The 57,671-nt window shown below is 56.1% G+C and carries 51 protein-coding genes and 1 rRNA gene (1 of these 52 running past the window's edge); 39 read left to right on the forward strand and 13 right to left on the reverse strand.

Annotated features, from left to right (window positions below; genetic code table 11):
• The 5 genes from rrf to aceK form a co-directional block, all read left to right on the forward strand.
• A 5S ribosomal RNA gene (gene rrf, locus ACOTY9_RS19745) occupies nucleotides 1–99 on the forward strand; the annotation flags it as partial.
• Between the two features lie 176 nt (nucleotides 100–275).
• Nucleotides 276–1,205, forward strand: a complete 930-nt coding sequence (gene metA / locus ACOTY9_RS19750) for a homoserine O-acetyltransferase MetA (protein ID WP_023331771.1) — start codon at nucleotides 276–278, stop codon at nucleotides 1,203–1,205.
• A 270-nt stretch (nucleotides 1,206–1,475) separates the two neighbouring features.
• Nucleotides 1,476–3,077 carry a malate synthase A gene (gene aceB / locus ACOTY9_RS19755; protein WP_014882084.1) on the forward strand — a complete coding sequence of 534 codons (1,602 nt, stop codon included), beginning with the start codon at nucleotides 1,476–1,478 and terminating at the stop codon, nucleotides 3,075–3,077.
• Nucleotides 3,078–3,108: 31 nt separating this feature from the next.
• Nucleotides 3,109–4,413, forward strand: coding sequence for an isocitrate lyase (aceA, locus tag ACOTY9_RS19760; protein WP_348566081.1), 1,305 nt, complete (start codon nucleotides 3,109–3,111; stop codon nucleotides 4,411–4,413).
• Between the two features lie 51 nt (nucleotides 4,414–4,464).
• A complete protein-coding gene (gene aceK, locus ACOTY9_RS19765; RefSeq protein ID WP_058690161.1) occupies nucleotides 4,465–6,216 on the forward strand; it encodes a bifunctional isocitrate dehydrogenase kinase/phosphatase in 1,752 nt (583 codons plus the stop codon).
• Nucleotides 6,217–6,238: 22 nt separating this feature from the next.
• Here the strand turns inward: aceK and iclR are convergent, their stop codons facing one another.
• A complete protein-coding gene (iclR, locus tag ACOTY9_RS19770) occupies nucleotides 6,239–7,066 on the reverse strand; it encodes a glyoxylate bypass operon transcriptional repressor IclR (protein WP_014882087.1) in 828 nt (275 codons plus the stop codon).
• A 193-nt stretch (nucleotides 7,067–7,259) separates the two neighbouring features.
• Here iclR and metH point away from each other — a divergent pair, with 193 nt between their 5' ends.
• The 5 genes from metH to rluF all read left to right on the forward strand — a co-directional run bounded on the left by metH (nucleotide 7,260) and on the right by rluF (nucleotide 14,324).
• A complete protein-coding gene (gene metH / locus ACOTY9_RS19775; RefSeq protein WP_421637394.1) occupies nucleotides 7,260–10,943 on the forward strand; it encodes a methionine synthase in 3,684 nt (1,227 codons plus the stop codon).
• Between the two features lie 116 nt (nucleotides 10,944–11,059).
• Nucleotides 11,060–12,691 (forward strand): Na/Pi cotransporter family protein, encoded by a 1,632-nt coding sequence (locus ACOTY9_RS19780; RefSeq protein ID WP_014882089.1) that lies wholly within the window; start codon nucleotides 11,060–11,062, stop codon nucleotides 12,689–12,691.
• A 95-nt stretch (nucleotides 12,692–12,786) separates the two neighbouring features.
• Nucleotides 12,787–13,080 carry a type II toxin-antitoxin system CcdA family antitoxin gene (locus ACOTY9_RS19785; protein WP_014830260.1) on the forward strand — a complete coding sequence of 98 codons (294 nt, stop codon included), beginning with the start codon at nucleotides 12,787–12,789 and terminating at the stop codon, nucleotides 13,078–13,080.
• A complete protein-coding gene (locus tag ACOTY9_RS19790) occupies nucleotides 13,080–13,397 on the forward strand; it encodes a CcdB family protein (protein WP_348566080.1) in 318 nt (105 codons plus the stop codon). The genes ACOTY9_RS19785 and ACOTY9_RS19790 overlap by 1 nt, the downstream gene beginning before the upstream one ends.
• A 54-nt stretch (nucleotides 13,398–13,451) precedes the next feature.
• Nucleotides 13,452–14,324, forward strand: coding sequence for a 23S rRNA pseudouridine(2604) synthase RluF (gene rluF, locus ACOTY9_RS19795; RefSeq protein ID WP_032637776.1), 873 nt, complete (start codon nucleotides 13,452–13,454; stop codon nucleotides 14,322–14,324).
• Here rluF and ACOTY9_RS19800 read toward each other — a convergent pair whose 3' ends face one another.
• From ACOTY9_RS19800 to lysC, 3 genes are all read right to left on the reverse strand, one after another.
• On the reverse strand, nucleotides 14,325–14,597 hold the full coding sequence (locus ACOTY9_RS19800) for a DUF3811 domain-containing protein (protein ID WP_014882093.1): 273 nt from the start codon (nucleotides 14,595–14,597) through the stop codon (nucleotides 14,325–14,327).
• Nucleotides 14,598–14,638: 41 nt separating this feature from the next.
• Complete coding sequence (gene panS / locus ACOTY9_RS19805) at nucleotides 14,639–15,583, reverse strand: ketopantoate/pantoate/pantothenate transporter PanS (protein ID WP_045135510.1); 945 nt, start codon at nucleotides 15,581–15,583, stop codon at nucleotides 14,639–14,641.
• Nucleotides 15,584–15,676: 93 nt separating this feature from the next.
• Nucleotides 15,677–17,026: a lysine-sensitive aspartokinase 3 gene (gene lysC, locus ACOTY9_RS19810; protein ID WP_023331779.1), complete on the reverse strand. Its 1,350-nt coding sequence runs from the start codon at nucleotides 17,024–17,026 to the stop codon at nucleotides 15,677–15,679.
• A 373-nt stretch (nucleotides 17,027–17,399) separates the two neighbouring features.
• Here lysC and pgi point away from each other — a divergent pair, with 373 nt between their 5' ends.
• The 6 genes from pgi (at nucleotide 17,400) to psiE (ending at nucleotide 23,780) form a co-directional block, all read left to right on the forward strand.
• Nucleotides 17,400–19,049, forward strand: a complete 1,650-nt coding sequence (pgi, locus tag ACOTY9_RS19815) for a glucose-6-phosphate isomerase (protein ID WP_196347745.1) — start codon at nucleotides 17,400–17,402, stop codon at nucleotides 19,047–19,049.
• A 367-nt stretch (nucleotides 19,050–19,416) separates the two neighbouring features.
• Nucleotides 19,417–19,659 (forward strand): exopolysaccharide production protein YjbE, encoded by a 243-nt coding sequence (yjbE, locus tag ACOTY9_RS19820; RefSeq protein WP_003860341.1) that lies wholly within the window; start codon nucleotides 19,417–19,419, stop codon nucleotides 19,657–19,659.
• Between the two features lie 63 nt (nucleotides 19,660–19,722).
• A complete protein-coding gene (locus ACOTY9_RS19825) occupies nucleotides 19,723–20,361 on the forward strand; it encodes a YjbF family lipoprotein (protein ID WP_047028145.1) in 639 nt (212 codons plus the stop codon).
• The gene (locus ACOTY9_RS19830) at nucleotides 20,358–21,098 is read left to right on the forward strand and encodes a capsule biosynthesis GfcC D2 domain-containing protein (protein WP_196347746.1); all 741 of its coding nucleotides are present in this window, start codon (nucleotides 20,358–20,360) and stop codon (nucleotides 21,096–21,098) included. The genes ACOTY9_RS19825 and ACOTY9_RS19830 overlap by 4 nt, the downstream gene beginning before the upstream one ends.
• Nucleotides 21,095–23,191, forward strand: coding sequence for a YjbH domain-containing protein (locus ACOTY9_RS19835; RefSeq protein ID WP_014882099.1), 2,097 nt, complete (start codon nucleotides 21,095–21,097; stop codon nucleotides 23,189–23,191). The genes ACOTY9_RS19830 and ACOTY9_RS19835 overlap by 4 nt, the downstream gene beginning before the upstream one ends.
• A 178-nt stretch (nucleotides 23,192–23,369) precedes the next feature.
• Complete coding sequence (gene psiE / locus ACOTY9_RS19840; protein ID WP_000202963.1) at nucleotides 23,370–23,780, forward strand: phosphate-starvation-inducible protein PsiE; 411 nt, start codon at nucleotides 23,370–23,372, stop codon at nucleotides 23,778–23,780.
• A gap of 96 nt (nucleotides 23,781–23,876) precedes the next feature.
• Here the strand turns inward: psiE and malG are convergent, their stop codons facing one another.
• The 3 genes from malG to malE form a co-directional block, all read right to left on the reverse strand.
• The gene (gene malG / locus ACOTY9_RS19845; protein ID WP_003860332.1) at nucleotides 23,877–24,767 is read right to left on the reverse strand and encodes a maltose ABC transporter permease MalG; all 891 of its coding nucleotides are present in this window, start codon (nucleotides 24,765–24,767) and stop codon (nucleotides 23,877–23,879) included.
• A 14-nt stretch (nucleotides 24,768–24,781) separates the two neighbouring features.
• Nucleotides 24,782–26,326 (reverse strand): maltose ABC transporter permease MalF, encoded by a 1,545-nt coding sequence (gene malF / locus ACOTY9_RS19850; RefSeq protein ID WP_014882101.1) that lies wholly within the window; start codon nucleotides 26,324–26,326, stop codon nucleotides 24,782–24,784.
• A gap of 120 nt (nucleotides 26,327–26,446) precedes the next feature.
• Nucleotides 26,447–27,637 carry a maltose/maltodextrin ABC transporter substrate-binding protein MalE gene (gene malE / locus ACOTY9_RS19855; protein ID WP_045135379.1) on the reverse strand — a complete coding sequence of 397 codons (1,191 nt, stop codon included), beginning with the start codon at nucleotides 27,635–27,637 and terminating at the stop codon, nucleotides 26,447–26,449.
• 369 nt (nucleotides 27,638–28,006) lie between these two features.
• Here malE and malK point away from each other — a divergent pair, with 369 nt between their 5' ends.
• The 5 genes from malK (at nucleotide 28,007) to ubiA (ending at nucleotide 33,119) form a co-directional block, all read left to right on the forward strand.
• Nucleotides 28,007–29,116 (forward strand): maltose/maltodextrin ABC transporter ATP-binding protein MalK, encoded by a 1,110-nt coding sequence (gene malK, locus ACOTY9_RS19860; RefSeq protein WP_023331782.1) that lies wholly within the window; start codon nucleotides 28,007–28,009, stop codon nucleotides 29,114–29,116.
• Nucleotides 29,117–29,187: 71 nt separating this feature from the next.
• Complete coding sequence (locus ACOTY9_RS19865; protein WP_014882103.1) at nucleotides 29,188–30,498, forward strand: maltoporin; 1,311 nt, start codon at nucleotides 29,188–29,190, stop codon at nucleotides 30,496–30,498.
• Nucleotides 30,499–30,614: 116 nt separating this feature from the next.
• Complete coding sequence (gene malM, locus ACOTY9_RS19870; RefSeq protein ID WP_014882104.1) at nucleotides 30,615–31,559, forward strand: maltose operon protein MalM; 945 nt, start codon at nucleotides 30,615–30,617, stop codon at nucleotides 31,557–31,559.
• Between the two features lie 180 nt (nucleotides 31,560–31,739).
• Complete coding sequence (gene ubiC, locus ACOTY9_RS19875) at nucleotides 31,740–32,237, forward strand: chorismate lyase (RefSeq protein WP_014882105.1); 498 nt, start codon at nucleotides 31,740–31,742, stop codon at nucleotides 32,235–32,237.
• Nucleotides 32,238–32,249: 12 nt separating this feature from the next.
• Complete coding sequence (gene ubiA / locus ACOTY9_RS19880; RefSeq protein ID WP_014882106.1) at nucleotides 32,250–33,119, forward strand: 4-hydroxybenzoate octaprenyltransferase; 870 nt, start codon at nucleotides 32,250–32,252, stop codon at nucleotides 33,117–33,119.
• 88 nt (nucleotides 33,120–33,207) lie between these two features.
• On the opposite strand, the gene zntA is transcribed toward ubiA, so the two are convergent.
• Nucleotides 33,208–35,379 carry a Zn(II)/Cd(II)/Pb(II) translocating P-type ATPase ZntA gene (zntA, locus tag ACOTY9_RS19885; RefSeq protein WP_348566079.1) on the reverse strand — a complete coding sequence of 724 codons (2,172 nt, stop codon included), beginning with the start codon at nucleotides 35,377–35,379 and terminating at the stop codon, nucleotides 33,208–33,210.
• Between the two features lie 76 nt (nucleotides 35,380–35,455).
• Complete coding sequence (locus ACOTY9_RS19890) at nucleotides 35,456–36,082, reverse strand: lysoplasmalogenase (protein ID WP_348566078.1); 627 nt, start codon at nucleotides 36,080–36,082, stop codon at nucleotides 35,456–35,458.
• A gap of 129 nt (nucleotides 36,083–36,211) precedes the next feature.
• Here ACOTY9_RS19890 and ACOTY9_RS19895 point away from each other — a divergent pair, with 129 nt between their 5' ends.
• Nucleotides 36,212–36,568, forward strand: coding sequence for a DUF2500 domain-containing protein (locus ACOTY9_RS19895; protein WP_014882109.1), 357 nt, complete (start codon nucleotides 36,212–36,214; stop codon nucleotides 36,566–36,568).
• Nucleotides 36,569–36,628: 60 nt separating this feature from the next.
• On the opposite strand, the gene ACOTY9_RS19900 is transcribed toward ACOTY9_RS19895, so the two are convergent.
• Nucleotides 36,629–36,910, reverse strand: a complete 282-nt coding sequence (locus ACOTY9_RS19900) for a DUF1145 family protein (protein WP_014882110.1) — start codon at nucleotides 36,908–36,910, stop codon at nucleotides 36,629–36,631.
• Complete coding sequence (gene rsmD / locus ACOTY9_RS19905) at nucleotides 36,894–37,496, reverse strand: 16S rRNA (guanine(966)-N(2))-methyltransferase (protein WP_045135381.1); 603 nt, start codon at nucleotides 37,494–37,496, stop codon at nucleotides 36,894–36,896. Before rsmD ends, ACOTY9_RS19900 begins: the two co-directional genes overlap by 17 nt.
• A 127-nt stretch (nucleotides 37,497–37,623) precedes the next feature.
• Here rsmD and ftsY point away from each other — a divergent pair, with 127 nt between their 5' ends.
• The 6 genes from ftsY (at nucleotide 37,624) to livJ (ending at nucleotide 44,614) form a co-directional block, all read left to right on the forward strand.
• Entirely contained in the window at nucleotides 37,624–39,090 is a 1,467-nt protein-coding gene (gene ftsY, locus ACOTY9_RS19910; protein WP_045281837.1) for a signal recognition particle-docking protein FtsY, read from the forward strand.
• Nucleotides 39,091–39,092: 2 nt separating this feature from the next.
• The gene (gene ftsE / locus ACOTY9_RS19915; protein ID WP_014882113.1) at nucleotides 39,093–39,764 is read left to right on the forward strand and encodes a cell division ATP-binding protein FtsE; all 672 of its coding nucleotides are present in this window, start codon (nucleotides 39,093–39,095) and stop codon (nucleotides 39,762–39,764) included.
• A complete protein-coding gene (gene ftsX / locus ACOTY9_RS19920; RefSeq protein ID WP_014882114.1) occupies nucleotides 39,751–40,806 on the forward strand; it encodes a permease-like cell division protein FtsX in 1,056 nt (351 codons plus the stop codon). The genes ftsE and ftsX overlap by 14 nt, the downstream gene beginning before the upstream one ends.
• A gap of 251 nt (nucleotides 40,807–41,057) precedes the next feature.
• Nucleotides 41,058–41,915 (forward strand): RNA polymerase sigma factor RpoH, encoded by an 858-nt coding sequence (rpoH, locus tag ACOTY9_RS19925; protein WP_014882115.1) that lies wholly within the window; start codon nucleotides 41,058–41,060, stop codon nucleotides 41,913–41,915.
• A gap of 136 nt (nucleotides 41,916–42,051) precedes the next feature.
• Nucleotides 42,052–43,317, forward strand: a complete 1,266-nt coding sequence (locus tag ACOTY9_RS19930) for a 4-aminobutyrate--2-oxoglutarate transaminase (protein WP_045135384.1) — start codon at nucleotides 42,052–42,054, stop codon at nucleotides 43,315–43,317.
• Nucleotides 43,318–43,513: 196 nt separating this feature from the next.
• Nucleotides 43,514–44,614, forward strand: coding sequence for a branched chain amino acid ABC transporter substrate-binding protein LivJ (gene livJ / locus ACOTY9_RS19935; RefSeq protein ID WP_014882117.1), 1,101 nt, complete (start codon nucleotides 43,514–43,516; stop codon nucleotides 44,612–44,614).
• 177 nt (nucleotides 44,615–44,791) lie between these two features.
• On the opposite strand, the gene panM is transcribed toward livJ, so the two are convergent.
• On the reverse strand, nucleotides 44,792–45,175 hold the full coding sequence (gene panM / locus ACOTY9_RS19940; protein WP_014882118.1) for an aspartate 1-decarboxylase autocleavage activator PanM: 384 nt from the start codon (nucleotides 45,173–45,175) through the stop codon (nucleotides 44,792–44,794).
• Between the two features lie 424 nt (nucleotides 45,176–45,599).
• Here panM and livK point away from each other — a divergent pair, with 424 nt between their 5' ends.
• The 10 genes from livK (at nucleotide 45,600) to ugpQ (ending at nucleotide 55,670) form a co-directional block, all read left to right on the forward strand.
• On the forward strand, nucleotides 45,600–46,709 hold the full coding sequence (gene livK / locus ACOTY9_RS19945; protein WP_014882120.1) for a high-affinity branched-chain amino acid ABC transporter substrate-binding protein LivK: 1,110 nt from the start codon (nucleotides 45,600–45,602) through the stop codon (nucleotides 46,707–46,709).
• 46 nt (nucleotides 46,710–46,755) lie between these two features.
• Entirely contained in the window at nucleotides 46,756–47,682 is a 927-nt protein-coding gene (livH, locus tag ACOTY9_RS19950; protein WP_014882121.1) for a high-affinity branched-chain amino acid ABC transporter permease LivH, read from the forward strand.
• Nucleotides 47,679–48,956 (forward strand): branched chain amino acid ABC transporter permease LivM, encoded by a 1,278-nt coding sequence (livM, locus tag ACOTY9_RS19955; protein WP_045135386.1) that lies wholly within the window; start codon nucleotides 47,679–47,681, stop codon nucleotides 48,954–48,956. Before livH ends, livM begins: the two co-directional genes overlap by 4 nt.
• Nucleotides 48,953–49,720, forward strand: a complete 768-nt coding sequence (gene livG / locus ACOTY9_RS19960; protein WP_014882123.1) for a high-affinity branched-chain amino acid ABC transporter ATP-binding protein LivG — start codon at nucleotides 48,953–48,955, stop codon at nucleotides 49,718–49,720. The genes livM and livG overlap by 4 nt, the downstream gene beginning before the upstream one ends.
• A gap of 1 nt (nucleotide 49,721) precedes the next feature.
• Nucleotides 49,722–50,435: a high-affinity branched-chain amino acid ABC transporter ATP-binding protein LivF gene (livF, locus tag ACOTY9_RS19965; RefSeq protein WP_006812273.1), complete on the forward strand. Its 714-nt coding sequence runs from the start codon at nucleotides 49,722–49,724 to the stop codon at nucleotides 50,433–50,435.
• Between the two features lie 246 nt (nucleotides 50,436–50,681).
• Nucleotides 50,682–51,998 (forward strand): sn-glycerol-3-phosphate ABC transporter substrate-binding protein UgpB, encoded by a 1,317-nt coding sequence (gene ugpB, locus ACOTY9_RS19970; RefSeq protein WP_045135387.1) that lies wholly within the window; start codon nucleotides 50,682–50,684, stop codon nucleotides 51,996–51,998.
• 127 nt (nucleotides 51,999–52,125) lie between these two features.
• A complete protein-coding gene (gene ugpA / locus ACOTY9_RS19975; RefSeq protein WP_023331792.1) occupies nucleotides 52,126–53,013 on the forward strand; it encodes a sn-glycerol-3-phosphate ABC transporter permease UgpA in 888 nt (295 codons plus the stop codon).
• Nucleotides 53,010–53,855, forward strand: coding sequence for a sn-glycerol-3-phosphate ABC transporter permease UgpE (ugpE, locus tag ACOTY9_RS19980; protein WP_348566076.1), 846 nt, complete (start codon nucleotides 53,010–53,012; stop codon nucleotides 53,853–53,855). The genes ugpA and ugpE overlap by 4 nt, the downstream gene beginning before the upstream one ends.
• A 1-nt stretch (nucleotide 53,856) precedes the next feature.
• On the forward strand, nucleotides 53,857–54,927 hold the full coding sequence (locus ACOTY9_RS19985) for a sn-glycerol-3-phosphate import ATP-binding protein UgpC (RefSeq protein ID WP_348566075.1): 1,071 nt from the start codon (nucleotides 53,857–53,859) through the stop codon (nucleotides 54,925–54,927).
• Nucleotides 54,924–55,670 (forward strand): glycerophosphodiester phosphodiesterase, encoded by a 747-nt coding sequence (ugpQ, locus tag ACOTY9_RS19990; RefSeq protein WP_023336597.1) that lies wholly within the window; start codon nucleotides 54,924–54,926, stop codon nucleotides 55,668–55,670. The genes ACOTY9_RS19985 and ugpQ overlap by 4 nt, the downstream gene beginning before the upstream one ends.
• Here ugpQ and ACOTY9_RS19995 read toward each other — a convergent pair.
• Nucleotides 55,654–56,031 (reverse strand): DUF2756 family protein, encoded by a 378-nt coding sequence (locus ACOTY9_RS19995; protein WP_023331795.1) that lies wholly within the window; start codon nucleotides 56,029–56,031, stop codon nucleotides 55,654–55,656. The two genes, ugpQ and ACOTY9_RS19995, sit on opposite strands and share 17 nt — an antisense overlap.
• Before the next feature lie 123 nt (nucleotides 56,032–56,154).
• On the opposite strand from ACOTY9_RS19995, the gene ggt reads away from it, so the two are divergent.
• Nucleotides 56,155–57,671 carry the 5' portion of a gamma-glutamyltransferase gene (gene ggt, locus ACOTY9_RS20000; RefSeq protein ID WP_023331796.1) on the forward strand. It continues 229 nt past the right edge of the window, so only the first 1,517 of its 1,746 coding nucleotides appear in the window; it begins with the start codon at nucleotides 56,155–56,157; its stop codon lies beyond the right edge, outside the window.

Raw genomic sequence — 57,671 nt, forward strand, 5'->3', positions numbered from 1 at the left:
GGTGGTCCCACCTGACCCCATGCCGAACTCAGAAGTGAAACGCCGTAGCGCCGATGGTAGTGTGGGGTCTCCCCATGTGAGAGTAGGGAACTGCCAGGCATCAAATAGAAGAACCCCGTACCGTAAGGTGCGGGGTTTTTTGCTTTTGGGCTTTATTCCTCTCCTTGAAACTTTCTCACCTTCCTCTTGCAGACTCGACATTCAGGCCGGATCTCGGTATTGTTAGCTGTCTGGATGTCTAAACGTTTATACGTATGCTTTGAGGATTCAACGATATGCCGATTCGGGTGCAGGACGAGCTACCAGCCGTCAATTTCTTACGTGAAGAGAACGTCTTTGTGATGACGGCTTCACGCGCAACAGTTCAGGAAATTCGCCCGCTGAAGGTTCTTATTCTCAACCTGATGCCGAAAAAGATTGAAACAGAGAATCAGTTCCTGCGTCTGCTTTCAAACTCTCCGCTGCAGGTCGATATTCAGCTGCTGCGGATCGATGCGCGCGAGTCACGCAACACGCCTTCTGAGCACCTGAACAACTTTTACTGTAACTTCGATGACATTCAGGGGGAAAACTTCGACGGCCTGATTGTGACCGGCGCACCGCTCGGTCTGGTTGAATTTAACGATGTTGCCTACTGGCCGCAGATCAAACAGGTCCTGGAGTGGGCAAAAGATCACGTCACGTCCACCTTGTTTGTTTGTTGGGCGGTACAGGCGGCACTGAATATTCTTTATGGTATCCCTAAACAAACCCGCACTGAAAAGCTCTCCGGCGTATACGAACACCACATTCTTCATCCACATGCTCTGCTGACGCGCGGGTTTGATGATTCGTTTCTGGCGCCGCATTCGCGCTATGCCGATTTCCCGGCGCAGCTGATCCGTGATTACACCGATCTGGAGATCCTGGCCGAAACGGAAGAGGGGGATGCATACCTGTTTGCCAGCAAAGATAAGCGCATTGCCTTTGTAACCGGGCATCCTGAATACGATCCGCATACCCTCGCGTCAGAGTATTTCCGTGATGTCGAAGCGGGTCTTAATCCGGATGTGCCGTACAACTATTTCCCGAAAAACGATCCACAAAACAAACCGAGAGCAACCTGGCGCAGCCACGGGAATTTGCTTTTTACTAACTGGCTCAACTATTACGTCTACCAAATCACGCCATACGATCTGCGACACATGAATCCGACGCTAGAGTAATCTTCTGCATTAAACGATCCTAAAGCGTTTCAGCTGTTTGCATCAGGCACCTTCGGGTGCCTTTTTTATTTCCGAAATTCTACTCAACATTGAGAAAAACTTTAATTTCATACTGATCAAGGAGTTAACGTTATAAATAAAATAAAATGGAAATTGTTTTTGATTTTGGAAAAAATAGAGATAGTCTTAATTCTGCTGAGCGAAAACTACACAACGATCTTTCGTTCGCATCGGGGGCGTGATTTTAGATCTTTGATGAGGAACAGAGTAATGACTCAACAGGCAACGACGGTCGACGAACTGGCCTTTACCCAGCCGCATGGTGAACAAGAACAGCAAATATTGACGGCAGAGGCGGTCGAATTTCTGACTGAACTGGTGACCCGCTTTACGCCGCAGCGCAATAAGCTGCTGGCAGCACGCATTCACCAGCAGCAGGAAATTGACGATGGCAAGTTGCCTGGGTTTATTTCGGAAACCGCTTCCATTCGCCGTGGTGAGTGGAAAATTCGTGGTATTCCTGAAGATTTACAGGATCGCCGCGTTGAGATCACCGGTCCGGTAGAACGCAAAATGGTGATCAACGCCATGAACGCGAACGTTAAAGTCTTTATGGCTGATTTTGAAGACTCGCTGGCACCGGACTGGCGTAAGGTTATCGAGGGGCAAATCAACCTGCGCGACGCCGTGAACGGCACCATCAGCTATACCAACGAAGCCGGGAAAATCTATCAACTTAAACCGAATCCGGCGGTGCTGATCTGTCGCGTACGCGGTCTCCATCTGCCTGAAAAACACGTCACCTGGCGTGGGGAAGCCATTCCCGGCAGCCTGTTTGATTTCGCGCTCTATTTCTTCCACAACCACAAAAACCTGCTGGCAAAAGGCAGCGGCCCCTATTTCTATCTGCCAAAAACGCAGGCCTGGCAGGAAGCGGCGTGGTGGAGTGACGTGTTCAGTTATGCAGAAGATCGTTTCAACCTGCCACGTGGCACCATCAAAGCCACCCTGTTGATTGAAACGCTGCCTGCGGTTTTCCAGATGAACGAAATTCTGCATGCCCTGCGTGACCACATCGTCGGCCTGAACTGTGGGCGTTGGGACTATATCTTCAGCTATATCAAAACCCTGAAAAATTATCCCGATCGTGTACTGCCCGATCGTCAGGTCGTCACTATGGATAAGCCGTTCCTGAGCGCCTACTCGCGCCTGCTGATCAAAACCTGCCACAAGCGCGGTGCCTTTGCGATGGGCGGCATGGCGGCATTTATTCCGAGCAAAGACGCGGAGCGTAACAATCAGGTGCTCAACAAAGTGAAGGCCGATAAAGAGCTTGAAGCGCGTAACGGTCATGACGGAACGTGGATCGCCCATCCGGGCCTCGCAGACACGGCAATGGAGGTCTTTAACCGCGTACTCGGTGACAATAAAAATCAGCTCTTTGTTACGCGCGAAGAGGATGCGCCAACGGCTGAAGAACAGCTGCTGGCACCGTGTGCAGGTGAACGTACGGAAGAGGGCATGCGCGCCAACATTCGCGTTGCGGTGCAGTACATCGAAGCCTGGATCTCCGGCAACGGCTGCGTGCCGATCTACGGCCTGATGGAAGATGCCGCCACGGCGGAAATCTCCCGCACCTCTATCTGGCAATGGATCCATCATCAAAAAACGCTCAGCAACGGCAAGCCGGTCACCAAAGCCCTGTTCCGCCAGATGCTGGCCGAAGAAATGCGGGTGATCCAGGACGAGTTGGGCGAACACCGCTTCAGCAGCGGACGTTTTGACGATGCTGCACGCCTGATGGAACAAATCACCACCTCAGATGACTTAATCGACTTCCTGACCCTGCCGGGCTACCGCTTCCTGGCGTAACTCACCACATAACAATATGGAGCATCTGCACATGAAAACCCGTACCCAACAAATCGAAGAACTGAAGAAAGAATGGACACAACCGCGCTGGGAAGGCATTCGTCGTCCGTACAGCGCGGAAGAAGTGGTGAAATTACGCGGCTCGGTCAATCCGGAATGCACGCTGGCGCAAAATGGCGCGGCGAAAATGTGGAAGCTGCTGCACGGTGGTTCCAAAAAGGGTTATATCAATAGCCTCGGGGCGTTGACCGGCGGTCAGGCACTGCAGCAGGCGAAGGCCGGTATTGAGGCTGTCTATCTTTCCGGCTGGCAGGTTGCGGCGGATGCCAACCTGGCATCCAGTATGTATCCGGATCAGTCCCTCTATCCGGCGAACTCCGTGCCGTCGGTGGTTGATCGAATCAACAACACCTTCCGCCGTGCGGATCAGATCCAGTGGGCGGCAGGCATCGAACCCAACGATCCGCGCTTTATTGACTACTTCCTGCCGATCGTCGCGGATGCGGAAGCGGGTTTCGGCGGCGTGCTGAACGCGTTCGAGCTGATGAAATCAATGATTGAGGCCGGTGCAGCGGCCGTTCACTTCGAAGATCAGCTGGCATCAGTGAAGAAGTGCGGACACATGGGCGGTAAGGTGCTGGTTCCGACCCAGGAAGCGATTCAGAAACTGGTTGCCGCGCGTCTGGCGGCAGACGTGCTCGGCGTGCCGACGCTGGTCATTGCCCGTACCGATGCGGATGCGGCTGACCTGATCACCTCTGACTGCGATCTGTACGACAGCGAGTTTATTACCGGTGAGCGCACCAGCGAAGGGTTCTATCGTACCCATGCAGGCATCGAACAGGCGATCAGCCGTGGCCTGGCGTATGCCCCTTACGCCGACCTGGTCTGGTGTGAAACCTCCACGCCGGATCTGGCGCTGGCAAAACGTTTTGCCGATGCCATTCATGCGAAATATCCGGGCAAACTGCTGGCCTATAACTGCTCGCCGTCCTTCAACTGGCAGAAGAATCTGGATGATAAAACCATCGCCAGCTTCCAGCAGCAGCTTTCTGACATGGGCTACAAGTACCAGTTCATTACCCTGGCGGGTATCCACAGCATGTGGTTCAACATGTTCGACCTTGCACATGCTTATGCGCAGGGTGAAGGCATGAAGCACTACGTCGAGAAGGTTCAGCAGCCAGAATTCGCCGCCGGAAAAGAGGGTTATACCTTCGTTTCTCACCAGCAGGAAGTGGGTACGGGCTACTTCGACAACGTGACCACCATCATTCAGGGCGGTGCCTCCTCCGTCACCGCCTTAACGGGATCAACCGAAGAAGCACAGTTCTAATCGTTTCCCCCTCTCCCCCCTCGGGGAGAGGGTTGGGGTGAGGGGGAAGATATGTCGCGTGGCCTGGAATTACTGATTGCTCAAACTATTTTGCAGGGCTTCGATGCCCAGTATGGTCGTTTTCTTGAAGTGACATCCGGTGCGCAACAGCGCTTCGAACATGCAGACTGGCATGCGGTTCAGCAGGCCATGAAGCAGCGTATTCACCTTTATGACCACCACGTGGGTCTGGTGGTGGAGCAGTTGCGCTGTATTACCGATGGTAAAAGCCCGGATGCGGACTTTTTACTGCGCGTGAAAGAGCACTACACCCATTTATTACCTGACTATCCGCGCTTCGAGATTGCGGAGAGCTTTTTCAACTCCGTCTATTGCCGGTTATTTGACCACCGCTCATTATCTCCCGAGCGGTTATTTATCTTCAGCTCTCAGCCTGAACGACGATTTCGTGCTATCCCACGTCCGCTGGCGAAAGATTTCTTCCCGGAACGCGGGTGGGAGAAGCTTTTGCACCGTGTGCTAACCGATTTGCCGCTGCGTTTGCCCTGGGAGAATAAAACCCGGGATATAGGATATATCCACACCCACCTGCGCGAAACCTTCGGCGAGGCGTTGCTCGGCCGCAGCCACTTGCAGGTTGCCAACGAGCTTTTCTATCGCAATAAAGCCGCCTGGCTGGTAGGAAAACTGGTCACGCCATCGGCCATCGTACCGTTTCTGCTCCCCATCCATCGCACAGATGACGGGGAACTGTTTGTCGATACCTGCCTGACCACCAGCGCCGAGGCCAGCATTGTATTTGGCTTCGCCCGCTCCTATTTCATGGTGTACGCACCGTTGCCTGCCGCGCTGGTGGAATGGCTGCGGGAGATCCTGCCGGGCAAAACCACCGCCGAGCTGTATATGGCGATTGGCTGTCAGAAGCACGCTAAAACGGAAAGCTATCGGGAATACCTGCGTTATGTCACCACCGCAGATGAACAGTTTATCGAAGCGCCCGGCATTCGCGGCATGGTGATGCTGGTATTTACGCTTCCGGGGTTCGACCGCGTATTTAAGGTCATTAAAGACCGCTTCGCGCCGCAGAAAGAGATGACCGCCGCGCACGTCCGTGCCTGCTATCAGCTGGTCAAAGAGCATGACCGTGTCGGACGTATGGCGGATACTCAGGAATTCGAAAACTTTGTGCTGGATAAACAACAGATCGACCCGGCGCTGATGGCGCTTTTGCTCAAGGAAGCATCGGGGAAAATCACCGATCTTGGCGACAAAATCGTGATTAGCCATCTTTACATCGAGCGCCGCATGGTGCCGCTGAACATCTGGCTGGAGCAGTCCGAGGGTCAGGCGCTGCGCGATGCTATAGAAGAATACGGTAACGCGATTCGCCAGCTTGCCGCAGCCAATATTTTTCCGGGCGATATGCTGTTTAAAAACTTCGGCGTCACGCGCCACGGGCGAGTGGTGTTTTATGATTACGACGAGATTTGTTACATGACCGAAGTGAATTTCCGCGATATCCCGCCGCCTCGTTACCCGGAAGATGAACTGTCTGGTGAACCGTGGTACAGCGTTTCGCCGGGCGATGTCTTTCCCGAAGAGTTTCGCCACTGGCTGTGCGCCGACCCGCGCATCGGGCCGCTATTTGAAGAGATGCACGCCGACCTTTTTCGTGCCAGCTACTGGCGTGGGCTGCAAACGCGGATCAAAAACGGGCATGTGGAAGATGTGTACGCTTACCGCCGCAAGCAGCGGTTTTGCATCCGCTTTTCTCCCTCTCCCTGTGGGAGAGGGCCGGGGTGAGGGCATCAGGCCGCACTCAATTTTAACGAATCCCACCATACGCCAGCGTCACCTCTTTCGCCGCCTTAATCACCAGCGCACCTAACTCGGTAACGCGGTCGTCGGTCATGCGCGAAATCGGCCCGGAGATAGAGATGGCGGCAAACGGCTCGCGGTGCTCGTCAAAGATACAGGCCGCGATACAGCGCAGACCCAAAGCATGTTCTTCATCATCAAATGAATAGCCACGCTTGCGGGTTAACGCCAGATCCTCTTTCAGATGCACCGGCGAAACCAGCGTGGCATGGGTATAGGCGTGCAGCCCTTTACGATGCAGCAGCCCTGTCACCTGATCTTCGCTGAGCTGAGACAGAAACGCTTTTCCTGCCCCGGACGCGTGCATCGGCAGCTTACCGCCAATCGGCGCGGACATACGCATCAGCTGCGTGCACTGCACCTGATCGATAATGATTGCCTGATGATCGCTCTGATCAAGCACCGCCAGGTTTACCGTCTCGCCGGAATCTTCCATCAGCTTGCGCAGAATCGGATGGACAATCGCCAGCAGATTGCGGCTTTGCAGGAAGCTGCTGCCAACGATAAAGGCATGTGCGCCCACCGCCCAGTGTCCCAACTCGCCGACCTGGCGGACAAAGCCCAGCTGCTGCATAGTGGTCAGCAGGCGGTGCGTGGTGGAGTTCGGCAGGCCAGCCTGCTGGGCCAGCTCCGTCAGGGCCACGCTGCTGTGCGACTCGGCTATCCACTCCAGCAGCTTCAGACCGCGCGTGAGCGATTGTACCTGTCCGCTCGGTTGTGCTGCGGGGGTGGCAGCAGGTTTTCTGCCGCGTTTGGCGGGAACGGTCGCGACCATGACGATCTCCTTTTTCTGTATCGTGGAAATCATTTTCGTTTTATTTGGTGATTTTGCAACCGTTATCCTGACTGATCGGAGGAGTGATGGTGAACATGTCTCATGTTACCGCTGTGTGACTTTTCCACCCTGCGAGATTGTGCCAGTATGGAACGCAGCCTTTTGGCCTTGTTGAGCGTTGTCGGGAGCAAGTGTGAGCAGCAAAGTAGAGCAACTGCGTGCGCAGTTAAATGAACGAATTCTGGTGCTGGACGGCGGCATGGGCACGATGATCCAGGGCTATCGTCTGAGTGAAGACGATTTCCGCGGTGAACGCTTCGCTGACTGGCCTTGCGATCTGAAAGGTAACAACGACCTGCTGGTGCTCAGCAAGCCGTCCGTCATTAAGGATATCCACAATGCCTACTTCGAGGCAGGGGCGGATATCGTTGAAACCAACACCTTTAACTCGACAACCATCGCCATGGCGGATTACCAGATGGAATCCCTGTCGGCGGAGATCAACTTTGAGGCGGCTAAACTGGCTCGTGCCTGCGCAGATGAATGGACTGCCCGCACGCCGGACAAACCGCGATACGTTGCCGGGGTGCTTGGCCCAACCAACCGCACCGCATCAATCTCACCGGACGTCAACGACCCGGCATTTCGTAATATCACCTTTGACCAGCTGGTCGCTGCCTACCGTGAATCGACCAAAGCGCTGGTGGAAGGCGGTTCCGACCTGATCCTGATTGAAACGGTTTTCGACACCCTCAACGCCAAAGCCGCGATTTACGCGGTGAAAGAGGAGTTCGAGGCACTGGGCGTTGACCTGCCGATCATGATTTCCGGCACCATTACCGACGCCTCCGGCCGTACCCTGTCCGGCCAGACCACCGAAGCGTTTTATAACTCCCTGCGCCACGCGGAAGCGCTCTCCTTTGGCCTGAACTGTGCCCTGGGGCCAGATGAACTGCGCCAGTACGTGCAGGAGTTATCGCGCATCGCAGAGTGTTATGTCACCGCGCACCCGAACGCCGGTCTGCCCAATGCCTTTGGTGAATACGATCTGGATGCCGACACCATGGCGGCGCAAATCCGCGAGTGGGCTGAATCTGGCTTCCTGAACATTGTTGGCGGCTGCTGCGGCACCACGCCGGAACACATTGCCGCCATGAGCAACGCCGTGGCCGGGCTTCCGCCGCGTAAGCTGCCTGAGCTTCCCGTTGCCTGTCGTCTTTCTGGTCTCGAGCCGTTGACCATTGGCGACGACAGCCTGTTTGTGAACGTGGGGGAGCGGACTAACGTTACCGGTTCCGCGAAGTTCAAGCGCCTGATTAAAGAAGAGAAGTACAGCGAAGCGCTGGACGTCGCCCGCCAGCAGGTGGAAAGCGGCGCGCAGATTATTGATATCAACATGGACGAGGGGATGCTCGACGCCGAAGCGGCGATGGTGCGTTTCCTCAACCTGATTGCCGGCGAGCCGGACATTGCCCGCGTGCCGATCATGATCGACTCCTCCAAATGGGAAGTCATCGAAAAAGGGCTGAAGTGCATTCAGGGTAAAGGCATCGTCAACTCTATCTCGATGAAAGAGGGCGTTGATATCTTTATCCACCACGCGAAGATGGTCCGCCGCTACGGTGCTGCCGTGGTGGTCATGGCCTTCGACGAAGTGGGCCAGGCGGATACCCGCGAGCGTAAAATTGAGATATGCCGCCGCGCGTACAAGATTTTGACCGAAGAGGTGGGTTTCCCGCCGGAAGACATCATCTTCGACCCGAACATTTTCGCCGTCGCGACCGGGATTGAAGAGCATAACAACTATGCCCAGGACTTTATCGGCGCATGTGAAGACATTAAACGTGAATTGCCGCATGCGTTAATCTCCGGCGGCGTGTCGAACGTGTCGTTCTCGTTCCGCGGCAACGACCCGGTGCGTGAAGCGATCCACGCCGTGTTCCTCTACTACGCCATCCGCAACGGGATGGACATGGGGATCGTAAACGCCGGCCAGCTGGCGATTTACGATGACCTCCCTGCCGAGCTTCGCGACGCGGTAGAAGATGTCATCCTTAACCGTCGCGACGACGCCACCGAGCGCATGCTGGACCTCGCGGAGAAATACCGCGGCAGCAAAACGGATGAATCGGCCAACGTTCAGCAGGCCGAGTGGCGTTCCTGGGACGTGAAAAAGCGTCTGGAATATTCGCTGGTGAAAGGCATCACCGAGTTTATTGAGCAGGACACCGAAGAAGCGCGCCAGCAGGCAGCTCGCCCGATTGAGGTGATCGAAGGCCCGCTGATGGACGGCATGAACGTGGTCGGCGATTTGTTCGGCGAGGGAAAAATGTTCCTGCCGCAGGTGGTGAAATCTGCCCGCGTGATGAAGCAGGCCGTGGCCTATCTGGAGCCGTTTATCGAGGCCAGCAAAGAGAAAGGCTCCAGCAACGGCAAGATGGTCATCGCCACCGTGAAGGGCGACGTGCACGACATCGGCAAGAATATCGTCGGCGTGGTGCTGCAGTGCAATAACTACGAAATTATCGACCTCGGGGTAATGGTCCCGGCGGATAAAATCCTCAAAACCGCGCGTGAGGTGAATGCCGACCTGATTGGCCTTTCCGGGCTGATCACGCCGTCGCTGGACGAGATGGTCAACGTGGCGAAAGAGATGGAGCGTCAGGGCTTCACTATTCCGTTATTGATTGGCGGGGCAACCACGTCGAAAGCGCATACGGCGGTGAAAATCGAACAGAACTACAGCGGCCCGACGGTCTATGTGCAGAACGCCTCGCGCACCGTAGGCGTGGTGTCCGCGCTGCTCTCCGACACTCAGCGCGATGACTTCGTGGCGCGCACCCGCAAAGAGTACGAAACCGTCCGCATCCAGCACGGTCGTAAGAAACCGCGCACGCCGCCGGTTTCACTTCAGGCGGCGCGCGATAACGATCTGGCGTTTGACTGGTCGAGTTATACCCCGCCGGTTGCGCATCGTATGGGCGTGCAGGACGTCACCGCCAGCATCGAAACGCTGCGTAACTACATCGACTGGACGCCGTTCTTCATGACATGGTCGCTGGCGGGCAAATATCCGCGCATCCTCGAGGATGAGGTGGTAGGTGAAGAGGCGAAGCGGTTGTTTAAAGATGCCAATGACATGCTCGACAAGCTGAGTGCAGAGAAATCCCTCAATCCGCGCGGCGTGGTGGGGCTGTTCCCGGCGAACCGCGTGGGTGACGATGTGGAAATCTACCGCGATGAAACCCGCACGCATGTGCTGACCGTGAGCCATCACCTGCGTCAGCAAACGGAGAAAGTGGGCTTCGCCAACTACTGTCTGGCGGATTTCGTCGCACCGAAACTGAGTGGCAAAGCCGACTATATCGGCGCCTTTGCGGTAACCGGCGGCCTGGAAGAAGATGCGCTGGCGGAGGCATTCGAAGCGCAGCATGATGATTACAACAAAATCATGGTCAAAGCGATTGCCGACCGCCTGGCGGAAGCCTTCGCTGAGTATCTGCATGAGCGCGTACGTAAGGTGTACTGGGGCTACGCGGCCAATGAAAACCTCAGCAACGAGGAGCTGATCCGCGAAAACTACCAGGGCATTCGCCCGGCGCCGGGCTATCCGGCCTGCCCGGAGCACACCGAAAAAGGCACCATCTGGAAACTTCTCGATGTTGAGGCCCATACGGGGATGAAACTCACCGAGTCGTTTGCCATGTGGCCAGGTGCCTCTGTTTCCGGCTGGTATTTCAGCCACCCGGACAGCAAGTACTTTGCCGTGGCGCAGCTACAGCGCGATCAGATCGAAGATTACGCCCTGCGCAAAGGCATGAGCGTGTCAGAAGTCGAGCGCTGGCTGGCGCCTAATCTCGGCTACGACGCCGACTAAAATCACTTTTCCTTACAACAAACAGGGCGCTCATGGGGCGCCCTGTCTCTTTCTTACGTTTAAACCCTTATACTGAACCTAAGGAAAATGAATAACGATAAGGAGGAAAACCTTCCGTGCTGACCCTGTTACATCTGCTCTCCGCAGTCGCACTGCTCGTTTGGGGGACCCATATCGTCCGTACCGGCGTGATGCGCGTCTTTGGTGCTCGTTTACGCACCGTTCTCAGCAGCAGCGTTGAGAAGAAGCCGCTCGCCTTTTGTGCGGGGATAGGCGTCACGGCGCTGGTTCAGAGCAGTAATGCCACCACCCTGCTTGTCACCTCCTTTGTGGCACAGGATCTGGTGGCGCTCGCGCCGGCACTGGTGATCGTGCTGGGGGCCGACGTGGGTACCGCGCTGATGGCGCGTATTCTGACGTTCGATCTCTCCTGGCTGTCGCCGCTGCTGATTTTCATTGGCGTCATCTTCTTCCTCGGGCGCAAACAGACGCGTGCCGGGCAGCTTGGGCGCGTGGGGATTGGCCTGGGGTTGATCCTGCTGGCGCTGGAGCTGATTGTGCAGGCGGTCACCCCCATCACCGAGGCCAACGGCGTTCAGGTCATCTTCGCCTCTCTGACCGGTGACATCATGCTGGACGCGCTGATTGGCGCGGTGTTTGCCATCGTCAGCTATTCAAGCCTGGCAGCCGTATTGCTGACGGCCACGCTCACCGCTGCCGGGGCGATCTCCTTCCCGGTGGCGCTATGTCTGGTGATTGGTGCGAACCTGGGGTCTGGCCTGCTGGCAATGCTCAACAACAGTGCCGCCAACGCTGCGGCTCGCCGCGTGGCGCTCGGCAGCCTGCTGTTTAAGCTGGTGGGTAGCCTGATTATCCTGCCGTTTGTGCACCCGCTGGCGAACCTGATGGATAACCTCTCGCTGCCGAAAGCGGAGCTGGTGATCTATTTCCACGTTTTCTATAACCTGGTGCGCTGCCTGGCGATGGTGCCTTTTGCGGGGCCGATGGCCCGCTTTTGCGAACGACTCATTCAGGATGAACCGGAGCTGGATGCGCGCCTGAAACCGAAGCATCTGGATACCTCCGCGCTGGATACCCCGGCGCTGGCGCTGGCGAATGCCGCCCGCGAGACGCTACGGATGGGTGATGCGATGGAAACCATGCTCGAAGGGCTGCAGAAGGTGATGCACGGCGAACCGCGCGAAGAGAAAGAGTTGCGCAGGCTGGCGGACGATATCAACGTGCTTTATACCGCCATTAAGCTCTATCTGGCGCGTATTCCGCAGGATGAACTGGCGGAAGAGGAGTCTCGCCGCTGGGCAGAAATCATCGAGATGTCGCTCAACCTGGAGCAAGCCTCCGATATCGTGGAGCGTATGGGGAGTGAGATTGCAGATAAGTCACTGGCAGCACGTCGGGCATTCTCCATTGAGGGCCTGAAGGAGCTGGAGGCGCTCCACGAACAGCTGTTGAGCAACCTGAAGCTGGCGATGCTGGTCTTCTTCTCCAGCGACGTGCCGAGCGCGCGCCGCCTGCGTCGTAACAAGCATCGCTTCCGCATCCTCAACCGTCGCTACTCGCACGCCCACGTTGAGCGTCTTCACCAGCAAAACGTGCAGAGTATCGAGACCAGCTCCCTGCACCTGGGGCTGCTGGGGGACATGAAGCGTCTTAACTCGTTGTTCTGCGCGGTGGCCTATAGCGTGATGGAACAGCCGGATGAAGATGACGAGCGGGACGAGTATTAATCTCTGAAAGCGCCTCGCAAAACCGTTTTGCGAGGCGTGACACCTTATGAAGCGCCATTTACGCTGCAGACCTTACATTTTTAAGGGAATAGAAAATGCTCGTTTATTACGCTACACTTCGCCAATTCATGCGCATACCGATGGGGGTTCTCATGCGCACTACTCATGGCATCAAAAAATCAGTCAATGTGTCGTTAGCACCAGAAATCCTTGAAGAGGCGCGACGGCTTAAACTTAATCTCTCTGCTGTACTTACGGCTGCATTACAGGAGCAGTTTCGTGCGCATCAGCGTGCAGAGTGGTTAGCAGAAAATAAAGCGTCTATCGAGGCTATTAACCAGTGGGTTGATGAAAACGGCTCCTTTAGTGACTTTCAGAGGTCGTTCTGATGGAGCAATATTTTGCTTATGAGAATGAAGGTAAGGGGAAAACTGCCTATCCCTGGCTAATCAATATGCAGCATCCCGTGGCCAATGTGATGAAGCATGTTCTGGTCGCCCCCGCAGTTGAGCTTAGCCACCTGGGAGGCATTCAGCCGCCTGCGAAAGTGTGCCCTGTCGTTGAGATAGCGGGTAAGCCCTGCGTGGTTATGATGCACATGATGGCAGGCATATCGCCAAAAGAGTTAGGCGAGCGTGTCGCCAATCTTACTCAAGACCGGGCCTCATTGCGGGATGCACTCGATTTTTTGATCAACGGTTACTAACACTTTTTTGTCAGCCGCAAGGTAAGGTATATTTCGCCCTTCACAGGAGAAACTATGCTGCCAACTCAATCAACCCGATTAAACAAATACATTAGCGAGAGCGGGATCTGCTCACGTCGCGAGGCTGACCGTTACATTGAACAAGGTAACGTGTTTCTTAACGGCAAACGCGCCACCATCGGCGATCAGGTGGTGCCTGGCGACGTGGTCAAAGTGAATGGTCAGGTCATCGAACCGCGTGATGCAGAAGACCTGGTGTTTATCGCGTTGAATAAACCGGTTGGGATTGTCAGCACCACGGAAGACGGTGAGCGAGACAACATCGTTGATTTCGTGAACCATAGCAGCCGCATTTTCCCGATTGGCCGTCTGGATAAAGATTCGCAGGGGCTGATTTTCCTCACCAACCATGGCGATCTGGTGAACAAAATCCTGCGAGCCGGTAACGACCATGAGAAAGAGTACATCGTTACGGTAAACAAACTGGTAACGGACGAGTTTATCCGCGGGATGAGCGCAGGCGTGCCGATCCTGGGCACGGTGACGAAGAAGTGTAAGGTCAAGAAAGAAGCGCCTTTCGCGTTCCGTATTACTCTGGTACAGGGCCTAAACCGCCAGATCCGCCGCATGTGCGAGTACTTCGGTTATGAAGTGACGAAGCTTGAACGTACGCGCATCATGAACGTTAGCCTGTCCGGGATCCCGCTGGGCGAGTGGCGTGACTTAACTGATGACGAGCTGATTGAGCTGTTCAGGCTTATCGAAAACTCGTCGTCAGAAGCGAAGCCGAAGGCTAAGGCGAAGCCGAAAACCCAGGCGATTAAACGCCCGGTGGTGAAGGCGCCGCAGGCGGAAGAGAAAGGGCGAGGCAAGCCGGGTAACGGTAAGCGATTTACCCAGCCGGGTCGTAAAAAGAAAGGGCGCTGATTAGCGCCTTCCACGGGTTGACGTGCTGGCGGACCAGGAGAAGGTCGCCTCTGCATCCGGTTTATAAGCCTGCTCTTTTTTCAGTTTGCGGGCTTTCTTCGCCGCGGCGTCACGTTCCGCCATCAGCTTGTCGATGTACTCTTTTTTCACCTGATTGGTTTCGGCGTTCGTCAGCGTGCGGCCATGTGCAATGCGGGCGCGGTCGAGAAGCGTTTTCAGTTCGCGCTGCTCGGCTTCCGTCATGTCTTTCTGGGTCAAACGTGGTGTAGCCATTGCTGAAGCCTCCTGAGGGGGAGGCTTCAGTGTAAAGCAATTCAATCCTGTTTCACCGCTTCTTTTTTCGTTTGTGCATTAATCGGTTTGCCGGACCAGTAGCCCGCCAGCAGCGAACCTGAAAGATTGTGCCACACCGAGAACAGGGCACCCGGCAGGGCCGCCAGCGGCGAGAAGTAAATTTTGCCAAGCGCCGCCGCCAGACCGGAGTTCTGCATCCCTACTTCAATCGCCAGCGTGCGGCAGGTGGATTCGTCGAAACCAAACAGCTTCCCGCCCCAGTATCCTCCCAGCAGGCCGATGGTGTTATGCAGCACGACTGCGACGATCACCACAAAACCGACGGAAGCAATGTGCGAGGCAGAACCCGCCACCACGGCGCTGATGATGGCCAGAATGCAGACCATCGAAAACGCAGGCAGGTAGGGCTCAACGGCTTTCACCACGCGCGGGAACAGATGGTGAATGACCAGCCCCAGGGCAATCGGGATCACCACAATCTGCAGAATGCTGAGCAGCATCCCCATCACGTCCACCTGAATATGCGCGTCCACGTACAGGCGGGTTAACAGCGGCGTGGCAATCACGCCCACCAGCGTGGAAACGGATGAAATGGTAACGGAGAGGGCTACATCCCCTTTCGCCAGATAGATCATGACGTTAGACGCCGTGCCGCTGGCGACGCTGCCCACCAGCACCATTCCGGCAGAGAGATCCGGCGGCATCTTAAAGGCCATCGCCAGCAGCCATGCCGCGAGCGGCATCACCAGGTAATGCAGGAAGATACCCGCAGCAACCGGAGCCGGGCGCGACAGCACGCGTTTGAAATCGTCGATTTTTAAATGCACGCCCATGCCGAACATAATCAGCATCAGCAGCGTGGCGACCCACGGACCAATACCGGTGAACGTGGCGGGCGTGTAATACGCGAGTACAGAGAGCAGCAGCGCCCATAAGGGGAACAGCCGGGTGATAACGGATAACATAGTGAATTCCTTTCAGTATTGTCGTGTTGTTTTGTTATGAAAAAGCCGGGTCTGTGCCCGGCTTATCGATATTGTTTAACGTGCTAACGAATTTTATTCAAACAAATTCTGATGAAGTTTCTGCACGACCTGCTCAGCCTGATCGGCAGGGACCAGGAAACAAAGGTTGTAGCTGGAGGCACCGTAGCAAATCATGCGGATGTTGAACGGGTCGAGCACACCAAACACCTCTTTGCCCACGCCGCAGGCGCGCGACAGCTTGTTGCCAATGATGGCCACCAGCGCCAGGTTTTCTTCCACTTCCACGCGGCACAGCTCGGACAACTCAATCAGCAGCGACTGCGTCAGCAGGGTATCGCCGGTGGAGGTCGAGCCGGTAGTGTCCAGCGTCAGCGCAATGCTCACTTCGGAGGTGGTGATGAGGTCTACGGAGATATTGTGACGCGCCAGAATGCCAAACACCTCTGCCAGGAAACCGCGGGAGTGGAGCATATTGTGGCTATGCAGCGTCACCAGCGTCTGGCGACGGCGCAGGGCCAGCGCACGGAACAGCGGTGGGTTTTCCGTTTTCTTGCAAACCAGCGTGCCGCCCGCTTTAGGATCTTTACTGGAGCCCACGAAGACCGGAATATCGCTGCGCACGGCAGGCAGCAGCGTTGCCGGGTGTAGCACCTTCGCGCCGAAGGTGGCCATTTCCGCCGCTTCTTCAAACGCGATCACATCAATACGTTTCGCCGCGGAAACCACGCGCGGGTCGGTGGTGTAGATACCCGGCACGTCAGTCCAGATATCCACACGGGTGGCATGCAGAGCTTCACCCAGCAGAGCCGCGGTATAGTCGCTGCCGCCACGGCCCAGCGTCGTCGTGCGACCTTTGGCTTCGCTGCCGATAAAGCCCTGGGTGACCACCATGCCTTCAGCCAGGCGCGGTGCCAGTTGCTGGTTGGTGAGCTCAGCCAGCATCTCAACGTCCGGTTCAGCGCGGCCAAAACGGTCACTGGTGCGCATCACTTTACGCACGTCAAACCACTGCGCCTGAACGTTACGTTCGCGCATGATTTCAACAAACAGCAGGGTAGACATCAATTCACCGTGGCTGACCAGTTCATCGGTCAGGGCGGTGGAGGTGGCCAGAGACGCTGCTTCTGCCAGGGTAGTGATATTTTCCAGCAGGCGTTCCACTTCTTCGCGGATCACGTTTGGATTCTGCAGACGCTCAAGGATGTCGAACTGAATTTTGCGCAGTGCATCCAGCTTCACGAAACGTTCTGTCGCTTCCAGTCCTTCAGACAGAGAAACCAGCAGGTTCGTCACGCCAGCGGATGCGGAGAGCACCACCAGGCGGGTATTCGGATCGGCCAGCACCACATCGGCGCTGCGGTTCATGGCATCGTAGTCGGCCACACTGGTGCCGCCAAACTTGGCGACCACAAAACTCGTCATAACAACCTCGTGTCAGGGAATGAATAAGCGACCTTGGCACAAGAGTGAAACGAAAACAGGTGCAGGCGCAAAATACGGCCCTATAAATAAAATGCGGGGGAGGTCCTGTCAATGCTGGGATTATGCGGATTTTTTATGGGGGGGTACCCCTGAGAAACAGGACTTATAACAGGGCCATATTTTATGCTCCGTTTTACCCCCTTTTGACCGACAATTCGCCGCCCGGGAGGGCACTTCAGCAGCTATACTTTTCGGGTCTTTTCACCTGTGTTTGATGCAGGCCAGGGCAATGGCATAAAAACCATCACAATTTTTATTTGCAGGCGCTACAATCGACCGCAGTCACAATTCTCAAATCAGAAGAGTATTGCTAATGAAAAACATCAACCCAACGCAGACCGCTGCCTGGCAGGCACTCCAGAAACATTTTGATGCAATGAAAGACGTCACCATCGCGGATCTGTTCGCGAAAGATGCCGATCGTTTCGCTAAGTTCTCCGCGACCTTCGACGACCTGATGCTGGTGGATTTTTCCAAAAACCGCATTACCGAAGAGACGCTGGCAAAGCTGCAGGATCTGGCAAAAGAGACTCAGCTTGCCGACGCTATCAAGTCCATGTTCTCCGGCGAGAAAATCAACCGCACCGAAGACCGTGCTGTGCTGCACGTGGCCCTGCGTAACCGTAGCAATACGCCAATCATCGTTGACGGCAAAGATGTTATGCCGGAAGTGAACGCGGTGCTGGAAAAGATGAAAGCTTTCTCCGAAGCGATCATCTCCGGTAGCTGGAAAGGCTATACCGGTAAAGCGATCACCGACGTGGTAAACATCGGCATCGGCGGTTCTGATCTGGGTCCGTTCATGGTGACCGAAGCGCTGCGTCCGTACAAAAACCACCTCAACATGCATTTCGTGTCTAACGTCGATGGTACTCACATCGCGGAAGTGCTGAAGAACGTGAACCCGGAAACCACCCTGTTCCTGGTGGCGTCTAAAACCTTCACCACCCAGGAAACCATGACCAACGCCCACAGCGCGCGTGACTGGTTCCTGAAAACCGCGGGCGACAACAAGCACGTGGCGAAACACTTTGCGGCGCTGTCCACCAATGGTAAAGCGGTTGGCGAGTTCGGTATCGACACCGCGAACATGTTCGAGTTCTGGGACTGGGTTGGCGGCCGTTACTCTCTGTGGTCTGCCATCGGTTTGTCCATCATTCTGTCCGTAGGCTTCGATAACTTCGTAGAACTGCTCTCCGGCGCGCACGCGATGGATAAACACTTCTCCACCACCGCACCTGAGAAAAACCTGCCGGTGCTGCTGGCGCTGATTGGTATCTGGTACAACAACTTCTTTGGCGCTGAAACCGAAGCGATCCTGCCGTACGACCAGTACATGCACCGCTTTGCGGCCTACTTCCAGCAGGGCAATATGGAATCCAACGGTAAGTACGTTGACCGTAACGGCAACGCGGTGGATTACCAGACGGGTCCAATCATCTGGGGTGAGCCGGGCACTAACGGCCAGCACGCCTTCTACCAGCTGATCCACCAGGGAACCAAAATGGTACCGTGCGATTTCATCGCCCCGGCTATTACCCATAACCCGCTGTCTGACCACCATCCAAAACTGCTGTCTAACTTCTTCGCCCAGACTGAAGCGCTGGCGTTCGGTAAATCCCGCGAGGTGGTTGAGCAGGAGTATCGCGATCAGGGTAAAGATCCGGCCACGCTGGACCACGTTGTGCCGTTCAAAGTGTTCGAAGGCAACCGCCCAACCAACTCCATCCTGCTGCGTGAAATCACCCCGTTCAGCCTGGGTGCGCTGATTGCGCTGTACGAGCACAAGATCTTTACTCAGGGTGCCATCCTGAACATCTTCACCTTTGACCAGTGGGGCGTTGAACTGGGCAAACAGCTGGCAAACCGCATTCTGCCAGAGCTGGGTGACGATAAGGCGATCACCAGCCACGACAGCTCGACCAATGGTTTGATTAACCGCTATAAAGCCTGGCGCGCGTAATTAAAACATTATGAAAATGTGCCGGCGAAATGCCGGCATTTTTTTATCGGATAATTCCTGATGTCTGTTAGTTAACTCAAATTCTGGATGTGAGTTTAATCCGAAAAAGACGGTTAACCCGTTAATTGCTGCGGTTTATTTTAAGAAAATACGTAGAAGTAAGATAATGGGCTTATATTATAAATTATTGATTTTTAGTGATTATATATTTTAATTATTTGCTTTTCATTTCGATTTTATCCATTAGTCCGAAAACCCATTCCCTATTTCCCCTCACGGTAATCCCGCTGCTTTAGTTGTGTATACTCGATTCCGCCTGAATTTCTTTTCGGGCAAATCTCCATTCATTCATTGAAGGGAAATTGTTATGAAGAAAGTACTGTATGGCATTTTTGCCATATCTGCACTTGCGGCGACATCTGTCTATGCAGCTCCGGTCCAGGTCGGGGAAGCAGCAGGGTCGGCAGCGACGTCTGCGTCTGCGGGAAGCTCTACCGCAGCCAGCACCAGCGCCGTAAGTTCAGCCGTGGGTGTCGCGCTGGCGGCAACCGGTGGCGGTGATGGCTCCAATACCGGAACCACGACCACTACGACAACCAGCACCCAGTAAGACCGGGTGTTTTAATCATAACCACACTTCGGTGTGGTTATTTCGCCCCTTCGGAGAAGAGTCGTGAAGCGACCTGCAATCATTCTGATTTGCCTGCTGTTGCAGGCGTGCTCAGCCACCACCAAAGGGCTGGGTCATTCACTGTGGGACAGCCTGTTCGGTACGCCGGGCGTGCAATTGACCGATGACGAACTTCAGAACATGCCCTACGCCAGTCAGTACATGCAGCTTAATGATGGCCCGCAACTGTTTGTGGTGCTCGCTTTCGATGAAAACGGGCAGCAGAAATGGGTGACGCAAGATCAGGCCACCATCGTGACGCAGCATGGCCGTATCGTGAAAACCCTGCTCGGGGGCGACAACCTGCTTGAGGTGAACAATATCGCGGCCGATCCGCTGATCAAGCCGAACCAGATTACCGACGGCGCTGGCTGGACGCGCACGATGGGCTGGACTGAACACAAGCAGGTGCGTTACGCCACGGCGCACTCCACCTTCCGCTGGGTTGGCACCGACAGTGTGAAAGTGGGGAGCGATGAAACCCAGGTACGCGTGCTGGATGAAGAGGTAACAACCGACCAGGCCACCTGGCATAACCGCTTCTGGATCGACGAGGAAGGGCAAATCCGTCAGTCCCTGCAGTATCTCGGTGCCGGTTTCTTCCCGGTGAAAACCACGCTGATCAAGGCCGCAAAATCATGAAAACAATTATCCGCGTTGCGCTAATTGCGAGCCTTGCAACCCCTGCGGCATGGTCTGCAGGAACGGTGAAGGTCTACACGGCGGACAACGAGAAACCCAAAACGTTAACCAACGCTGAACATCTGCTCGATCTCGTCGGGCAGCCGAGGCTTGCCAACAGCTGGTGGCCGGGGGCGGTGATCGGCGAGCGTCAGGCAACGATTAAGGCAGAGCAAGAACATCTTGCACTGCTTGCCCGTCTGACAGGTCTGGCGGCGCAGGAAGACGGTGACGATGCCGCAGCAATCAATAGCATTCGCCAGCAGCTTCAGGCGCTGAAGGTGACTGGCCGCCAGAAGGTGAATCTTGATCCCGATGAAGTGCGCGTCACGGAAAAGGGCAACCCAACCCTTGAAGGGGAGTACACCCTCTGGCTGCCCGTAAAACCGACGACGGTGACCGTGATGGGGCTTGTCAGCAGCCCGGGTAAAAAGCCCTTTACGCCAGGTCGCGACGTGGTGAGCTATCTCGACGAGCAAAGCCTGCTGAGCGGTGCCGATAACAGCTACGCCTGGGTCGTTTACCCTGACGGGCACACGCAAAAAGCGCCGATAGCTTACTGGAATAAACGCCATATCGAGCCCATGCCTGGCAGCATCATTTTTGTCGGTTTTGCCGACCATTTCTGGACGAAGGCATATGACGGGCTTAACGCCGATATCCTTCACTCCCTGACACAGCGGATACCGGAAGAATGAAAAAAACCTATCTCTACAGCATGCTGGCGCTCTGTGTAAGCGCCGCCTGTCATGCAGAAACGTATCCGGCACCCATTGGCCCGTCTCAGTCAGACTTCGGCGGCGTCGGTTTACTGCAAACGCCCACCGCGCGCATGGCGCGTGAAGGGGAAATCAGTCTGAACTACCGCGATAACGACCAGTACCGCTACTATTCCGCCTCGGTACAGCTTTTCCCGTGGCTTGAAACCACGCTGCGCTACACCGATGTGCGAACGAAACAGTACAGCAGCGTCGAGGCGTTCTCTGGCGACCAGACTTACAAAGATAAAGCCTTCGACCTCAAGCTGCGCCTGTGGGAAGAGAGCTACTGGATGCCGCAGGTGTCCGTGGGGGCCAAAGATATTGGCGGGACCGGCCTGTTTGATGCGGAATACATTGTGGCCAGCAAGGCCTGGGGGCCGTTCGACTTCTCGCTTGGCCTGGGATGGGGCTATCTCGGTACCAGCGGTAACGTCAAAAACCCGTTCTGCACCTACAGCGATAAATATTGCTACCGCGATAACAGTTACCAGAAAGCGGGTTCCATCAACGGCGACCAGATGTTCCATGGCCCGGCCTCGCTGTTCGGTGGCGTGGAATACCAGACCCCCTGGCAGCCATTGCGCCTGAAGCTGGAGTACGAAGGAAACGACTACTCGCAGGATTTCGCCGGGAAGATTGAGCAGAAGAGCAAGTTTAACGTCGGCGCCATTTATCGCGTCACCGACTGGGCCGACGTTAACCTCAGCTACGAGCGCGGTAATACCGTGATGTTTGGTTTCACGCTGCGCACCAACTTTAACGACATGCGGCCACACTACAATGATAACGCGCGGCCAGCCTACCAGCCGGAGCCGCAGGATGCGATTCTGCAGCACTCCGTGGTGGCAAATCAGCTGACGCTGCTGAAATACAATGCCGGTCTGGCGGATCCGAAGATTCAGACCAAGGGCGACACGCTTTACGTCACCGGCGAGCAGGTGAAATACCGCGACTCGCGGGAAGGGATCGAGCGCGCCAACCGGATCGTCATGAACGATCTCCCGGACGGGATCCGCACGATCCGCGTGACCGAGAACCGCCTGAACCTGCCGCAGGTGACGACGGAAACGGACGTTGCCAGCCTCAAGCGCCATCTCGAAGGCGAGCCGCTCGGGCATGAAACCGAGCTGGTGCAAAAACGCGTTGAGCCGGTCGTGCCAGACACCACCGAGCAAGGCTGGTATATCGACAAGTCGCGCTTTGATTTCCATATCGATCCGGTGCTGAACCAGTCCGTTGGCGGACCGGAAAACTTCTACATGTATCAGCTGGGCGCAATGGCGACGGCAGATCTGTGGGTCACCGACCATCTGCTGACTACCGGTAGCCTGTTCGGCAATATCGCCAACAACTACGACAAATTTAACTACACCAACCCGCCGAACGATTCAAAACTGCCGCGTGTAAGAACTCGCGTTCGTGAATACGTGCAGAACGATGTCTACGTGAATAACCTGCAGGCCAACTACTTCCAGTACTTCGGCAACGGTTTCTACGGCCAGGTGTACGGCGGATATCTGGAAACCATGTTCGGTGGCGCAGGGGCAGAGGTGCTTTACCGTCCTGTCGACAGCAACTGGGCATTTGGGATTGATGCTAACTACGTGAAACAGCGTGACTGGCGCAGCGCGCAGGACATGATGAAGTTCACCGACTACAGCGTCAAAACGGGCCATCTGACCGCCTACTGGACACCATCATTCGCACAGGACGTACTGGTGAAAGCCAGCGTCGGCCAGTATCTGGCGGGCGACAAGGGGGGCACGCTGGATATCTCCAAACACTTCGACAGCGGCGTCGTGGTGGGCGGTTATGCCACCATCACCAACGTCTCGCCGGACGAGTACGGGGAAGGGGACTTTACTAAAGGGGTCTATGTGTCCATTCCGCTGGATCTCTTCTCGTCAGGCCCAACCCGCAGCCGTGCGGCAGTGGGCTGGACACCGCTGACCCGCGACGGGGGCCAGCAGCTTGGGCGTAAGTTCCAGCTGTATGACATGACCAGCGATAAGAACGTAAACTTCCGCTGATGCTTGTTTGCCCGGTGGCGCTGCGCTTACCGGGCCTACGAGAGTGTTTTTGTAGGCCGGGCAAACGCAGTGCCGACCGGCAAGAATGCTAATGCGGACAAAACATAAACAAAAAATATAGATCCCCGTCACATTTTTGCGTTATACAGGAACCTCGCCCTGGAGAATGAGGTGCTGTATGACATCCCTGACTCGCCCGCGCGTTGAGTTTATCTCAACGATCCTCCAGACCGTGCTAAACCTCGGTCTGCTAAGCCTTGGCCTGATTCTGGTCGTCTTCCTTGGCAAAGAGACGGTGCATCTGGCGGATGTGCTGTTCGCCCCTGAACAAACCAGCAAATATGCGCTGGTGGAAGGCCTGGTGGTCTACTTTCTCTACTTCGAGTTTATTGCCCTGATTGTGAAGTACTTTCAGTCGGGCTTTCACTTCCCGCTGCGCTATTTTGTCTACATTGGGATCACCGCGATTGTGCGGCTGATCATCGTCGATCATAAATCCCCCCTCGACGTGCTGATCTACTCGGCGGCGATCCTGCTGCTGGTGATCACCCTCTGGCTGTGTAACTCGAAGCGGCTGAAACGGGAATAAAAAAATGGCGCTCCGAAGAGCGCCTAACAACAGTCACAAGTTGGGTCAATACAATACGTCTAAAGTTGAGGGTTGCAGTGGCATAACAAATGAAACTTAACCTTTCACACCGCCCGCCGTCAGGCCGTTAACCAGCCAGCGCTGGGCCAGCAGGAATACCACGGTAATCGGGATGGCAGAGAGTACGGCCGCCGCAGCAAAGTCGCCCCACAGGTAGTTTTGCGGGTTGAGGTATTGCTGCATACCCACGGCCAGGGTGTAACTGTTCACGTCGCGCAGTAACAGAGAGGCGACCGGTACTTCGGTGATCGCAGCGATAAACGACAGGATAAACACCACCGCCAGGATAGGTACCGACAGCGGCAGCAGCACCAGACGGAAGGCCTGCCACGGAGTAGCGCCATCCAGCGCGGCCGCCTCTTCCAGCGAACCGTCGATGGTTTCGAAATACCCTTTGATGGTCCACACATGCAGGGCGATACCGCCAAGATAGGCGAAGATCACGCCGCCGTGGGTGTTCAGGCCGATAAACGGCACGTACTGACCCAGACGGTCAAACAGGGCATACAACGCGACCAGTGACAGCACGGCCGGGAACATCTGGAAAATGAGCATGCCTTTCAGCAGCGTCGCTTTGCCCGGGAAACGCATACGGGCGAAGGCGTAAGCACAGGTGGTGGAGAGCGTGACAATACCGATTGCGGTAATGGTCGCCACTTTCACCGAGTTCCACAGCCACAGCAGCACCGGGAACGGCGGAGGAGTCACGCGTCCATCCGCATGCTCCACGCTGAAGCCCAGCGCCAGCTTCCAGTGCTCCCAGGAGATTTCGTCCGGGATGAGACTCCCGGTCGCGAAGTTACCCGAACGCAGGGAGATAGCGATAACCATCAGCAGCGGGAACATGATTGCCGCGATGAAAATCAGCAGGCCTAAGTGTGTCGCCAGGAGGCGCAATTTCTGAGATTTGGGTTGTACCATAGCCATGATCGATGCCCTCCTTAGTCAAATTTCATACGTGTGGCTTTCAGGTTCACAATCGCCAGGGCACCAACCAGCAGGAAGATCAGGGTGGCAATGGCTGCTGCCAGACCGAAGTCCTGTCCGCCGCCGCCTTCGAAGGCGATACGGTAGGTGTAGCTCACAAGCAGGTCGGTATAGCCTGCCGGCGTGGTGGTGCCGAGACGGTCCGGGCCACCGTTGGTCAACAGCTGAATCAGCACGAAGTTGTTAAAGTTAAAGGCAAAGCTGGCAATCATCAGCGGGGTCAGCGGTTTAATGAGCAGCGGCAGCGTAATTTTAAAGAAGTTCTGGAACGGACCCGCGCCGTCCATCGCTGAAGCTTCGTACAGATCGTCCGGGATAGCCTTCAGCAGGCCCATGCACAGGATCATCATATACGGGTAGCCCAGCCAGGTGTTCACGATAATAATCATCGAGCGGGCGGTGGTTGGGTCGCTGAACCAGGCCGGTTTGATACCGAACAGCGCGCTCAGCATCATGTTGATTTCACCGAAGCTCTGGTTAAAGAGCCCTTTGAAAATCAGAATCGAGATAAACGACGGCACGGCATACGGCAGAATCAGCAGCACGCGGTAAATCGCTTTGCCTTTCAGGGATTCCCACTGCACGAGACAGGCCAGCACCATGCCCACGGCCACGGTCAGGATCACGGTGAGCACCGAGAAAATCACCGTCCAGACGAAGATGGCGAAGAACGGTTTCTGGATGCCTTCGTCGGTGAACACGCGGGTAAAGTTATCCCAGCCGATGGTAACGGTATAACCCGGGCTGAGTTTGTCATCACCCCATTTGCCGTCGGCAGTAATGGACTGATAGAAACCAATGTCGTTGTTCGGGCGATACTTCACGCCGCTCTGATTGTTAGTCAGCGTGCCGTCTTTTGCCAGGGTATAGAGCGGCTGAGTGCCGGAGAACTGGCGCAGCGAGCTCATGGTCACTTTGCTTTCATCTGGCAGCACGGCGGTGAGCTGGGTCAACGCCTGGCGATTCTGGGTAATGATACGCAGGTTAGCACGTTCACCTTCCGGCAGGGCCGCAGCCTCTTTTAAGGCCAGCTTCTGCTCGCCGCCAAATTTAAACGCGTCGGAAATATAGTTTTTGCCGCTCTCACCGTCAGTGAGCGCTAACTTCCATTCGTCACCCGCAGGATACAGGCCGAAATTAAAGGTTTTTCCCGCCTGATAGGAACGGTCCAGAAGCACCTGTTGGGCGCGTTCCTGCGCAAGCTGGTTGGTGCTGCTGTAGTTGGTGAATGCAATGGCGATGGTACAGATCAGTGGGAACAGGACAAACAGCCCCATCCCGGCTACGCCAGGGTAAACATAGCGCCAGGCATAGGCTTTACGGTTGGCGAAAATATACAGGCCAGCAGAGCTTAAGATCAGCGTCATGATGGCAAAGAGATATTCCCCTTGTACGTACATTAAAACAACAAGGTAACCCACCAGCAGACACAGCAGACCTATCACTGACCATTTCAGCGCGTCGCTTTGCCACCAGTGCTTCTTTTTAATGACATCCATGGGGTTCTTCCTCTACAACGGTGGAAACTTTTCGTCAGGTGGCGCGGCGCTTACCTGACCTACGGATCGTGCCGTAGTCGTAGGGCGGGTAAGCGCACGCGCCACCCGCCGTTTTTCTGCTTACTTAGTAATACGACCCTGCGCATCCTTCAGCGCGGCATCAACAGTCTGACGACCGCTTGCTGCGTTGATGACTGCAGTACGGGTGGCGTACCAGAACGCTGCCATCTGTGGGATGTTCGGCATGATTTCGCCTTTCTGGGCGTTATCCATAGTGGCCGCGATGCGTGGATCTTTCGCCAGCTGATCCTGGAAGGATTTCAGCGCCACGGCGCCCAGCGGTTTATCCTTGTTCACTTCATCCAGACCCTGATCGGTCAGCAGGTAGTTTTCCAGGAACTCTTTCGCCAGCTCTTTGTTCGGGCTGGCGGCGTTGATACCCGCACTCAGCACGCCAACGAACGGTTTAGACGGCTTGCCGTTAAAGGTTGGCAGCAGCGTTACGCCGTAGTTGATTTTGCTCTTATCGATGTTGGTCCAGGCCCACGGACCGTTGATGGTCATCGCGGTTTCGCCTTTGTTGAACGCCGCTTCCGCGATGGAGTAATCGGTATCCGCGTTCATGTGTTTGTTCTTGATCAGGTCAACCAGGAAGGTCAGGCCTTTTTTCGCGCCTGCGTTATCCACGCCCACGTCTTTCACGTCATATTTGCCGTTTTCAAACTTGAACGCGTAACCGCCGTCGGCAGCAATCAGCGGCCAGGTGAAGTACGGCTCTTGCAGGTTGAACATCAGAGCGGATTTACCTTTCGCCTTCAGCTCTTTATCCAGTTTCGGGATCTCTTCCCAGGTTTTCGGTGGGTTTGGTACCAGGTCTTTGTTGTAAATCAGAGACAGGGCTTCAACCGCGATAGGGTAAGCGATCAGCTTGCCGTTGTAGCGAACGGCATCCCAGGTGAACGGGAAGAGTTTGTCCTGGAACGCTTTGTCTGGGGTGATTTCAGCCAGCAGGCCAGACTGCGCGTAGCCGCCGAAACGGTCATGCGCCCAGAAGATGATGTCCGGGCCGTCGCCGGTTGCTGCAACCTGCGGGAATTTCTCTTCCAGTTTGTCCGGATGTTCTACGGTAACTTTGATACCGGTGTCTTTCTCGAATTTTTTGCCCACTTCGGCCAGGCCGTTATAGCCTTTGTCGCCGTTAATCCAGATAACCAGCTTGCCTTCTTCAATTTTGGCGAGCGCCGGTGCGGAAACCATCATTGCTGCAAGGGCGGACAATGCGAAAACGCGTGCGCCAGTCTTGATATTCATATCTGCCATCCTTTTGGTGATGTCTCGTAGTATGACTTCAGTGGTTCAACGTGAATCAGTCTCCTTATTTGACATCCTCTTTCCATCCTCCCAACCCCTACGCCCCACCCCCCGTTTGTGTGATCTCCGTTGCATAAATTTAAGTTATGAGTGCTGGCGCACATAAAAACCCACCGAATTTTGCAGGCGGCTTCACGAATTTCACCTCAGCCCCCCGGCTGCGGTCGCAGAGCCTGCTCTCTCATCCTCCCGCCTCCTCCCCCATAAAAAAGCCGGGGGGTGGAGGATTCGTGAAAGTTATGGATACCCCATAGTGAACTTATGTTGAATGTTTCTGTCGGTGACAGGTTGTAACGAAGGGAGAAGGGCATGGCGAGCGTACAGCTGCGTAATGTAACGAAAGCCTGGGGCGACGTAGTGGTGTCAAAAGACATCAATCTGGACATCACTGAAGGTGAGTTTGTGGTGTTTGTCGGCCCATCAGGCTGTGGTAAATCTACTCTGCTGCGTATGATTGCCGGTCTTGAAACCATCACCAGCGGCGACCTGCTGATCGGTGATACCCGAATGAACGACATTCCGCCTGCCGAACGTGGCGTCGGTATGGTGTTCCAGTCTTATGCACTTTATCCCCATCTTTCCGTTGCCGAGAACATGTCCTTTGGCCTGAAGCTGGCCGGCGCGAAGAAAGACGTGATTAACCAGCGCGTCACCCAGGTGGCGGAAGTATTACAGCTGGCGCACCTGCTGGAGCGTAAACCGAAAGCGCTTTCCGGCGGTCAGCGTCAGCGTGTGGCGATTGGCCGTACGCTGGTGGCCGAACCGCGCGTGTTCCTGCTCGACGAACCCCTTTCTAACCTGGATGCCGCCCTGCGCGTTCAGATGCGTATCGAAATCTCCCGTCTGCACAAACGTCTTGGCCGCACGATGATTTACGTCACCCACGATCAGGTCGAAGCGATGACGCTGGCCGACAAAATCGTGGTGCTGGATGCCGGTCGCGTGGCGCAGGTGGGCAAACCGCTGGAGCTCTATCACTACCCGGCAGACCGCTTTGTTGCAGGCTTTATTGGCTCGCCAAAGATGAACTTCCTGCCCGTTAAAGTGACTGCAACGGCCATTGAACAGGTACAGGTGGAGCTACCAAACCGCCAGCAAGTCTGGCTGCCGGTGGACAGCGCCAACGTACAGGTCGGGGCAAACATGTCCCTCGGTATCCGTCCTGAGCATCTCCTGCCGAGTCACATTGCCGATGTGACGCTGGAAGGTGAGGTTCAGGTCGTTGAACAGCTTGGTCACGAAACACAGATTCATATCCAGATCCCCGCCATTCGTCAGAACCTGGTCTACCGCCAGAATGACGTGGTGTTGGTAGAAGAGGGTGCCACATTCGCTATCGGCTTGCCGCCAGAGCGTTGCCATCTGTTCCGTGAGGATGGCACTGCATGTCGTCGGTTGCATAAAGAGCCAGGCGTTTAAGCAATCCCAAAAGAAGACACGAAACCGACAGGTGAAGTGTTCAAAGAAAAGCAATGATCTCAGGAGATAGAATGATGATTACTCTGCGCAAACAAGTCCCTCTGGCAATCGCCGTTGCGGCAGGCATCCTGTCTGCCCAGGCGGGTGCTGTGGACTTTAAAGGTTATGCTCGTTCCGGCATCGGCTGGACCGGGAGTGGCGGTGAACAACAATGTTTCCAGGCAACCGGTGCACAAAGTAAATACCGTCTTGGTAACGAATGTGAAACCTATGCCGAGCTGAAACTGGGCCAGGAAGTGTGGAAAGAGGGCGATAAGAGCTTCTACTTCGACACTAACGTTGCGTATTCCGTTTCTCAGCAGAATGACTGGGAATCCACCAGCCCGGCCTTCCGTGAAGCAAACGTGCAGGGTAAAAACCTGATTGAATGGCTGCCAGGTTCTACTATCTGGGCCGGTAAGCGTTTCTATCAGCGTCATGACGTCCACATGATCGACTTCTACTACTGGGATATTTCGGGTCCTGGTGCGGGTATCGAAAACATCGACCTGGGCTTCGGTAAGCTCTCTCTGGCTGCAACCCGTTCTTCTGAATCAGGCGGTTCTGCAACCTTCGCCGATCGTGATGCGAACGGCGATCGTATTTACGACAACGTTGTACCAAACGATGTCTTCGATGTTCGTTTAGCGGGTCTGGAAACCAACCCGGGCGGCACCCTGGAGTTAGGTGTCGACTACGGTCACACCAACATTCCTGACGACTACTACCTGCAGCCTGGCGCTTCTAAAGATGGCTGGCTGTTCACTGCTGAGCACACCCAGAGCATGTTGAAAGGTTTCAACAAGTTCGTACTGCAGTATGGTACGGACTCCATGACCTCCAACGGTAAAGGGATTCCACAGGGCGGCAGCGTTGATAACGACGGCTCCATGTGGCGTGTGCTGGACCACGGTGCAATTACCCTGGCAGACCGTTGGGACCTGATGTACGTCGGTATGTACCAGAACATCGATCGTGACAACAACAACGGTACCGAGTGGTGGACTGTGGGTGTTCGTCCGATGTTCAAATGGACGCCAATCATGAGCACCCTGCTGGAAGTGGGCTACGACAACGTCAAATCTCAGAAAACTGACGAGAAAAACAGTCAGTACAAAATCACCCTGGCACAGCAATGGCAGGCTGGCGACAGCATCTGGTCCCGTCCGGCTATCCGTGTTTTCGCAACATACGCGAAGTGGGATGAGAAATGGGGTTACGCAAACAACAGCGATACGGGTTACACCTCTGGTGTGGCTTACAGTGACACTTCTGCGAAAACCTTCAGCCGTGGCGACGACGACGAGTGGACCTTCGGTGCCCAGATGGAAATCTGGTGGTAATTCGTTAGACCTGACGTAATGACCTAAAAAAGAGGGGCGTAAGGCCCCTCAATCCTTAGGGTGCTGCGCGCTATTGCCTGGCCACCGCAGTGCTCACGCTATCAGAGGTAATAACAATGAAAATGAAGAAAAGTTTCGTCGCGCTGTGCCTCTCTGCGGGGCTGCTGGCCTGCGTTCCGGCGGTCACCTTTGCAGATGTCAATTTTGTTCCTCAAAATACCAGCGCTGCGCCTGCAATTCCGCCGGCGGCGCTTCAGCAACTGGTGTGGACACCGGTCGATCAATCGAAAGTACAAACCACTCAGCTTTCCGCTGGTGGTCAATCCCTGAATGTTCCCGGCATCAGCGGTCCCGTTGCCGCTTTCAGCGTACCCGCTAATATCGGCGAGCTGACCCTGACGTTGACCAGCGAAGTTAATAAACAAACCAGCGTATTTGCGCCGAACGTGCTGATTCTCGATCAAAACATGACGCCATCAGCCTTCTTCCCGAGTGATTATTTTAGCTACCAGGAACCGGGCGTGATGAGTGCTGATCGGCTGCAGGGCGTTATGCGCCTGACGCCAGCTCTTGGCCAGCAGAAAATTTACGTCCTGGTCTTCACAACGGAAAAAGATCTGCAGCAGACGACGAAGTTGGTTGATCCAGCGAAAGCCTATGCGAAAGGTACCGGAAACTCTGTTCCGGATATTCCTGACCCGCTTGCTCGCCATACCACCGATGGCCTGGTCAAACTAAAAGTCTCCACCAATAGTGCTTCCAGCGTACTGGTTGGCCCACTGTTTGGTTCGTCTGGCCCGGGTCCGGTAACCGTGGGCAATACCGCTGCCCCAGTCTATGCAGCACCTGCAGCTCCTGCCGCAACTGCCGCTGCACCAGCACCGGCGAAGAAAGCTGAGCCGGTACTGAACGACACCGAAGAATACTTCAACAACGCTATTAAGCAGGCGGTGAAGCGCGGCGATGTCGATAAAGCGCTGAAACTGCTTGATGAAGCCGAACGTTTAGGTTCAACAACTGCCCGTTCCACCTTTATCAGCAGTGTAAAAGGCAAGGGGTAACCGTTTCCCCACAGTGCTGATTTGTCAGTAGTTTAGTGCGCCTGAGTGGGCGCACTTTTTTTCGTGTCCGCCAGGCTGTTGCATCCATGTTGCGATCGTGATCGTTAAATAACGTTTGGCCCCCCTCAATCCGTGTTTCTGCGATACAATGCCATTACGTTATGTATCGGAGAGTCTGGCATGTCACACCCCGCGCTAACGCAACTGCGTGCGCTGCGCTATTTCGACCAAATACCTGCGCTTGATCCGCAGCAACTGGACTGGTTGCTGCTGGAAGATTCCATGACGAAACGTTTTGAACAGCAAGGTAAAACGGTCACGGTGACCCTGATACAGGAAGGGTTTGTCTCCGGCGATGAGATCGCCAGCGAGCTGCCGCTGCTGCCGCAAGAGGAACGCTACTGGCTGCGCGAAATTTTGCTCTGTGCCGATGGTGAGCCCTGGCTTGCCGGACGGACGGTAGTGCCCGAGTCCACCCTTTCCGGGCCTGAGCTGGCGCTGCAGCGGCTGGGGAAAACCCCGCTGGGACGTTATCTTTTTACCTCATCTGAGCTGACCCGGGATTTTATTGAGATTGGGCGTGATGCCGAACTGTGGGGACGCCGTTCCCGCCTTCGCCTGAGCGGTAAGCCGTTAATCCTGACGGAACTTTTTTTACCGGCATCACCGTTGTACTAAGAGGAAGAAAAAATGGAGTGGAGCCTGACGCAGAATAAGCTGTTGGCGTATCACCGCTTAATGCGTACTGATAAACCTATTGGCGCGTTACTGCTGCTGTGGCCGACCTTATGGGCGCTGTGGGTTGCAACGCCGGGCGTACCGCCGCTATGGATCCTGGGCGTATTTGTCGCCGGTGTCTGGTTGATGCGCGCGGCGGGCTGCGTGGTGAATGACTATGCCGATCGTAAATTCGACGGCCATGTAAAACGGACAGCCAACCGTCCGTTACCCAGCGGCCAGGTGACCGGAAAAGAAGCCCGCGTGCTGTTCCTCGTACTGGTGCTGCTCTCATTCCTGCTGGTGTTAACGCTGAACACCATGACAATTCTGCTTTCCGTCGCTGCGCTTGCACTGGCCTGGGTTTATCCGTTCATGAAGCGCTATACCCATCTGCCTCAGGTTGTGTTGGGCGCGGCATTTGGCTGGTCAATTCCGATGGCGTTTGCGGCGGTGAGCGAATCCCTACCGCTCAGCTGCTGGCTGATGTTCCTGGCGAATATTCTCTGGGCCGTGGCGTATGACACGCAATACGCGATGGTAGACCGCGACGATGACCTGAAAATTGGTATTAAATCGACCGCCATTCTCTTTGGACGTCAGGACAAACTGATCATCGGCATTTTACAGGTCGCGGTACTGGCACTGATGGTCGCGATTGGCCGTCTGAACGGGCTGAACTGGGAGTTTTACTGGTCGGTGCTGGTGGCGGGATTGCTGTTTGCTTACCAGCAAAAGCTGATTGCCAAACGCGAACGTGAAGCCTGCTTTAAAGCGTTTTTGAATAATAACTATGTCGGGCTGGTGCTGTTTTTAGGCCTGGCGATGAGCTATTTCTTATAAAAAAGTCGGGTGGCGGCTTCGCCTTACCCGACCTACGATCTGGCAGAACATGTAGGCCCGGTAAGCGTTAGCGCCACCGGGCGTTTTTTTATCGACGACGCAACAGCCTGAGCGCGTTCGCCGTCACCAGCACCGTTGCCCCCGTATCCGCCAGCACTGCCAGCCACAGCCCGGTCATGCCGAGCAGCGTCGTCACCAGGAAAATCCCCTTCAGTCCGAGCGCAATCCCGATGTTCTGGCGGATATTGGCTCGCGTCGCCCGCGCCAGGCCGATCATCTCTGCCAGCCCGGTCAGACGGTTATGCGTCAGCGCCGCGTCTGCCGTCTCCAGCGCCACGTCGGTGCCGCTTCCCATCGCAATGCCTATGGTGGATGCTTTCATCGCGGGTGCATCGTTAATGCCGTCTCCGACCATCGCGAGCGGGGCGTGGCTGTTCAGTTCGGTTACCGCACTGACCTTATCGGCGGGCAGCAATCCAGCTTTAAATTCCAGTCCCAGTTCACCCGCAATGGCTGACGCCGCACGTGGGTTATCCCCGGTCAGGATCACGCCCTGCACGCCCAGCTGATGCAGCGCCGCTACGGCTTCCTTCGCGTCATCACGCAGGGTATCGCGCAGCGCCAGCATCCCTTTCGTCACGCCGTCCTGCATAACAACCACGACAGTTTGCCCGGCCTGCTCTAACGCCTGAACCTGTGCGGAAGGGGAGTGACCCGCCGCGACAATCAGGACCTTTTTACCGTCGATGTTGGCCTCAATCCCAGACCCGACCAGCGCGCGCTGGGCGGTGGCCGCCGGAATCGGTAATCCGCGAGCCTGCGCTTCCCGCACAATGGCTTGCGCCAGCGGGTGGGTGGAACCCTGTTCGACGGCGGCGGCTAAGGTAAGCAGTTCATCTTCAGCGATATCCTGCGGATAAATGCCGGTCACCTGGGGTTTGCCGACGGTTAACGTGCCGGTTTTGTCGAAGGCGATATGCTGAACCTGGCTCAGCTGCTCCAGCGCCGCGCCGCCTTTAATCAGCGCCCCGCGACGTGCCGCTGCCGCCAGACCGGAGGTGATCGCCGCTGGCGTGGAGATCACCAGCGCGCACGGGCAGCCAATCAGCAGCAGGGTCAGACCTTTATAAATCCAGCCCTCCCAGGGCGCGCCAAAGAACAGCGGTGGAACGAGCGTAACCAGCAGAGCAATCAGCATAATGGCGGGCGTGTAAATCCGGCTAAAGCGATCGATAAAACGCTCGACGGGGGCACGACGCTCTTCAGCTTCTTCAATCAGCTTCAGGATACGGTCGATGGCGCTGTCGCCGGGCCCGGAAAGCACCTCAAGCTGCACCAGGCGGTCAACGCTGGTGGCGCCTGCAGGCACTTTTTCTCCCGCGGTACGCTCAACCGGAATGGATTCCCCTGTCAGGGCGCTTTCATCAAAGCTTGCGGTGGCGCTAAGCAGTGCGCCATCGGCAGGCAAGCGCCCCCCTGCGGCGACTTCAATGACGTCGCCCGGGCGCAGCGTGCTGATGGCGACGGTTTCACGTTTGCCTTCGTTAACCCGCGTCGCGGTTTCCGGCTTCAGTGCCATCAACGCGCTCACCCCTTTACGCGCGCGGCTGGCGGCCCAGCCCTCAAGTCGTTCGCCGATCAGGAACAGCAGCAGAACCATCGCCGCTTCCGCCGTCGCGCCGATAAACAGCGCGCCGATCGCCGCCACGCTCATCAGCGTTTCGATGGCGAACCAGCTGCCGCTTCTCATCAGACGTAATGCCTGGCGGGCAATCGGAAACAGTCCGACCAGCGTGGTGGCGATAAACGCCAGGTTGCCAAACGGATGGTTGATCCGTTCCAGACCCCAGCTCAGGGCCATCATGATGATGAGGGTAATGAGCGGCAGATTTTCCTTCAGGGAGGCGGTCTTTTCGACAGGGGCTGTTTCGCTGCGCAGGGTGTATCCCGCCTTGCTGACGGCGGCTTCAACCTGCTTACTGACATCCTTGTCGGCGCTGACTAACAGCTTTTCGGTCGCAAAAAGCACCTGAACGTGGCTGACGCCCGGCACCTGTTTGACCGCATTTTCCACTTTACGTGCGCAGGCTGCGCAGTCCATACCGTTGACGGCCCAGCTGTAGCGATTACCACTTTCGGGCAGCGCGTCGGCTTGCGTTTCGCAGCTCCCCTCGCAGCAGCAGTCCTCTTTTGGCGGAACCGGGCTGAGCTTAAGTGCCGAAAATTGTGGGATTTTTTTAGGTGTTTCTGGAGTCGACATGGCAGTCTCCGGTAATGATAATTTTCTCATTAACCGCAGCATACACTCTGGAGTCGACTCCAGAGTCAAGCGTTATTTAGATATACAGCGAACGCACGATCAGGAAGTGCCCGGCAAAGTAGCAGGCGGAAGCAATCGCGTTGTCGGAGCGGAAGCGACGGCGATAGTGGCTGCCCAGCCAGACGATATTACCGAGTAAGAGCAGTGCTGCGCCGAAGAACGCAGACATCGCCTGAGACGTCGGGCGGAAGAACCAGAGCTCGCCAGCGAGCCACACCATCACCAGCGTCATGGCGATAAATGTACAGACCGGCAAACGCATCTCTTCCAGACGCGACCAGATCACCGCTATCAGCAGTGCGCCAATCACCAGCAGCACCAGCGGCAGCGGCCAGAAGAAGGAGAGCGTCATCTGGCTGGCGAAGTAGATGGTATACAGCAGATGCGACAGGAAAAACGCCCCAACGGCATACAGCAGACGCTGACGCGGGAGCAGAGTTAAGGCATCGCCAATCAGGGACGCGCACAGCCCGGCGAGAACCAGGTAGCTGATGGCGTTAAACATCGGCGCTTGCCAGGCAAGCAGCAGAAGGAGCAACAGCGTGACGGGTTTAAACAACCAGCGCTGCCAGGCTGGGCCACGGTAGGACGCATCAACATAAAGCCATGCGGAAAAACAGACAGCGATAAATGACCAAAGCATATTAACTCCCTGTAACTGTTAAGGCTGAATAATCAGTTTCTGATCCAGTGTAGTGACGCGGGCGGGCGTTTGGCAATGCCGGGGCAGGCGAGGTATCCTGAATTCCGCATAATCTGATGGGATGTTTCAATGAGCAAGATGCCGCTGTTTTTCATTATCGTGGTAGCGATTATCGTCATTGCCGCCTCGTTTCGCTTCGTGCAGCAGCGCCGGGAAAAGGCGGATAACGATGCCGCACCGCTGATGCAAAAGCGGGTGGTGGTGAGCAATAAGCGCGAGAAAGCCCTCAACGATCGACGCTCTCGCCAACAGCAGGTTACGCCTGCAGGCGCGACGATGCGCTATGAAGCCAGCTTTAAGCCGGAAACCGGCGGGCTGGAGATGACTTTCCGCCTGGAGGCGCAGCAGTACCACCAGTTGACGGTGGGTGAGAAAGGAATGCTGAGCTACAAAGGGTCACGTTTTGAAGGTTTTAGGGCGGAATAATGCGCGATCGGTCCCCTCTCCCGGTGGGAGAGGGTTAGGGTGAGGGCATCAGGCCGCACCCTACTTCTTCACCTGCGCCTTAAACTTCTTCATCCACACCAGCAACTCAAACACGCCGAAAATAAATACCCGCAGTTGCTGCCAGCCGGTCATCGGCGGGCCATCTTTTGGCAGGCCGTTTTTCAGCATTACCATCTGCAGGGCGTGCATGAACGAGGTGAAAATCAGCGCCACGTTAACGAAGATGTTCAACGGGCGCGGGAACGGGTGCACCAGATTCAAAATCAAAAATGCCCAGACGCCCAGCATCAGCAAACGTCCCAGGTTAATCAGTACCGGCATCAGAGCCTCCTTGTACCTGACGGTGATAAAGACGATAAGCGACCTGACCGGCAACCTTTTCGCGGTGCAGATCCCAGTGCGCGGGCACTGGCGGAAGACCGTTTTCCACTTCGCTTTCAACGTAAATTAATGCGTCATCCGCCAGCCAGCCGTTTTGTTCCAGCAGGGATAACGTCTCTTCGAGCAGCCCCTTGCGGAACGGCGGATCGACAAACACCACCTGATGCGGCGTGCCTTTCTGCGCGAGGAAGCTCAGGGTATTGGTGTTTACGACTTTGGCGTTACTCGCTTTGAGCGTCGCCAGATTTTGCTGCAGCGTCTGTGCCACGCCGCGCTCCATCTCCAGCAGCGTGGCGCTGGCGGCGTAGCGCGACAACGCTTCGAGCCCTAATGCACCGCTGCCGGCGAAGCAGTCCAGGCAGTGGGCATCTACCATTGACGGGGCGAGCCAGTTAAACAGCGTCTCGCGAACGCGGTCGGTTGTCGGGCGTAAACCGGGGCTGTCCGGCACCGGTAATTTCCGGCCTCGCCACTGACCGCCGATAATTCGAATTTGACCGGCCGGGGCGCGGGTGGGTTTCTTCATCTCTGGAAAGCTCTGTTAACCATTGCCCTGCGATTGCGGGCGGTGATGTCAATTAAGTAAAGTGTTAGACTATTTCATCATTTTTTTAGCTTCCCTGTATATAGCGCCGCGAGGAGTGTAGTCGCAGATGGCAAAACAAAAAAAACGTGGCTTCTTTTCCTGGTTGGGTTTCGGTGAAAAAGAGCAAGAAACAGAACAGAAAACCGAAGAACAACAGGTTGTAGAAGAGCAGTCACAGCCTGAAACGCCTGTAGAAACCGCTGCGGTTATCGAAGCGGAAGAACCTGTCCACAGCAAAGAAGAGATTGAATCGTTTGCTGAAGAGGTGGTTGAAGTCACTGAACAGGTTCAGGAGAGCGAGAAGCCAGAACTGGTTGTGCCCGAAGCCGTTACCGACGCACCGCAGGCTGTTATCGAACATGAAGAGCTGCCGCTGCCGGAAGAGGTTAAAGCCGAAGAGGTATCTGCAGAAGAGTGGCAGGCCGAAGCGGAAACCGTTGAAATTGTTGAGGCGGTGGAAGAAGAGGCGGCGCTTGAGCCAGAGCTGACCGACGACGAGCTGGAAGCCCAGGCGCTGGCGGCGGAAGCGGCTGAAGACGCGGTTATCGTCGTGCCGGTGGAAGAGCAGGAGCAGGCTGAAGAAGAGATCGTTCAGGAGCAGGAAAAACCGACCAAAGAAGGTTTCTTTGCCCGTCTGAAGCGCAGCCTGTTAAAAACCAAAGAAAATCTGGGTTCCGGATTTATCAGTCTGTTCCGCGGCAAGAAGATCGACGACGATCTCTTTGAAGAGCTGGAAGAGCAACTGCTGATCGCTGACGTGGGGGTGGAAACCACCCGTAAGATCATCGCCAGCCTGACCGAAGGGGCAAGCCGCAAACAGCTGCGCGATGCCGAGGCACTGTACGGCCTGCTGAAAGACGAGATGGGTGAAATTCTCGCAAAAGTTGATGAACCGCTTAATATTGAAGGCAAAACGCCATTTGTTATTCTGATGGTGGGTGTTAACGGCGTGGGTAAAACCACGACTATCGGCAAGCTGGCGCGTCAGTTCGAGCAGCAGGGAAAATCGGTGATGCTGGCGGCGGGCGATACCTTCCGTGCGGCGGCGGTTGAGCAGCTGCAGGTGTGGGGCCAGCGGAACAACATTCCGGTGATTGCCCAGCATACCGGCGCGGATTCCGCGTCCGTGATTTTTGATGCCATTCAGGCGGCGAAGTCCCGTAACGTGGACGTGCTGATTGCTGACACCGCAGGGCGTTTGCAGAACAAATCGCACCTGATGGAAGAGTTGAAGAAAATCGTCCGCGTCATGAAGAAGCTGGACGAAGATGCACCGCATGAAATTATGCTGACTATCGACGCCAGCACCGGACAGAACGCCGTTAGCCAGGCGAAGCTGTTCAATGAAGCGGTAGGATTGACCGGGATCGCGCTGACCAAGCTGGACGGCACCGCGAAAGGCGGGGTGATCTTCTCCGTAGCCGACCAGTTCGGCATTCCTATCCGCTACATCGGTGTGGGCGAGCGTATTGAGGATTTGCGTCCGTTTAAAGCGGACGACTTTATTGAGGCACTATTTGCCCGAGAGGACTAACAATGATTCGCTTTGAACACGTCAGCAAGGCCTATCTCGGTGGGAGACAAGCGCTGCAGGGAGTCACATTCCACCTGCAGCCAGGCGAGATGGCATTCCTGACCGGCCATTCCGGCGCGGGGAAAAGTACTCTGCTCAAGCTTATCTGTGGGATCGAACGGCCAAGCGCCGGGAAAATCTGGTTCAGCGGCCATGATATTAGCCGTCTTAAGAACCGTGAAGTGCCGTTCCTGCGTCGTCAGATCGGCATGATTTTCCAGGATCACCATCTGCTGATGGATCGCACCGTTTTCGATAACGTCGCTATCCCGCTGATTATTGCCGGTGCCAGCTATGATGATATCCGTCGTCGCGTCTCTGCGGCGCTGGATAAGGTTGGGCTGCTGGACAAAGCGAAGAACTTCCCGATCCAGCTCTCCGGCGGTGAACAGCAGCGTGTGGGCATCGCCCGTGCGGTGGTGAACAAGCCGGCCGTACTGCTGGCGGATGAACCCACAGGTAACTTGGATGATGCGCTCTCCGAAGGGATTTTGCGTCTGTTTGAGGAATTCAACCGCGTTGGGGTCACAGTATTGATGGCGACGCACGATATCGGGCTGATTTCCCGTCGTTCGTACCGCATGCTGACTCTGAGCGATGGACATTTGCACGGAGGCCATGGTGAACAAGCGTGATGCAATGAACCAGATTCGGCAGTTCGGGAACCGGTTTGACCGTTTCCGTAAGCCGCAGGGTGGCGGTGATGGCAATCGTAACGCACCTAAGCGCCAGAAAGCGGCGCCAAAGCCGGCTTCGCGCAAAACCAACGTGTTTAACGAGCAGGTGCGCTACGCTTTCCACGGCGCGTTGCAGGATCTGAAAAGCAAACCGCTGGCAACGTTCCTGACGGTGATGGTCATCGCCATCTCCCTGACGCTGCCAAGCGTCTGCTACATGGTTTATAAGAACGTGAACCAGGCGGCGTCCCAGTATTATCCGTCGCCGCAGATCACCGTTTATCTGGATAAAGCGCTCGACGATAACGCGGCGGCGCAGGTGGTCGGGCAAATCCAGGCCGAGCAGGGCGTGGAGAAGGTCAACTATCTTTCCCGTGAAGAAGCGCTGGGCGAGTTTCGCAACTGGTCCGGTTTTGGCGGTGCGCTGGATATGCTCGAAGAGAACCCGTTACCTGCGGTAGCGGTGGTGATCCCGAAGCTCGATTTCCAGGGGACCGATTCGCTAAATACGTTACGCGATCGCATCACCCGGATTAACGGAATTGATGAAGTGCGCATGGACGACAGCTGGTTTGCCCGTCTTGCCGCGCTGACCGGGCTGGTGGGACGTGTGTCGGCGATGATCGGCGTACTGATGGTGGCCGCGGTGTTCCTCGTCATTGGTAACAGCGTGCGCCTGAGCATTTTTGCTCGCCGCGATACCATTAACGTGCAGAAACTGATTGGCGCGACGGATGGCTTCATCCTTCGTCCGTTCCTCTATGGCGGCGCATTGCTCGGTTTTTCCGGGGCATTTCTTTCACTGATTTTGTCAGAAATTTTGGTGATGCGTTTGTCATCGGCCGTGACGGAAGTGGCGCAGGTTTTCGGAACTAAGTTTGATATCAGTGGCTTAGGCTTTGACGAGTGCCTGTTATTACTGCTGGTTTGCTCGATGATTGGTTGGGTGGCAGCCTGGCTGGCGACCGTTCAACATTTACGCCACTTTACTCCCGACTAATAAAAGCGTGATATAATCTTTCCCTGCACTGAGATGTTCGCTCTGCAGGGAAAGCGTCCCTGTTGTCTCTTCCCCTGTTATCATCTCCATGTCACATTTTGTGCGTAATTTATTCACTGTTGCACCTGGAACTTGTGGATAAAATCACTGTCTGATAAAAGAGTGAATGCTAATCTCGTTGCTCAAACGCTTTGGCATGGTTGTTGCCTGACGGGGACAACTTGGACCAGAAGAAACATTGAGAGGAATGAATGACCAAAGAAATGCAAACTTTAGCTTTAGCCCCTGTTGGTAACCTGGAATCTTACATCCGGGCTGCGAACACCTGGCCGATGTTAACGGCCGAGGAAGAAAAGGAGCTTGCTGAAAAGCTGCATTACCAGGGCGATCTGGAAGCAGCGAAAAAGCTGATCCTGTCTCACCTGCGCTTTGTTGTTCACATTGCTCGTAATTACGCGGGCTATGGCCTGCCGCAGGCGGACTTGATTCAGGAAGGTAACATCGGTCTGATGAAGGCTGTACGTCGCTTTAACCCGGAAGTGGGTGTGCGACTGGTCTCCTTCGCAGTACACTGGATCAAAGCAGAAATTCATGAATACGTGCTGCGCAACTGGCGTATCGTGAAAGTCGCCACGACAAAAGCGCAACGTAAACTGTTCTTCAACCTGCGTAAAACCAAGCAGCGTCTGGGCTGGTTCAATCAGGATGAAGTGGAAATGGTGGCGCGCGAGCTGGGTGTATCCAGCAAAGATGTGCGTGAGATGGAATCCCGTATGGCCGCGCAGGACATGACGTTTGATATGTCCTCCGACGACGACGGCTCTGACAGCCAGCCAATGGCCCCGGTTCTGTATCTGCAGGATAAAACCTCCAACTTTGCTGACGGCATTGAAGAGGATAACTGGGAAGATCAGGCCGCGAATAAGCTCACCCATGCGATGGAAGGCCTCGACGAACGTAGTCAGGATATTATCCGTGCCCGCTGGCTGGACGAAGACAACAAGTCCACGCTGCAGGAACTGGCCGACCGCTACGGCGTCTCCGCTGAACGTGTGCGTCAGCTTGAAAAGAATGCCATGAAAAAACTTCGCGCCGCTATCGAAGCGTAATTTCTGCGAAGTACACTGAGAACCCCTGGATGAGAGTCCGGGGGTTTTGTTTTTTTAGCGCCCGCTCTGGCGAATTCCTCCCCCCTGGCAAACACTTACTGATGCGCTAAGCAGGCGATTTTCTCAGGGGGACAGGGTGAAAAATAACGAACTGAACGACCGGCGTTTGCAGGCGACGCCGCGCGGTATCGGCGTCATGTGTAATTTCTATGCCGATAAAGCCGAAAACGCCACGGTGTGGGACGTAGAAGGCAACGAGTATATCGACTTCGCCGCCGGCATTGCGGTGCTGAATACCGGCCATCGCCATCCCAAAGTCATTTCCGCTATTGAAAAACAACTCCACGCCTTTACCCATACGGCGTACCAGATTGTGCCATATGAAGGCTATGTGGCGCTGGCCGAGCGTATCAACCAGCGCGTGCCCATTGATGGCCCGGCCAAAACGGCCTTTTTCTCGACGGGCGCAGAAGCGGTTGAAAACGCGGTTAAAATAGCCCGCGCCTATACCCGACGTCCTGGCCTCATCACTTTCGGCGGCGCGTTCCACGGCCGTACTTTTATGACCATGGCGCTGACTGGCAAAGTTGCGCCGTACAAACTGGGCTTTGGTCCGTTCCCTGGCTCGGTGTATCACGCGCAGTATCCGAACGATCTGCACGGCGTTAGCACGAATGAGGCGTTAAAAAGCCTGGAGCGCATCTTTAAAGCGGATATCGCACCGGATCAGGTCGCGGCCATTATTCTCGAACCGGTTCAGGGGGAAGGCGGTTTCAATATTGCACCTGCCGATTTTATGCAGGCGCTGCGTGCCCTCTGTGATACCCACGGTATTTTGCTGATTGCCGACGAGGTACAAAGTGGTTTCGCCCGTACAGGCAAACTGTTCTCGATGGAACACCACTGCGTGAAGCCGGATCTGATCACCATGGCGAAAAGCCTCGCGGGTGGGATGCCGCTCTCTGCGGTATCGGGCCGTGCCGACGTGATGGACGCACCTGCGCCGGGCGGGCTGGGCGGTACTTACGCGGGGAACCCGCTGGCGATTGCCGCTGCGCATGCGGTGCTGGACGTGATTGATGAGGAGGATCTCTGTACACGTTCTGCGCATCTTGGTCATCACCTGGTAGAGGTGCTGAACAAAGCGAAGGAACACTGTCCGTATATCGCCGACATTCGCGCGCAAGGATCGATGGTGGCGGTAGAGTTTAATGACCCGCAAACGGGCCAGCCTTCGCCGGAATTCACCCGCAAGGTACAGGAACGCGCGCTGCAGGAAGGTCTGCTTCTGCTGAGCTGCGGCGTTTACGGCAACGTTATTCGTTTCCTTTATCCGCTGACAATCCCCGAAGTGCAGTTCCGTCAAGCGCTGGACATTATCTCCGCCTCGCTGACACGTTAAAGCCGCGCGCCCGGTGAAATCTTTGCCGGGCTTATCATATATTCATTTCAAATTAGCTATTCCAAAATCATAAAAATGGGGTATGTTTTAGCAGAGTATGCTGAAAAAGCGCGAACAGCACACCAATAACTGAAATAAAGCGCTGCACAACAACATCACAACAATCGTAATAACCATAATAATGGGGAATCTCAGGATGAACATGAAGGGTAAAGCGTTACTGGCAGGATGTATTGCGTTGGCATTCAGCACCATGGCACAGGCAGACATTAAGGTGGCAGTGGTTGGCGCAATGTCCGGTCCGGTAGCACAGTACGGCGACCAGGAATTTACGGGCGCTGAACAGGCGGTTGCAGACATTAATGCTAAGGGCGGTATTAAAGGCGAAAAACTGCAGATCGTAAAATATGATGATGCCTGTGACCCGAAACAAGCGGTAGCGGTTGCGAACAAAGTGGTAAACGACGGGATCAAATACGTTATCGGTCACCTGTGCTCTTCCTCAACTCAGCCTGCGTCTGACATCTACGAAGACGAAGGGATTCTGATGATCACCCCGGCGGCGACCGCACCGGAGCTGACCGCGCGCGGCTACAAACTGACCCTGCGCACCACGGGCCTGGACTCTGACCAGGGTCCAACGGCGGCGAAATACATTCTGGATAAAGTGAAGCCGAAGCGTATCGCGATTGTTCATGACAAACAGCAGTACGGTGAAGGTCTGGCGCGTGCGGTGCAGGATGGTCTGAAGAAAGGCAACGCCAATGTGGTCTTCTTCGATGGGATCACTGCCGGTGAGAAAGACTTCTCCACGCTGGTGGCGCGCCTGAAAAAAGAGAATATCGATTTCGTTTACTACGGCGGTTACCACCCGGAGATGGGCCAGATCCTGCGCCAGGCGCGTGCTGCCGGTCTGAAAACCCAGTTTATGGGACCTGAAGGCGTAGCGAACGTTTCCCTGTCTAACATCGCGGGTGAATCTGCGGAAGGCCTGCTGGTGACCAAGCCGAAGAACTACGACCAGGTCCCTGCGAACAAACCTATCGTAGATGCCATCAAGGCGAAGAAACAGGATCCAAGCGGCGCGTTCGTCTGGACCACCTACGCTGCGCTTCAGTCTCTGCAGGCGGGTCTGAACCAGTCAGCCGATCCGGCCGAGATTGCGACCTGGCTGAAAGCGAACACCGTCGAAACCGTGATGGGACCGCTGTCCTGGGATGAGAAGGGTGACCTGAAAGGCTTTGAGTTCGGCGTGTTTGACTGGCATGCCAACGGTACGGCGACAGACGCCAAATAATTTTCCCGTCGCCTTTCGCGCCGCAGGTGCGTTGGCTGCGTTATTCAACCCCGGTCACTTACTTATGTAAGCTCCCGGGGATTTCATAACTTGCCGCCTTCCTGCAACACGAAATGCTTGGGAAAATACGGTGGAGAATGTAGGCCGGGTAAGGCGCAGCCGCCACCCGGCTTTCTTTTAGCGCTTCTCCCACCCGCTCTCCTGCGCCGTAAACCCTAACGCCTGCATAAACGCCGCCATCACGCCGCGGTCTTCTACGCCTACGTCAGCCATCCACCATGAGGTCACGTTCGGGTTTTCGCGGATCACTTCTTCAATTAAATACTGCCCCACGCCGCGACGCCGGGTGACGTCACGTACACGCAGTGAGTCCAGCGCCCCTTCTGTACCGCTCAGGGTCACGCGAACCGCAGCCAGCAGGCGTTCGTTGAAACGCGCGGCATAAATGCGGTGAGTCTCGTCGACGCGTAGCGACGAAGGGGAATATTCCGGCCAGATCTTGCCCAGGTCGATATGATCCTGGTCGCTAAAGGTCACCAGACGCACGATAGTCAGTTTCATTAGCTACATGTCCAAATCAAATTGAGTAGGGGCAGTGTACTCAATTTATTCACTCAGCGGCTTCCTCTTTTTATTCTCATTAACCAGGTGATTAGTTTTTTGGTAACGCGCTGGGCAGTTTGAAAACACATGGATCGAAAAATAAGCAGAATTTTAACCTGAATGGTAGTGATTTATTCGGCGCTTTGTACCGTTATTTTATGCTGCAAACTGCACTTTTATTTGTTTATCTCTGCATGATTTCAGAATATTATCTTTGCTTAATCGCCTGAAAAATAGAGATTTTAGTCTGGTTTTTGGCAAAAAACTGCGCTAAACCATTAAAGGCACTGGTAAAAATAGCGTTGTGCATTAAAAGTACAGAATGCTTTTTAACCATAATAAAACAAAATATAAACACGACATCACGAATGGGGATTCTGAGATGAAAAGGAACGCGAAAACATTTATCGCGGGAATGGTTGCACTGGCGATCTCGCATGCAGCCATGGCGGAAGAGATCAAAGTTGCGGTCGTGGGCGCAATGTCCGGCCCTGTTGCCCAGTGGGGTGATATGGAGTTCAACGGCGCGCGCCAGGCCATCAAAGACATCAACGCCAAAGGCGGCATCAAAGGCGACAAGCTGGTGGGCGTGGAATATGACGACGCCTGCGATCCGAAACAGGCCGTCGCGGTCGCCAACAAAATCGTCAACGATGGCATCCAGTATGTGATTGGCCACCTGTGCTCATCGTCCACCCAGCCTGCGTCTGATATCTACGAAGACGAAGGTATTCTGATGATCACCCCCGGTGCCACTAACCCTGAACTGACCCAGCGCGGCTATCAGCACATTATGCGTACCGCCGGTCTCGATTCTTCCCAGGGACCCACCGCCGCCAAATTTATCCTCGAAACCGTAAAGCCAAAGCGCATTGCCATCATTCATGACAAGCAGCAGTACGGCGAAGGCCTGGCGCGTTCCGTTCAGGACGGCCTGAAAAAAGGTGGCGCGAACATCGTCTTCTTTGACGGCATCACTGCCGGTGAGAAAGACTTCTCCGCGCTGATTGCTCGTCTGCAAAAAGAGAACATCGACTTCGTTTACTACGGCGGCTACTACCCTGAAATGGGGCAGATGCTGCGTCAGGCACGCGCCACCGGTCTGAAAACCCAGTTTATGGGACCAGAGGGCGTGGGTAATGCCTCCCTGTCGAACATCGCGGGCGATTCTGCCGAAGGCATGCTGGTTACGATGCCAAAACGCTATGACCAGGATCCGGCGAACAAGGCTATCGTTGATGCGCTTAAGGCGCAGAAAAAGGACCCGAGTGGTCCGTATGTCTGGATCACCTACGCGGCCGTACAGTCTCTGGCGACGGCTCTGGAGCGTACCGGCAGCAAAGAGCCGTTGGATCTGGTGAAAGATTTAAAAGCACACGGGGCGAACACCGTGATTGGGCCGCTGAACTGGGATGAGAAAGGCGATCTGAAGGGATTTGAGTTTGGTGTCTTTAAGTGGCACGCCGACGGGTCTTCCTCGGCCGCCAAATAATTATCCCGCCGCCCGGACCGCCGGGCGGGAATAAAAAGGTTTGCATATGTCCGAGCAGTTTCTCTATTTCCTGCAGCAGATGTTTAACGGCGTCACGCTGGGAAGCACCTACGCGCTGATTGCCATCGGCTATACGATGGTTTACGGCATTATCGGCATGATCAACTTCGCCCACGGCGAGGTGTACATGATCGGTAGCTACATCTCCTTTATGATCATCGCCGCCCTGATGATGATGGGCATCGACAGCAGCTGGCTGCTGGTTGCCGCCGGGTTTGTCGGCGCCATTGTGATCGCCAGCGCCTATGGCTGGAGCATCGAGCGCGTGGCCTATCGGCCGGTGCGCAGCTCCAAGCGTCTGATTGCGCTCATCTCCGCCATCGGTATGTCGATCTTCCTGCAAAACTACGTCAGCCTGACCGAAGGGTCGCGCGACGTGGCGCTGCCAAGCCTGTTTAACGGCCAGTGGATCGTGGGGGCCAGCGAAAACTTCTCTGCCTCTATCACCACCATGCAGCTCGTCATCTGGGTCGTGACCTTTATTGCGATGCTCGCCCTGACGCTGTTCATCCGTTATTCCCGCATGGGGCGCGCCTGCCGTGCCTGCGCGGAAGACCTGAAGATGGCGAGCCTGCTTGGTATCAACACCGACCGCGTGATTGCCCTGACCTTCGTGATCGGCGCCGCGATGGCGGCAGTGGCGGGCGTGCTGCTCGGCCAGTTCTACGGCGTGATCAACCCGTACATCGGCTTTATGGCCGGGATGAAAGCCTTCACTGCGGCGGTTCTGGGCGGTATCGGCAGTATTCCTGGCGCGATGATCGGTGGCCTGATCCTGGGCGTGGCGGAAGCGCTCTCCTCGGCGTACCTGAGCACCGAATATAAAGACGTGGTGTCGTTTGCCCTGCTGATTCTGGTTCTGCTGGTCATGCCTACCGGTATTCTGGGCCGTCCGGAGGTAGAGAAAGTATGAAACCGATGCATTTTGCAATGGCGCTGCTCTCTGCCGCCATGTTCTTCGTGCTGGCGGGCGTCTTTATGGGCGTCCAACTGGAGCTGAGCGGCACCAAACTGGTGGTGGATACCGCACCTGACATCCGCTGGCAGTGGGTGTTTATTGGCACGGCGGTGGTGTTCCTGTTCCAGCTGCTGCGTCCGCTGTTCCAGAAGACGCTGAAAAACGTTTCTGGCCCGAAATTCATCCTGCCGGCAATCGACGGTTCCACCGTGAAGCAAAAGCTGTTCCTCGTGGCGCTGCTGGTGGCGGCCGTGGCGTGGCCATTCGTGGTCTCGCGCGGCACGGTGGATATCGCTACCCTGACCATGATTTACGTGATTTTGGGTCTCGGTCTGAACGTGGTGGTGGGGCTCTCTGGCCTGCTGGTGCTGGGCTACGGTGGTTTTTACGCCATCGGTGCCTACACCTTCGCGCTGCTGAACCATTATTACGGCCTCGGCTTCTGGACCTGTCTGCCGCTGGCGGGCCTGGTTTCTGCCGCTGCGGGCTTCCTGCTGGGCTTCCCGGTGCTGCGCCTGCGCGGTGACTACCTGGCGATTGTGACCTTAGGCTTTGGCGAAATCGTCCGTATCCTGCTGCTGAATAACACCGAAATCACCGGTGGTCCGAACGGCATCAGCCAGATCCCGAAACCGACCTTCTTCGGACTGGAGTTCAGCCGTACCGCCCGCGAAGGCGGCTGGGATACCTTCAGCAACTTCTTTGGCGTGAAGTATGACCCGTCCGACCGCGTGATTTGGCTCTACCTGGTTGCGCTGCTGCTGGTGGTGGTGACCCTTTTCGTGATTAACCGTCTGCTGCGCATGCCGCTGGGCCGCGCGTGGGAAGCGCTGCGTGAAGATGAGATCGCCTGCCGCTCCCTGGGCCTGAACCCGACCCGCATCAAGCTGACCGCGTTTACCATCAGCGCCGCGTTTGCCGGTTTCGCCGGGACGCTGTTTGCCGCGCGTCAGGGCTTCGTCAGCCCGGAATCGTTCACGTTTGCCGAATCGGCCTTTGTGCTGGCGATTGTGGTGCTCGGCGGGATGGGCTCGCAGTTTGCCGTCATTCTCGCGGCCATCCTGCTGGTGGTCTCGCGCGAGCTGATGCGTGACTTTAACGAATACAGCATGCTGATGCTGGGTGGTTTGATGGTGCTGATGATGATCTGGCGTCCGCAGGGCCTGCTGCCGATGACCCGTCCACAGCTGAAGCTGAAGAACGGGAAAGCGAAAGGAGAGCAGGCATGAGTCAGCCATTATTATCCGTTAACGGTCTGATGATGCGTTTTGGCGGCCTGCTGGCGGTCAACAACGTGAATCTGGATCTGCATAAGAAAGAGATCGTCTCCCTGATTGGCCCCAACGGCGCGGGAAAAACCACGGTGTTTAACTGTCTGACCGGTTTCTACAAGCCTACGGGCGGCACCATCATGCTGCGCGATAAGCACCTAGAAGGGCTGCCGGGCCAGCAAATTGCCCGCATGGGCGTGGTGCGTACCTTCCAGCACGTGCGCCTGTTCCGCGAGATGACGGTGATTGAGAACCTGCTGGTGGCACAGCATCAGCAGCTCAAAACCGGGCTGTTCTCCGGTCTGCTGAAGACTCCGGCCTTCCGCCGTGCCCAGGAGGAGGCCCTCGACCGCGCCGCCACCTGGCTCGACCGCATCGGCTTGCTGCAGCACGCCAACCGTCAGGCGAGCAACCTGGCCTACGGCGATCAGCGTCGTCTGGAGATTGTGCGCTGCATGGTGACGCAGCCGGAGATCCTGATGCTCGACGAACCGGCGGCGGGCCTCAACCCGAAAGAAACCAAAGAGCTGGACGAGCTGATTGCCGAGCTGCGCGATCACCACGACACCACCATCCTGCTGATTGAGCACGACATGAAGCTGGTGATGGGTATTTCGGACCGTATTTACGTGGTCAACCAGGGCACGCCGCTGGCAAACGGCACGCCGGAAGAGATCCGCAACAATCCGGACGTGATCCGCGCGTACCTTGGTGAGGCATAAGATGGAAAAAGCGATGTTAACGTTCGACAAGGTCAATGCGCACTACGGCAAGATCCAGGCGCTACACGACGTCAGCCTGCACATCAATCAGGGTGAAATCGTCACCCTGATTGGCGCCAACGGCGCGGGCAAAACCACGCTGCTCGGTACCCTGTGCGGCGACCCGCGGGCTACCAGCGGGCGGATTGTGTTTGATGGCAAAGACATTACCGACTGGCAGACTGCAAAAATCATGCGTGAAGCGGTGGCGATTGTTCCGGAAGGACGTCGCGTCTTCTCGCGCATGACGGTGGAAGAGAACCTGGCGATGGGCGGCTTCTTCGCTCACCGCGATGAATACCAGACCCGCATCAAGTGGGTATACGAACTCTTCCCGCGCCTGTGGGAGCGCCGTATTCAGCGTGCGGGCACCATGTCCGGCGGTGAGCAGCAGATGCTGGCGATTGGCCGCGCGCTGATGAGCCAGCCGCGCCTGCTGCTGCTGGACGAACCGTCGCTCGGTCTGGCGCCGATCATTATTCAGCAGATCTTCGACACCATCGAGCAGCTGCGTAAAGAGGGGATGACCATCTTCCTCGTCGAGCAGAACGCCAACCAGGCGCTGAAGCTCGCCGACCGTGGCTACGTGCTGGAAAACGGCCGCGTGGTGCTTGAAGATACCGGCGATGCGCTGCTGGCGAATGAAGCGGTGCGGAGCGCGTACCTCGGAGGCTAAGCCGTCTGTGTTGCCCGGTGGCGCTTACGCTTACCGGGCCTACGGGATCGACCAGGCCGGGTAAGGCGAAGCCGCCACCCGACTTTTTTTAACCCAACACCCTTCACACAACCATCATCCCCCTGACGCTTTGCTGTCACTTATCTGTAAACAAACAGTTATTTTTCTGTCATTCGAGCATGTCATGTTACCTCGCGAGCATAAAACGCGTGATATCGCGCATCCGGCACAATAAGAGAGATGACAATGACATCGTTACGACACACAGCTTTGGGTCTGGCACTGGGTCTGGCTTTTGCGACGAACGCAATGGCTGTCACCACCATTCCATTCTGGCATTCCATGGAAGGGGAGTTGGGTAAAGAAGTTGACTCCCTGGCGCAGCGTTTCAACGACACCCACCCGGATTACAAAATTGTGCCGGTGTACAAAGGCAACTACGAGCAGAGCCTGAGCGCGGGCATCGCCGCCTTCCGTACCGGTAACGCCCCTGCACTGTTACAGGTTTATGAAGTGGGTACCGCGACCATGATGGCCTCCAAAGCCATTAAGCCGGTCTATGAAGTCTTCAAAGAGGCGGGCATCAACTTCGACGAGTCGCAGTTCGTGCCAACCGTGGCGGGCTACTACACCGATTCCAAAACCGGTCACCTGCTGTCTCAGCCGTTTAACAGCTCCACGCCGGTCCTGTACTACAACAAAGATGCTTTCAGGAAAGCCGGTTTAGATCCGGAGCAGCCGCCAAAAACCTGGCAGGATCTGGCCGACTATACCGCGAAGCTGAAAGCTGCGGGCATGAAGTGCGGCTACGCCAGCGGCTGGCAGGGCTGGATCCAGATTGAAAACTTCAGCGCCTGGCACGGCCTGCCGGTTGCCACCAAAAACAACGGCTTCGACGGCACTGACGCGGTACTGGAGTTCAACAAGCCGGAGCAGGTGAAGCACATTGCGCTGCTGGAAGCGCTCAACAAAAAGGGCGATTTCAGCTACTTCGGCCGTAAAGACGAATCCACTGAAAAGTTCTACAACGGTGACTGCGCTATTACCACCGCGTCTTCCGGTTCGCTGGCAGATATCCGTCACTACGCCAAATTCAACTACGGCGTGGGCATGATGCCGTACGACGCTGACGTGAAGGGCGCGCCGCAGAACGCCATCATCGGCGGGGCCAGCCTGTGGGTGATGCAGGGCAAAGACAAGGGCACCTACAAAGGCGTGGCCGAGTTCCTCGACTTCCTGGCGAAGCCAGAGATTGCCGCTGAGTGGCACCAGAAAACCGGCTACCTGCCGATCACCAAAGCCGCCTATGACCTGACCCGCGAGCAGGGCTTCTACAGCAAAAACCCGGGCGCGGATATCGCGACGCGTCAGATGCTGAACAAGCCGCCGTTGCCGTTCACCAAAGGTCTGCGTCTGGGCAACATGCCGCAGATCCGCACCATCGTGGATGAAGAGCTGGAAAGCGTGTGGACCGGGAAGAAAACGCCTCAACAGGCGCTGGATTCAGCGGTAGAACGCGGGAATCAGCTGCTGCGCCGTTTTGAGCAGTCGACCAAATCGTAATTAAAACCTGCCCCTCACCCTAACCCTCTCCCCATAGGGGAGAGGGGACTGCACGGAGCCGTCTTTTCTCCCTCGCCCCTTTGGGGAGAGGGTCGGGGTGAGGGGTGAATACCAACAGAGCTAACCTATGTCATCATCCCGTCCGGTGTTCCGTTCCCGCTGGCTGCCCTATCTTCTGGTCGCGCCGCAGCTGGTCATCACCGTTATCTTCTTTATCTGGCCTGCGGGCGAAGCGCTGTGGTACTCGGTACAAAGCGTCGACCCGTTCGGGCTGTCCAGCCAGTTTGTTGGCCTGGACAACTTCACCGCGCTGTTCCACGACAGCTACTATCTGGACTCCTTCTGGACGACGATGAAATTCAGCGCGCTGGTCACCGTCAGCGGTCTGGTCGCTTCGCTGTTCTTTGCCGCGCTGGTGGACTACGTGGTGCGCGGCAGCCGCCTGTATCAGACCCTGATGCTGCTGCCTTACGCCGTCGCGCCCGCCGTTGCGGCCGTGCTGTGGATCTTCCTGTTTAACCCGGGGCGCGGGCTGATTACCCATTTCCTGGCCGAATTGGGTTACGACTGGAACCACGCCCAGAACAGCGGTCAGGCGATGTTCCTGGTGGTGTTCGCCTCGGTGTGGAAGCAGATCAGCTATAACTTCCTGTTCTTCTTTGCCGCACTGCAGTCCATCCCGCGTTCGCTGGTGGAAGCGGCGGCGATTGACGGCGCAGGGCCGGTTCGCCGCTTCTTCAGATTATCGCTGCCGCTGATCGCCCCGGTGAGTTTCTTCCTGCTGGTGGTTAACCTCGTGTACGCCTTCTTCGACACTTTCCCGGTGATCGACGCGGCGACCGCGGGCGGCCCGGTGCAGGCGACCACGACGCTTATCTATAAGATCTACCGCGAAGGCTTTGCGGGGCTTGATCTCTCGGCCTCCGCCGCGCAGTCGGTGGTGCTGATGTTCCTCGTCATCATCCTCACGGTGGTGCAGTTCCGCTATGTTGAAAGTAAGGTGCGCTACCAATGATTGAGAACCGTCGCGGGCTGACGATTTTCAGCCATACCATGCTGATTTTAGGGATCATCATCATCCTGTTTCCGCTGTACGTGGCGTTTGTCGCCGCCACGCTGGACACCAAAGCGGTGTTCGACACGCCGATGACGCTGATCCCAGGTTCGCATTTGTTTGAGAACATGAAGACCATCTGGACCCAGGGCGTGGGCGCGAACAGCGCGCCGTTCTGGCTGATGATGCTCAACAGCTTCATCATGGCGTTCGGCATCACCGTCGGCAAAATCACGGTGTCGATGCTCTCCGCCTTCGCCATCGTCTGGTTCCGTTTTCCGCTGCGCAACCTCTTCTTCTGGATGATCTTTATCACCCTGATGCTGCCGGTGGAAGTGCGTATCTTCCCGACGGTGGAAGTGATCGCCAACCTAAAGATGCTCGACAGCTACGCGGGCTTAACCCTGCCGCTGATGGCCTCGGCGACCGCCACCTTCCTGTTCCGCCAGTTCTTTATGACCCTGCCGGACGAGCTGATTGAAGCCGCGCGTATCGACGGCGCGTCACCTATGCGCTTCTTCCGCGATATCGTGCTGCCGCTGTCGAAAACCAACCTTGCGGCGCTGTTTGTGATCACCTTTATCTACGGCTGGAACCAGTACCTGTGGCCGCTGCTGATTATCCAGGACGTCAGCCTCGGCACCGCCGTCGCGGGCATCAAAGGCATGATTGCCACCGGCGAAGGCACCACCCTCTGGAACCAGGTGATGGCGGCGATGCTGCTCACCCTTATCCCACCCGTAGTCATTGTTTTAGCCATGCAGCGCGCGTTTGTCCGCGGCCTGGTCGATAGCGAGAAATAAGATGGCAGGTTTAAAACTTCAGGCAGTAACCAAAAGCTGGGACGGCAAAACCCAGGTCATTCAGCCGCTGACGCTCGACGTAGCGGACGGGGAATTTATCGTGATGGTTGGCCCGTCCGGCTGCGGCAAATCCACCCTGCTGCGCATGGTGGCGGGGCTGGAGCGCGTGACCTCGGGCGATATCTGGATTGACCGCCAGCGCGTCACCGAGATGGAACCGAAGGATCGAGGTATTGCGATGGTGTTTCAGAACTACGCCCTCTATCCGCACATGAGCGTGGAAGAGAACATGGCGTGGGGGCTGAAAATCCGCGGCATGGGCAAAGGCCATATCGACGAGCGCGTCAAAGAAGCGGCACGCATTCTGGAACTGGACGGCCTGCTCAAGCGCCGCCCGCGCGAGCTCTCCGGTGGTCAGCGCCAGCGCGTGGCGATGGGGCGCGCCATCGTGCGCGACCCGGCGGTATTCCTGTTCGATGAACCGCTCTCCAACCTGGATGCCAAGCTGCGCGTGCAGATGCGTCTTGAGCTGCAGCAGCTCCATCGCCGTCTGAAAACCACCTCCCTGTACGTGACCCACGATCAGGTCGAAGCTATGACCCTTGCCCAGCGCGTGATGGTGATGAACAAAGGCATCGCCGAGCAGATTGGTACGCCGGTGGATGTTTACGAGAAACCGGCCACCCGCTTTGTGGCGAGCTTTATCGGCAGCCCGGCAATGAATTTGCTGGAAGGGCGTATCAGCAATGCAGGCACGCACTTTGAGCTGGAAAGCGGGATGGCATTACCGATCAACTGGTACTATCGTGGCTACGCCGGGCGTAAGATGACGCTCGGGATCCGCCCCGAGCATATCGGTTTAACCTCTCAGGCGGACGGCGGCGTGCCGCTGGTGATGGACACGCTGGAGATGTTGGGGGCAGATAACCTGGCGCACGGGCGCTGGGGCGAGCAAAAAATGGTGGTGCGTCTGGCACATCAGGAGCGCCCGAAAGCAGGCAGCACGTTGTGGCTGCACCTGCCGGAAAATCATCTGCACCTCTTTGATGGTGAAATAGGACAACGAGTATGAGCAACTGGCCTTATCCCCACATCGTCGCCCACCGTGGCGGCGGTAAACTGGCGCCGGAAAATACCCTGGCGGCGATTGATGTTGGCGCGCGCTACGGTCACACGATGATCGAGTTTGACGCCAAGCTGTCGAAGGACGGCGAGATTTTCCTGCTGCATGACGACAACCTCGAACGCACCAGCAACGGCTGGGGCGTGGCGGGTGAACTGCCGTGGCGCGATCTGCTGAAAGTGGATGCCGGAAGCTGGTACAGCGGTGAATTCAAAGGCGAACCGCTGCCGCTGCTGGCGGAGGTGGCGGACCGCTGTCGTCAGCACGGCATGATGGCAAACATTGAAATCAAACCGACCACCGGCACCGGGACGCTGACGGGTAAAGTCATTGCGCTGGCCGCGCGTGAGCTATGGGAAGGGATGACGGCGCCGCTGCTCTCCTCGTTTGAAATTGACGCCCTGGAAGCGGCCCAGGCTGCCGTGCCTGAACTCCCGCGTGGGCTGCTGCTGGACGAGTGGCGTGAGGACTGGCGCGAGCTGACGACCCGCTTAGGCTGTGTCTCTATCCATCTCAATCACAGGCTGCTGGACGAGGCGCGGGTGAAGATGCTCAAAGACGCGGGTCTGCATATTCTGGTTTATACCGTGAATAAACCCCAGCGTGCAGCCGAACTGCTGCGCTGGGGCGTGGACAGCATCTGTACCGATGCCATAGACCTGATCGGCCCGAATTTTAGTTCTGCGGGTTAAGCATACTGCCATTCGACTGCGACGGCAGCATATGCTGCTGTCCGCTGCCTGACGACGTCATCCCACCTAACATCCCACCGTTTTTATTCGGCAGCGGCTGCTCACGCACCTGTCCCTGCTGCACGCGCTGGGTGTTGGCGTTCATCTGATTTTGCAGGCTCTGCTGCTGCATCTGGGTCTGTGTTTTCAACTGCTGGTTCAGCATCCCTTTTTGCTGTTGCTGCTGGCTCATCATCTCCGTCTGCATACGCTGCTGGCTCGGGATGACATAACCCTGCTGGTTCGGGTTGTTCATGGTGTTAAGTGGCTGTGCGAGCGCGGCAAACGGGATCAGCGCCGCAAGAATCAGTAAGCGTTTCATTGTCATTTCCTCCTGTTGAGGTCTCTCTTAAGTTTACCCTGATTTCACCATGACGATGATTTTTTAGGAGTTGTGAACCAGGCTTAAGCGGGGAATATGGATCCCTTCACCTGGAGAACAATAATGATGAAACCAACGTTTTTGCGCTGGGTCGCCATCGCCGCGCTGATGGCAGGCGGGACATTTAGCGTGGCGGCCAACCCGCCAGCGGCTCCGCCAGTATCGTATGGCGTGGAGGAAGATGTTTTTCATCCCGTGCGGGCAACCCACGGTATGGTGGCGTCCGTGGATGCGCTGGCAACCCATGTGGGCGTCGACATTCTCAAACAGGGCGGTAACGCGGTAGATGCGGCGGTCGCGGTGGGATATGCACTGGCGGTAACGCACCCGCAGGCGGGGAATCTGGGTGGCGGTGGCTTTATGATGCTGCGCACCAAAGACGGCAAAACGACCGCCATCGACTTCCGCGAAATGGCGCCTGCTCAGGCGTCCCGCGATATGTTCCTCGACGACCAGGGGAACCCGGACAGTAAAAAATCCCTGACTTCCCATCTCGCAAGCGGCACGCCGGGCACCGTGGCGGGCTTCTCGCTGGCGCTGGAGAAATATGGCACCATGCCGCTGAACAAAGTGGTGCAGCCAGCCATTAAACTGGCCCGGGACGGCTTTGTGGTGAATGACGCTCTGGCGGACGATCTCAAAACCTACGGCAGTGAAGTGATTCCCAATCACGAAAACAGTAAAGCCATCTTCTGGAAAGACGGCGAGCCGTTGAAGAAGGGCGATAAGCTGGTGCAGAAGAACCTCGCCAAAAGCCTTGAGCTGATAGCTGAAAACGGTCCGGACGCGTTCTACAAAGGGGCGATTGCTGACCAGATTGCTGAAGAGATGAAGAAAAACGGCGGGCTCATCACCAAAGCGGACCTGGCCGAGTACAAGGCGGTAGAGCGTGAGCCAATTAGCGGAACCTATCGCGGCTACGAAGTCTTCTCGATGCCACCGCCGTCCTCCGGCGGGATCCACATCGTGCAGATCCTCAATATTCTTGAAAACTTCGATATGCATAAGTTCGGCTTCGGCAGCGCGGATGCGATGCAGGTAATGGCGGAGGCCGAAAAACGCGCCTACGCCGACCGCTCGGAATACCTCGGTGACCCGGACTTCGTGAAGGTGCCGTGGCAGGCGTTGACCAACAAGGCATATGCCAAATCCATTGCTGATGAGATCGACATCAACAAGGCTAAACCGTCCAGCGAGATCCGCCCCGGCAAGCTGGCACCGTATGAAAGCAACCAGACCACCCACTTCTCGGTGGTGGATAAAGACGGTAACGCGGTGGCGGTGACCTATACGCTCAACACCACCTTTGGTACCGGGATTGTGGCGGGCAACAGCGGCATTCTGCTTAACAACGAGATGGATGATTTCTCTGCCAAGCCGGGCGTGCCGAACGTCTACGGTCTGGTCGGCGGCGATGCGAATGCGGTTGGGCCGAAGAAGCGACCGCTGTCATCCATGTCACCCACTATCGTGGTGAAAGACGGTAAAACCTGGCTGGTCACCGGCAGTCCTGGCGGAAGCCGGATTATCACTACGGTATTGCAGATGGTGGTCAACAGTATCGATTTTGGGATGAACGT

This window comes from Enterobacter cloacae complex sp. SHL012, from assembly GCF_049237505.1.
In the GTDB taxonomy this organism is placed as follows: Bacteria; Pseudomonadota; Gammaproteobacteria; order Enterobacterales; family Enterobacteriaceae; genus Enterobacter; species Enterobacter kobei.

Bases quoted from the DNA above. Each gene is read 5' to 3' on its own strand.
- ubiC (WP_014882105.1), top strand. From the start codon at position 31,740: ATGTCACACCCCGCGCTAACGCAACTGCGTGCGCTGCGCTATTTCGAC.
- ACOTY9_RS19900 (WP_014882110.1), bottom strand. From the start codon at position 36,910: ATGCCGGTACTGATTAACCTGGGACGTTTGCTGATGCTGGGCGTCTGG.
- ACOTY9_RS19985 (WP_348566075.1), top strand. From the start codon at position 53,857: ATGGCAGGTTTAAAACTTCAGGCAGTAACCAAAAGCTGGGACGGCAAA.
- livF (WP_006812273.1), top strand. From the start codon at position 49,722: ATGGAAAAAGCGATGTTAACGTTCGACAAGGTCAATGCGCACTACGGC.
- livH (WP_014882121.1), top strand. From the start codon at position 46,756: ATGTCCGAGCAGTTTCTCTATTTCCTGCAGCAGATGTTTAACGGCGTC.
- ACOTY9_RS19865 (WP_014882103.1), top strand. From the start codon at position 29,188: ATGATGATTACTCTGCGCAAACAAGTCCCTCTGGCAATCGCCGTTGCG.
- aceB (WP_014882084.1), top strand. From the start codon at position 1,476: ATGACTCAACAGGCAACGACGGTCGACGAACTGGCCTTTACCCAGCCG.
- aceA (WP_348566081.1), top strand. From the start codon at position 3,109: ATGAAAACCCGTACCCAACAAATCGAAGAACTGAAGAAAGAATGGACA.
- livK (WP_014882120.1), top strand. From the start codon at position 45,600: ATGAAAAGGAACGCGAAAACATTTATCGCGGGAATGGTTGCACTGGCG.
- ACOTY9_RS19830 (WP_196347746.1), top strand. From the start codon at position 20,358: ATGAAAACAATTATCCGCGTTGCGCTAATTGCGAGCCTTGCAACCCCT.
- ugpA (WP_023331792.1), top strand. From the start codon at position 52,126: ATGTCATCATCCCGTCCGGTGTTCCGTTCCCGCTGGCTGCCCTATCTT.
- livJ (WP_014882117.1), top strand. From the start codon at position 43,514: ATGAACATGAAGGGTAAAGCGTTACTGGCAGGATGTATTGCGTTGGCA.
- ACOTY9_RS19835 (WP_014882099.1), top strand. From the start codon at position 21,095: ATGAAAAAAACCTATCTCTACAGCATGCTGGCGCTCTGTGTAAGCGCC.
- malM (WP_014882104.1), top strand. From the start codon at position 30,615: ATGAAAATGAAGAAAAGTTTCGTCGCGCTGTGCCTCTCTGCGGGGCTG.
- ftsE (WP_014882113.1), top strand. From the start codon at position 39,093: ATGATTCGCTTTGAACACGTCAGCAAGGCCTATCTCGGTGGGAGACAA.
- psiE (WP_000202963.1), top strand. From the start codon at position 23,370: ATGACATCCCTGACTCGCCCGCGCGTTGAGTTTATCTCAACGATCCTC.
- ubiA (WP_014882106.1), top strand. From the start codon at position 32,250: ATGGAGTGGAGCCTGACGCAGAATAAGCTGTTGGCGTATCACCGCTTA.
- livM (WP_045135386.1), top strand. From the start codon at position 47,679: ATGAAACCGATGCATTTTGCAATGGCGCTGCTCTCTGCCGCCATGTTC.
- livG (WP_014882123.1), top strand. From the start codon at position 48,953: ATGAGTCAGCCATTATTATCCGTTAACGGTCTGATGATGCGTTTTGGC.
- ACOTY9_RS19895 (WP_014882109.1), top strand. From the start codon at position 36,212: ATGAGCAAGATGCCGCTGTTTTTCATTATCGTGGTAGCGATTATCGTC.
- pgi (WP_196347745.1), top strand. From the start codon at position 17,400: ATGAAAAACATCAACCCAACGCAGACCGCTGCCTGGCAGGCACTCCAG.
- aceK (WP_058690161.1), top strand. From the start codon at position 4,465: ATGTCGCGTGGCCTGGAATTACTGATTGCTCAAACTATTTTGCAGGGC.
- rsmD (WP_045135381.1), bottom strand. From the start codon at position 37,496: ATGAAGAAACCCACCCGCGCCCCGGCCGGTCAAATTCGAATTATCGGC.
- ugpB (WP_045135387.1), top strand. From the start codon at position 50,682: ATGACATCGTTACGACACACAGCTTTGGGTCTGGCACTGGGTCTGGCT.
- malG (WP_003860332.1), bottom strand. From the start codon at position 24,767: ATGGCTATGGTACAACCCAAATCTCAGAAATTGCGCCTCCTGGCGACA.
- ACOTY9_RS19995 (WP_023331795.1), bottom strand. From the start codon at position 56,031: ATGAAACGCTTACTGATTCTTGCGGCGCTGATCCCGTTTGCCGCGCTC.
- rpoH (WP_014882115.1), top strand. From the start codon at position 41,058: ATGACCAAAGAAATGCAAACTTTAGCTTTAGCCCCTGTTGGTAACCTG.
- malE (WP_045135379.1), bottom strand. From the start codon at position 27,637: ATGAATATCAAGACTGGCGCACGCGTTTTCGCATTGTCCGCCCTTGCA.
- ACOTY9_RS19785 (WP_014830260.1), top strand. From the start codon at position 12,787: ATGCTCGTTTATTACGCTACACTTCGCCAATTCATGCGCATACCGATG.
- yjbE (WP_003860341.1), top strand. From the start codon at position 19,417: ATGAAGAAAGTACTGTATGGCATTTTTGCCATATCTGCACTTGCGGCG.
- malK (WP_023331782.1), top strand. From the start codon at position 28,007: ATGGCGAGCGTACAGCTGCGTAATGTAACGAAAGCCTGGGGCGACGTA.
- ugpQ (WP_023336597.1), top strand. From the start codon at position 54,924: ATGAGCAACTGGCCTTATCCCCACATCGTCGCCCACCGTGGCGGCGGT.
- ftsY (WP_045281837.1), top strand. From the start codon at position 37,624: ATGGCAAAACAAAAAAAACGTGGCTTCTTTTCCTGGTTGGGTTTCGGT.
- panS (WP_045135510.1), bottom strand. From the start codon at position 15,583: ATGTTATCCGTTATCACCCGGCTGTTCCCCTTATGGGCGCTGCTGCTC.
- zntA (WP_348566079.1), bottom strand. From the start codon at position 35,379: ATGTCGACTCCAGAAACACCTAAAAAAATCCCACAATTTTCGGCACTT.
- malF (WP_014882101.1), bottom strand. From the start codon at position 26,326: ATGGATGTCATTAAAAAGAAGCACTGGTGGCAAAGCGACGCGCTGAAA.
- ACOTY9_RS19800 (WP_014882093.1), bottom strand. From the start codon at position 14,597: ATGGCTACACCACGTTTGACCCAGAAAGACATGACGGAAGCCGAGCAG.
- lysC (WP_023331779.1), bottom strand. From the start codon at position 17,026: ATGACGAGTTTTGTGGTCGCCAAGTTTGGCGGCACCAGTGTGGCCGAC.
- ugpE (WP_348566076.1), top strand. From the start codon at position 53,010: ATGATTGAGAACCGTCGCGGGCTGACGATTTTCAGCCATACCATGCTG.
- ACOTY9_RS19890 (WP_348566078.1), bottom strand. From the start codon at position 36,082: ATGCTTTGGTCATTTATCGCTGTCTGTTTTTCCGCATGGCTTTATGTT.
- panM (WP_014882118.1), bottom strand. From the start codon at position 45,175: ATGAAACTGACTATCGTGCGTCTGGTGACCTTTAGCGACCAGGATCAT.
- iclR (WP_014882087.1), bottom strand. From the start codon at position 7,066: ATGGTCGCGACCGTTCCCGCCAAACGCGGCAGAAAACCTGCTGCCACC.
- ACOTY9_RS19790 (WP_348566080.1), top strand. From the start codon at position 13,080: ATGGAGCAATATTTTGCTTATGAGAATGAAGGTAAGGGGAAAACTGCC.
- rluF (WP_032637776.1), top strand. From the start codon at position 13,452: ATGCTGCCAACTCAATCAACCCGATTAAACAAATACATTAGCGAGAGC.
- metA (WP_023331771.1), top strand. From the start codon at position 276: ATGCCGATTCGGGTGCAGGACGAGCTACCAGCCGTCAATTTCTTACGT.